This window comes from Kocuria sp. APC 4018 (assembly GCF_030407675.1).
In the GTDB taxonomy this organism is placed as follows: domain Bacteria; phylum Actinomycetota; class Actinomycetes; order Actinomycetales; family Micrococcaceae; genus Kocuria; species Kocuria rhizophila.
Window position 1 is genome coordinate 1 of record NZ_JASDCY010000019.1, and the last position, 44,376, is coordinate 44,376.

Annotated in this window: 33 protein-coding genes, 2 tRNA genes and 1 riboswitch; of the genes, 5 read left to right on the forward strand and 30 right to left on the reverse strand. The window is 70.1% G+C overall.

What is annotated here, in order from left to right:
• The 9 genes from nadD to QL985_RS05330 form a co-directional block, all read right to left on the reverse strand.
• On the reverse strand, positions 1-732 hold a 732-nt coding region (nadD, locus tag QL985_RS05290; RefSeq protein ID WP_290147598.1), incomplete at its 3' end, for a nicotinate-nucleotide adenylyltransferase.
• Positions 733-808: 76 nt separating this feature from the next.
• Complete coding sequence (locus QL985_RS05295) at positions 809-1,066, reverse strand: hypothetical protein (protein WP_039101256.1); 258 nt, start codon at positions 1,064-1,066, stop codon at positions 809-811.
• 81 nt (positions 1,067-1,147) lie between these two features.
• Positions 1,148-2,455, reverse strand: coding sequence for a glutamate-5-semialdehyde dehydrogenase (locus QL985_RS05300; protein ID WP_259906182.1), 1,308 nt, complete (start codon positions 2,453-2,455; stop codon positions 1,148-1,150).
• 145 nt (positions 2,456-2,600) lie between these two features.
• Entirely contained in the window at positions 2,601-3,863 is a 1,263-nt protein-coding gene (gene proB, locus QL985_RS05305) for a glutamate 5-kinase (RefSeq protein WP_259906180.1), read from the reverse strand.
• Entirely contained in the window at positions 3,860-5,455 is a 1,596-nt protein-coding gene (gene obgE, locus QL985_RS05310; protein WP_039101258.1) for a GTPase ObgE, read from the reverse strand. Before obgE ends, proB begins: the two co-directional genes overlap by 4 nt.
• Before the next feature lie 153 nt (positions 5,456-5,608).
• The gene (rpmA, locus tag QL985_RS05315; RefSeq protein WP_012398199.1) at positions 5,609-5,863 is read right to left on the reverse strand and encodes a 50S ribosomal protein L27; all 255 of its coding nucleotides are present in this window, start codon (positions 5,861-5,863) and stop codon (positions 5,609-5,611) included.
• A gap of 44 nt (positions 5,864-5,907) precedes the next feature.
• The gene (gene rplU / locus QL985_RS05320) at positions 5,908-6,219 is read right to left on the reverse strand and encodes a 50S ribosomal protein L21 (RefSeq protein WP_259906186.1); all 312 of its coding nucleotides are present in this window, start codon (positions 6,217-6,219) and stop codon (positions 5,908-5,910) included.
• A gap of 270 nt (positions 6,220-6,489) precedes the next feature.
• Entirely contained in the window at positions 6,490-8,178 is a 1,689-nt protein-coding gene (locus tag QL985_RS05325; protein WP_259906178.1) for a bifunctional hydroxymethylpyrimidine kinase/phosphomethylpyrimidine kinase, read from the reverse strand.
• Positions 8,166-8,259, reverse strand: a riboswitch (TPP riboswitch). It overlaps the preceding gene by 13 nt.
• A 90-nt stretch (positions 8,260-8,349) precedes the next feature.
• Entirely contained in the window at positions 8,350-11,463 is a 3,114-nt protein-coding gene (locus QL985_RS05330; RefSeq protein ID WP_259906177.1) for an Rne/Rng family ribonuclease, read from the reverse strand.
• 427 nt (positions 11,464-11,890) lie between these two features.
• Here QL985_RS05330 and QL985_RS05335 point away from each other — a divergent pair, with 427 nt between their 5' ends.
• The gene (locus tag QL985_RS05335) at positions 11,891-12,547 is read left to right on the forward strand and encodes a vitamin K epoxide reductase family protein (RefSeq protein ID WP_035884944.1); all 657 of its coding nucleotides are present in this window, start codon (positions 11,891-11,893) and stop codon (positions 12,545-12,547) included.
• 125 nt (positions 12,548-12,672) lie between these two features.
• Here QL985_RS05335 and ndk read toward each other — a convergent pair whose 3' ends face one another.
• From ndk to ileS, 4 genes are all read right to left on the reverse strand, one after another.
• Positions 12,673-13,086: a nucleoside-diphosphate kinase gene (ndk, locus tag QL985_RS05340; protein ID WP_012398194.1), complete on the reverse strand. Its 414-nt coding sequence runs from the start codon at positions 13,084-13,086 to the stop codon at positions 12,673-12,675.
• Positions 13,087-13,201: 115 nt separating this feature from the next.
• The gene (locus QL985_RS05345; protein WP_019309032.1) at positions 13,202-13,645 is read right to left on the reverse strand and encodes a DUF4233 domain-containing protein; all 444 of its coding nucleotides are present in this window, start codon (positions 13,643-13,645) and stop codon (positions 13,202-13,204) included.
• Between the two features lie 45 nt (positions 13,646-13,690).
• Complete coding sequence (locus QL985_RS05350; protein WP_259906044.1) at positions 13,691-15,061, reverse strand: folylpolyglutamate synthase/dihydrofolate synthase family protein; 1,371 nt, start codon at positions 15,059-15,061, stop codon at positions 13,691-13,693.
• Entirely contained in the window at positions 15,058-18,369 is a 3,312-nt protein-coding gene (gene ileS, locus QL985_RS05355) for an isoleucine--tRNA ligase (protein WP_290147595.1), read from the reverse strand. Before ileS ends, QL985_RS05350 begins: the two co-directional genes overlap by 4 nt.
• A gap of 620 nt (positions 18,370-18,989) precedes the next feature.
• Between ileS and QL985_RS12110 the strand changes: the two genes are divergently transcribed.
• The gene (locus tag QL985_RS12110) at positions 18,990-19,223 is read left to right on the forward strand and encodes a helix-turn-helix domain-containing protein (protein WP_121845736.1); all 234 of its coding nucleotides are present in this window, start codon (positions 18,990-18,992) and stop codon (positions 19,221-19,223) included.
• 853 nt (positions 19,224-20,076) lie between these two features.
• Here QL985_RS12110 and QL985_RS05360 read toward each other — a convergent pair.
• From QL985_RS05360 to QL985_RS05400, 9 genes are all read right to left on the reverse strand, one after another.
• On the reverse strand, positions 20,077-20,631 hold the full coding sequence (locus QL985_RS05360; RefSeq protein ID WP_259906042.1) for a hypothetical protein: 555 nt from the start codon (positions 20,629-20,631) through the stop codon (positions 20,077-20,079).
• On the reverse strand, positions 20,612-23,761 hold the full coding sequence (locus QL985_RS05365; RefSeq protein ID WP_259921740.1) for an RHS repeat-associated core domain-containing protein: 3,150 nt from the start codon (positions 23,759-23,761) through the stop codon (positions 20,612-20,614). The genes QL985_RS05360 and QL985_RS05365 overlap by 20 nt, the downstream gene beginning before the upstream one ends.
• 326 nt (positions 23,762-24,087) lie before the next feature.
• Positions 24,088-25,290 carry a uroporphyrinogen-III C-methyltransferase gene (cobA, locus tag QL985_RS05370; RefSeq protein ID WP_259906039.1) on the reverse strand — a complete coding sequence of 401 codons (1,203 nt, stop codon included), beginning with the start codon at positions 25,288-25,290 and terminating at the stop codon, positions 24,088-24,090.
• Positions 25,291-25,398: 108 nt separating this feature from the next.
• Complete coding sequence (locus QL985_RS05375; protein WP_259906046.1) at positions 25,399-26,430, reverse strand: siderophore-interacting protein; 1,032 nt, start codon at positions 26,428-26,430, stop codon at positions 25,399-25,401.
• 2 nt (positions 26,431-26,432) lie between these two features.
• A complete protein-coding gene (locus QL985_RS05380) occupies positions 26,433-27,353 on the reverse strand; it encodes an ABC transporter ATP-binding protein (protein WP_259906037.1) in 921 nt (306 codons plus the stop codon).
• Positions 27,350-28,399: an iron ABC transporter permease gene (locus tag QL985_RS05385; RefSeq protein WP_259906031.1), complete on the reverse strand. Its 1,050-nt coding sequence runs from the start codon at positions 28,397-28,399 to the stop codon at positions 27,350-27,352. The genes QL985_RS05380 and QL985_RS05385 overlap by 4 nt, the downstream gene beginning before the upstream one ends.
• The gene (locus tag QL985_RS05390) at positions 28,396-29,490 is read right to left on the reverse strand and encodes an iron ABC transporter permease (RefSeq protein WP_259906030.1); all 1,095 of its coding nucleotides are present in this window, start codon (positions 29,488-29,490) and stop codon (positions 28,396-28,398) included. The genes QL985_RS05385 and QL985_RS05390 overlap by 4 nt, the downstream gene beginning before the upstream one ends.
• A gap of 5 nt (positions 29,491-29,495) precedes the next feature.
• Positions 29,496-30,557 (reverse strand): ABC transporter substrate-binding protein, encoded by a 1,062-nt coding sequence (locus tag QL985_RS05395; RefSeq protein WP_259906029.1) that lies wholly within the window; start codon positions 30,555-30,557, stop codon positions 29,496-29,498.
• A gap of 120 nt (positions 30,558-30,677) precedes the next feature.
• The gene (locus tag QL985_RS05400; RefSeq protein ID WP_259906028.1) at positions 30,678-31,478 is read right to left on the reverse strand and encodes an SDR family oxidoreductase; all 801 of its coding nucleotides are present in this window, start codon (positions 31,476-31,478) and stop codon (positions 30,678-30,680) included.
• Positions 31,479-31,674: 196 nt separating this feature from the next.
• On the opposite strand from QL985_RS05400, the gene valS reads away from it, so the two are divergent.
• Positions 31,675-34,326 carry a valine--tRNA ligase gene (gene valS / locus QL985_RS05405; RefSeq protein ID WP_259906027.1) on the forward strand — a complete coding sequence of 884 codons (2,652 nt, stop codon included), beginning with the start codon at positions 31,675-31,677 and terminating at the stop codon, positions 34,324-34,326.
• A gap of 78 nt (positions 34,327-34,404) precedes the next feature.
• Here the strand turns inward: valS and QL985_RS05410 are convergent, their stop codons facing one another.
• The 6 genes from QL985_RS05410 to QL985_RS05435 form a co-directional block, all read right to left on the reverse strand.
• Positions 34,405-35,007 carry a DsbA family protein gene (locus QL985_RS05410; protein ID WP_259906477.1) on the reverse strand — a complete coding sequence of 201 codons (603 nt, stop codon included), beginning with the start codon at positions 35,005-35,007 and terminating at the stop codon, positions 34,405-34,407.
• A 31-nt stretch (positions 35,008-35,038) separates the two neighbouring features.
• A complete protein-coding gene (gene clpX, locus QL985_RS05415) occupies positions 35,039-36,334 on the reverse strand; it encodes an ATP-dependent Clp protease ATP-binding subunit ClpX (RefSeq protein ID WP_259906479.1) in 1,296 nt (431 codons plus the stop codon).
• Positions 36,335-36,510: 176 nt separating this feature from the next.
• Entirely contained in the window at positions 36,511-37,173 is a 663-nt protein-coding gene (locus QL985_RS05420) for an ATP-dependent Clp protease proteolytic subunit (protein ID WP_039100551.1), read from the reverse strand.
• Between the two features lie 50 nt (positions 37,174-37,223).
• Positions 37,224-37,826 carry an ATP-dependent Clp protease proteolytic subunit gene (locus tag QL985_RS05425; RefSeq protein WP_029603092.1) on the reverse strand — a complete coding sequence of 201 codons (603 nt, stop codon included), beginning with the start codon at positions 37,824-37,826 and terminating at the stop codon, positions 37,224-37,226.
• 285 nt (positions 37,827-38,111) lie between these two features.
• On the reverse strand, positions 38,112-39,440 hold the full coding sequence (gene tig / locus QL985_RS05430; protein ID WP_039100549.1) for a trigger factor: 1,329 nt from the start codon (positions 39,438-39,440) through the stop codon (positions 38,112-38,114).
• A 102-nt stretch (positions 39,441-39,542) separates the two neighbouring features.
• A tRNA-Pro gene (locus QL985_RS05435) sits at positions 39,543-39,615 on the reverse strand.
• A 186-nt stretch (positions 39,616-39,801) separates the two neighbouring features.
• On the opposite strand from QL985_RS05435, the gene QL985_RS05440 reads away from it, so the two are divergent.
• Positions 39,802-39,875, forward strand: a tRNA-Gly gene (locus tag QL985_RS05440).
• 134 nt (positions 39,876-40,009) lie between these two features.
• Here QL985_RS05440 and QL985_RS05445 read toward each other — a convergent pair.
• Both QL985_RS05445 and QL985_RS05450 read right to left on the reverse strand, forming a co-directional pair.
• Entirely contained in the window at positions 40,010-40,930 is a 921-nt protein-coding gene (locus QL985_RS05445; RefSeq protein ID WP_144801732.1) for a zinc finger domain-containing protein, read from the reverse strand.
• A gap of 15 nt (positions 40,931-40,945) precedes the next feature.
• Positions 40,946-41,458 carry a ribose-5-phosphate isomerase gene (locus QL985_RS05450; protein ID WP_101888324.1) on the reverse strand — a complete coding sequence of 171 codons (513 nt, stop codon included), beginning with the start codon at positions 41,456-41,458 and terminating at the stop codon, positions 40,946-40,948.
• A gap of 222 nt (positions 41,459-41,680) precedes the next feature.
• Here QL985_RS05450 and pepN point away from each other — a divergent pair, with 222 nt between their 5' ends.
• A complete protein-coding gene (gene pepN, locus QL985_RS05455; RefSeq protein ID WP_144801735.1) occupies positions 41,681-44,272 on the forward strand; it encodes an aminopeptidase N in 2,592 nt (863 codons plus the stop codon).
• Positions 44,273-44,376: the final 104 nt, after the last annotated feature.

The window sequence follows — 44,376 nt, forward strand, 5'->3', positions numbered from 1 at the left end:
CCTCTGGCCCGGGCGTGACGGCCCGGGCGGATCCGTGGGGGCGGAACGGGACGGGGCGGCGTCGGGTGCCCCGCAGGGACTCGTGTCCGCGACGGGGCCCGCGTCCGACGCAGACGCGTGGCCGGACGTGCTGCCGGGAGCGGTCCCGCTGCAGTAGAGACCGTACTTGTTGATGTACTGCACCACGCCGTCCGGCACGAGGTACCAGACCGGCTTGCCCGCGGCCACCCGGGCGCGGCAGTCCGTGGAGGAGATCGCCATGGCCGGGACGTTCAGCAGGGACACGCTCTCCGATCCCACGGGGGCGGAGAGCACGTGCCCGGGGCGGGTCACGCCCACGAACCGGGCCAGGCGCCACAGCTCCTCGGCGCCCTTCCACGTGAGGATCTCCGCCATGGCGTCCGCGCCCGTGATGAAGAACAGCTCGGCGTCCGGGCGCTGGGCGTGCAGGTCCCGCAGCGTGTCGATCGTGTACGTGGGCCCGTGACGGTCCACGTCCACCCGGGACACGGTGAAGCGCGGGTTCGACGCCGTGGCCACCACCGTCATGAGGTAGCGGTGCTCGGCGTCCGTGACGTCCTGCCCCGCCTTCTGCCACGGCTCACCCGTGGGCACGAAGACGACCTCGTCCAGGTCGAACACCGCCGCGACCTCCGACGCGGCCACGAGGTGCCCGTGGTGGATGGGGTCGAACGTGCCGCCCATGACCCCCAGCCGGGTCCTGCCCGGGATGCGCGGGGGAATGGTCAGGTCCGTCTCGGCCGTGACCACCGGGGCACTCGTGGGATTCACTCCAGGCGGTCCGGCGTCAGTGACGCGGTGCGGCGTGCACGCTGTCGAGCATGGCCTGCTCGTCCGCGGGCAGCTGCGAGGGATCGTGGTACTCCCCGACCACAGGGGCCTTGCCGCGGGAGGAGAAAGACATGGCGGCCAGCAGGCTCACGACGAAGAGCACGAACGCCACGATGCCGAACACCGGCGCCATGGAGAGCAGCTCCTCGTTCACGTGGTGGGCTCCCTCGGAGGCCACGAGGGTGGCGTTGGACAGCAGGTGCAGCGAGCTCATGCGTTTCCCTTCTCGGACCGGCGGCGCCGGTGGTGTGGTGCGGCGGACGTCTGTCGCGCCACGTCCGTTCCATGGTACGTCTCAGGGGCGCACGTGACCGTCACCCTGGACCACCCACTTGGTGGTGGTCAGCTCCTCCAGGCCCATGGGGCCGCGCGCGTGCATCTTCTGCGTGGAGATCCCGATCTCCGCACCGAGTCCCAGCTGGCCGCCGTCGGTGAACCGCGTGGACGCGTTGACCATGACCGCGGCGGAGTCCACCTCGGCGGTGAACCGCTCGGCGTTGGCGAGGTCGTTGGTGATGATCGCCTCGGTGTGGCCCGTCGAGTAGCGGCGGATGTGCTCGATCGCCGCGTCCAGCGAGTCCACCACCTTCACCGCCATGTCCATGTCCAGGTACTCGGTGGCCCAGTCCTCGTCCGTGGCCTTGAGGTGGTCCGAGCCCGGGGGCAGCAGCGCCGCGGCGCGGTCGTCCACGTGCAGGGTCACACCGGCCTTGTCGAGTGCGGCGAGGACCTCCTTGCCGGTCTCCTCCGCGTCCGCGTGCAGCAGGAGGGTCTCCGCGGAGTTGCACGTGGAGGTGCGGTGGGTCTTGGAGTTGACCACCAGCCGGGTGGCCATCTCCGCGGGCGCGGAGGCGTCCACGAGCACGTGCACGTTGCCCTCGCCGGTCTCGATCACGGGCACCGTGGCGTTCGTGACCACGGACTGGATCAGACCGCGCCCGCCGCGCGGGATGAGCACGTCCACCTTGCCGCGGGCACCCATCAGGGCGTTGGCGCCGTCCCGCCCGTAGTCGTCCACGGTCTGGACGCAGTCCACGGGCAGCTTGGCGTCCGCGAGGGCGTCCCGCAGGACACCCACGAGGGCCCGGTTGGAGTCGAACGCCGCGGAGCCGCCCCGCAGCAGCACGGCGTTGCCGGACTTCACGGCGATCCCGGCGATGTCCACGGTCACGTTGGGGCGAGCCTCGTAGATCACGCCCACCACGCCCATGGGCACGCGCACCTGGCGCATCCGCAGCCCGTTGGCCAGGGTCTGCCCGCGCACCACGGAGCCCACGGGGTCCGGCAGCGCGGCCAGCTCGCGCAGCGCGTCCGCGAGTCCCCTGATGCGGGCCTCGTCCAGCTTGAGGCGGTCCAGCAGCGCCGCAGAGGTGCCGGCCTCGCGGCCGCGCTCCAGGTCCCGCGCGTTGGCTTCGAGGATCACGTCGCGGCGCGACTCGATGCGGTCCGCCATGAGGTGCAGCGCCCGGTCCTTCCAGGCACGCGGTGCCCTGGCGAGGGTGCGCGCGGCCACGCGGGCGTCGTCGGCCATCAGGCCCACTCCGGTGACGGGATCGTCCCCGAACGTCTCCTGGGCGGTCAGTACGGACGTGTTCTCGGCCATGGTTCCTCCTGCGGGTGTGTGGCGGGCGGTGCGGTCGGTGTCGTACGGGTCCGGCGGCTGCGGTGTCCGGAAGCGGGCGGCGGGCCCGGGCAGGACAGTGCCCGGTACGACGCCGCCGCGGGGCTCCGGTGTCAGCCCGGGGTGCTCACGTGAGCTTGGTGCGGGCCGAGCGGGGGCGCAGGTTCACGAGGTTGTCCACGTGCACGAGCTCGCGCGCGTAGTCCTCCCCGAACTCCTCCCCCAGCTCGTAGGTGCGCTTGCCGAGCATCCCGGGAATCTCGTCCGAGCCGTAGTTCACGAGCCCGTGGCCCACCTCGGTGCCGGTCGAGTCCACCATGGACACGGGGTCTCCCGCGCTGAAGGTGCCCTCCACCGCGGTGACCCCCGCCGCGAGCAGGGAGCGCCGGCCTCGGATGGCCTCCACGGCGCCGTCGTCCAGGGTGAGGGTGCCCTTGATGTCCGCGAGGTGCGCGAGCCACAGCAGGCGCACGTTGCGCCGCCCGCCAGTGGTGGCGAACCACGTGCCCACGTCGTCCCCGGCCAGCGCGCTCTCGATGTTCGCCGCGGAGGTCACGAGCGCCGGGATGCCCGACGCCGCCGCGATGCGCGCGGCCTGCACCTTGGTCACCATCCCGCCGGAGCCCACTCCGGCGCGGCCCACGGTGCCGATCTCCACGCCCTCGAGGTCCGCGATGGGGTCCGTGACGGTGGGGATGCGCTCGCCGCCGTCCTTGGGCGGGCGGGTGTAGAGCGCGTCCACGTCCGAGAGCAGCAGTAGCGCGTCGGCCTTGATCAGGTGCGCCACGAGTGCCGCGATCCGGTCGTTGTCGCCGAACTTGATCTCGTGGGTGGCCACGGCGTCGTTCTCGTTGACGATCGGCAGGACCCCCAGGTCCAGCAGCCGCTCGATCTGGCGGTGCGCGTTCTTGTACTGCGAGTGGCGCATGAGGTCCTCGGCGGTCACGAGCACCTGCCCCACCGTGACGTCGTAGCGCGCGAAGTGCTCGGTGTAGCGGGAGATGAGCAGACCCTGACCCACCGACGCCGCGGCCTGCTTGGTCGCGAGGTCCTTGGGCCGCCTGGACAGCCCCAGGGGCTGGAGCCCGGCGGTGATCGCGCCCGAGGACACGAACACCACCTCCACGCCCTGGGCCTTGATGCGCCCGAGGGCGTCCACGATGGAGCGCAGCGCGTTCTCGTCGATCGAGTTCTCGATGGAGGTCAGGGACGAGGAGCCCACCTTCACGACCACGCGCCGCGCCTTGGGCAGCTCCTCGCGGCTCTCGATGGCCGAGCGCCGGTTCTTGCCGCGGCTCTCAGTGCTGAGCTGGATCGCGGACTTCGAGGCCTGCTGCTCCACGGCGGAGACGTCGATGGTCTCGGTGGGGGTCTTCTCGTGGTGGGTCACTTCTCGTTCGTCTCCTTCGTCTCGGACGTGCGGCGGCGATCTCGTGCGTCCACGGACTCGGTCCAGATCCCGGCGCGGCGCTCCTGCTCGAGCTCCGCGCGGGCCTCGGACTTCGCGTCCATGCGGTCGTAGAACTGTTCCCGCTTCTCGCGGCGGGTGGGTCGGGAGGTCTCCTCGAGGCGCAGGTCCGAACCGCGGGGTCCGCCCAGTAGCTCGGCGCCCCCCACCATGGTGGGCTCCCAGTCGAAGACCACGCCGTTCTCCTCGGGTCCGATCAGCACGGCGTTGCCCGGCTTGGCACCGATCCGGAACAGCTCGTCCTCGATGCCCAGCTTGGCGAAGCGGTCCGCGAGGTAGCCCACGGCCTCGTCGTTGTTGAAGTCCGTCTGCAGCACCCAGCGCTCGGGCTTCTCGCCCCGCACGTGGTACAGCGGCTCCTCGGCGCGGTCCTCGCGGGTGATCACGAACTCGTGGCGGTCCTTGCCACGACGACGCCGCGCGGGCTCGGGCTGCAGCACCGGCACGGTGCGGCGGCGCTCCTCGCGCTCTTCCTCCTGGGCCCGTGCCTCCGAGACCAGGCGAGCCATCGCGAAGCTCAGCTCCCGCAGCCCCTCGTGGGAGGCCGTGGAGATCTCGAACACCGGGTAGCCGCGCTCCTCGAGCTCGGTGCGCACGAAGTCCGCGAGCTCCCGGGCCTCGGGCACGTCCACCTTGTTGAGCACCACCAGGCGGGGCCGCTCCGTGAGAGGAATGGAGGACGGGTCGTCGTCCTCGATGTCCTGCGCGTAGTGGGCGAGCTCCGCCTCCAGCGCGTCGAGGTCGCTCATCGGGTCGCGGCCCGGTTCCAGGGTGGCGCAGTCGATCACGTGCACCAGGGCGGCGCAGCGCTCCACGTGGCGCAGGAACTCCAGGCCGAGTCCCTTGCCCTCGGACGCGCCCGGGATCAGACCGGGAACGTCCGCCACGGTGAAGCGCGTGTCGCCGGCCTGGACCACACCCAGGTTGGGGACCAGCGTGGTGAAGGGGTAGTCGGCGATCTTGGGCCGCGCGGCACTCATCGCGGCGATCAGGCTGGACTTGCCGGCGGAGGGGAAGCCCACGAGCGCGATGTCCGCAATGGACTTCAGCTCCAGCTCCACCTCCTGCTCCTCGCCCGGGGTGCCGAGCAGCGCGAAACCGGGAGCCTTGCGCTTGGGAGACGCGAGCGCCGCGTTGCCACGTCCGCCCATGCCGCCGGAGGCCAGCACGTACTCGCTGCCCTCCCCCAGCAGGTCCGCGAGCACGTTGCCCTCGCGGTCCTTGACCACGGTGCCGTCCGGCACGGAGAGCACGAGGTCCTGGCCCTTGAAGCCGTGGCGCATGTCCCCCTTGCCGGGCTCCCCGTTGGGCGCCTTCTGGTGCGGGGCGTGGTGGAAGCCCAGCAGGGTGGTGGACTGCCCGTCCACCCGCAGGATCACGGAGCCGCCGTCCCCGCCGTTGCCGCCGTCCGGGCCGCCGAGCGGCTTGAACTTCTCGCGCTTGACGGAGACGCAGCCGTGGCCGCCGTTGCCGCCCGTGGCGTGGACGATGACTCGATCAACAAAACTGGCCACGTGGCTCCTCGGATTCTGGGGTCCCCCGCGCGGGGCGGGGAGACGGGGCTGTCCTGAAAAGACTAGAGGGTGAGCGCGTGACGCGCCCACCCTCCAGTGGTCGCCGTCACGCTGCGGTGACGGCGGGTGGACCCTGGGGTCCGGAAGAACTGACTACTCGGCGGTCTGGATGTTGACCACGCGGCGGCCACGACGGGTGCCGAACTCGACGACACCGGCGGCCAGGGCGAACAGGGTGTCGTCCTTGCCGCGGCCCATGTTCAGGCCCGGGTGGAAGTGGGTTCCACGCTGGCGGACGATGATCTCGCCGGCGTTGACGGACTGGCCGCCGAAGCGCTTGACACCCAGGTACTGGGCGTTGGAGTCACGGCCGTTGCGAGTAGAGCTCGCACCCTTCTTGTGTGCCATGGTGTGTGCCTACCTTCGTTGGAAATGTATGGGGGACCGGGAAATCAGGCGTCGATGCCGGTGATCTTGACCGTGGTCAGCTCAGCACGGAAGCCCTGGCGCTTCTTGTAGCCGGTCTTGTTCTTGTACTTCATGATCGAGATCTTGGGACCGCGCAGGTTCTCGATGATCTCGGCCGTGACCTTGACGTCGGCCAGGGTCTTGGAGTCGGAGGTGACCTTGTCCCCATCGACCAGCAGCAGCGCAGGAAGCTCTACGGTGCTGCCTGCCTCGCCAGCGACGCGGTCAAGGGTCACGAGGTCTCCAACGGAAACCTTCTCCTGGCGGCCGCCTGCGCGGACAATCGCGTACACCACTTGGGAACTCACTTCTCTCGACATCTATGGACTGCGTGTAAAGGTCGGGTGGGCTCCTGCCGGACTGCGAATGTCGAGACATCACGCCGCGGTGGTCTGTGACCGACCCGCTCTCTGCGTGGCTGTCGCACCGAGAACAGGAAGTTCACCCGAGTGTGCCGTGTCCGGGCGCATGAAAACGACTATGCGCACACCGGTGTCCGGCACCGACAGTCCAGACTACCCGATCCCCGGAAGTCACGCCACTCGCGGGCTCTCCGCCGTGCGGGATCAGCCCTCCTGGCGTGCGGTGGCGGCCGAGGTCTGCGCGAAGAACTCGAGCTCCAGGTGGCACGCGCGCAGGAAGGCGCGGCGCATGGCCTCGCGCGTGGCAGTGTCCGCCTGCTCGGCGGCACGGTCCACGGCGGCACAGGCCACCTCCGTGGCGGCGTGGAACTGCGGGTCGTCGTAGGTCTCGAGCCAGTCCGCGAACGGGTGCCCCTGCAGCCCCGTGCGGCGCGCCCGCTCCGTGAGCTCCGCCCCCACGTGCGCGTAGAGCCAGTAGCACGGCAGGACCGCGGCGGCACCCACCGCGAACCCGTCCTGCCCCGTGCGGGCGAGCAGGAAGTCCGCGTACGCGCTCGTGGTCCCGGAGGGCTGTTGCGGGGCGCGCCCGTCCAGCCGCGCGCGGTGCAGTGCGGACTCCCCCGTGACCACGGCGGCCGACGCCGTGGCGAAGAACCCCCGGGTGCCCTCCTCGGGAGCCGCCGCCGCGAGCAGCGCGAGGGCCCGCGAGTAGGCGTCCAGGTACTGCATGTCCTGGTCCAGGTAGCGCTCGAACTCGTCCCGCTCCAGCGTGCCGTCCCCCAGCCCCACCACGAAGGGCAGGACCGCGATCTGCTCGCGGATCGGCGCGCTCGCCTCCCAGAGCTCGTCGGTGAAGCGTGTGCCGGGATCCTCGGTGCCCCCGCACGACGCCGCCGCGTCACCAGGCGCGGACACGTCCCCCGCCGCGGCCTGCGCTGTGTGTCCGGCCACCGCAGCACCGTGTGCCGGGGTGACAGCGGGAGCGGCGCCGTGCCCCGGGGAGGCTGCGGGAGCGGCGTCGTCGTCCTCCCCGCACGCCGCCGCCACGAAGGCGGGGTCCGTGACGAGGTCCTGGACGTGGTGGAAGTGGTGGACCGGGCCGTTGCCGTGGCCCACGTGCAGGAAGTCCGCCGCGCGCAGCGCACCGCGCAGCCAGCGGCGGGCGGTGTCGATCCCCTGTGCCCAGTCCCCCGTGCGCGCCACGACCGTGGCCACCGCAGACGACAGCGAGCACCCGGTCCCGTGTGTGTTGCGCGTGGCCACTCTCGTCCCCGAGTACTGGGCCACGGGCTCGGCCCGGCCCGGGACCACGAGGGCGTCCGGGGTGGACTCCCCGCTCAGGTGCCCGCCCTTGACCAGCACGCGCGTGCCGAAGGTCTCCGCCACGGCCCGGCCCTGCTCGAGCGCCTCGTCCCACGTGGTGACCACGGGCCGCTCCGCGAGCACGGCGAGCTCGGGCAGGTTGGGGGTGATCAGGTCCGCGTGGTGCAGGATGCCGCGCAGCGCGTCCTCGGCGTCGGATGCGAGCAGACGCCCCCCGGCGGTGGCCACCATGACGGGGTCGATCACGACCACGGGCGCACGGTGGGCCGCGAGCCACGCCCCCACCGTCTCGATGACGTCCACCGAGCCGAGCATCCCGACCTTCACGGCATCCAGCTCCACGTCCTGCGCGACGGCGTCCAGCTGCGCCTGCAGCACGGACACGGGTGGGGTGTGGACCGCCACCACGCCCTGCGTGTTCTGCGCGACCACCGCAGTGACCACGCTCAGCCCGAAGCCGCCCATGGCGGCGATGGACTTCAGGTCCGCGGCGTGCCCGGCACCACCCGTGGGGTCGGTGCCGGCGATCGAGAGGACGCGGGGGGCGGGGACAGAAGGCGTGGGGTTCACGACATTCCCTTCGCTAGTACGAGCTAGATCAGGTTCTACGGGTGTGTTCTCAGCCGCCGTACGGCACCCCGTGCACGTGGTCCCGATCATGCCACAGGAGCGCCCGGACGAGTCCGAGCGCTCCTGTGGTGGGTGGCCCCCGCGGTCCTCCCGGGAGGGCCGCGCGGGGCGTCAGTCCCCCTTGGGGGTCATCGTGATGTCCCGGGCGCTCACGCCCACACCCACGATGGTGGGCTGGCCGTCCGAGGAGGCCGAGCCCACGGGCGCGGCCGCGGCGGTGAACCGCGTGGCCGAGCGCTCGGCGGCGTGGTACTCACGGGTCTCCACGCTCCCGGCACCCGGTGCGGCCGTGGGAGCCACGGCGCGGCGGGAACCGCGGCGGCGCCTGGCAGGAGCGGTGTCCGTGGTGGACGCGGCGGGCTGTGCCGTCGTGGCGCGCCGGGACGGGTCCGGCTGTCCAGCCCCGCCCTCGGACGGCGACTGCTTCTGGGCGTCCCGCTCCGGCGCGGAGCCCTCGGGCTGCTCGGACCGGGTCTGCTCGGCGTCGGACGACGCGGCGCCGTTGCCGCGACCCCGGCCGCGCTGGCCCGCGGAGCGTCCCCCGCGGCCCTTCGAGCCCTCGCCGCCCCGCCGTCCGGAGCCGCGACCGGACCCGGTGCGGTCCTGCGACGCGTCCTCACCGGAGTCCTCGGCCGAGAAGGCTGCGGAGAGCGAGTCCAGGGTGAGCGCCTCCTGCTCCGCGCGCTCGTCCTTCTGCCCCTGCGGGAGCTCGATGACCTCACCGTGGATCGTCAGGCTGGACCCGGCGTCACCCGCGGCGTGCTCGCCGCGGGGCTCGGAGGCACCGTTCCCACCGTTCTCGGTGGCGGTGTCCTCGCCCTGGTTCCCACGACCGCGGCTGCGCTTGCCGCGACGCTTCTTCCGACGCCGCCCGCTCTCGGAGTCCGCCGCACCGTGCTCGGACGCCTGCTCCGGACCCCGGTTCCCGTGCTCCGTGTGCTGGGCGGTCGAGTCCTTGTGCTCGGCTCCGCCGCGGGAGCCGCCCTGCGCGTCATCGTCCTCATGGGAGGAGGCGGCCGCGATGTTCGCGAACGCCGTGCGGGCGGCCTCGTCCCGGGCCTGCTGCTGGTCGTCCGCGCCACCCCGGTTGTTCGACCGGGATTTGTCCTGCGGCTGGTTCTGCTTCTGCCGCGAGCGCTTGCGCTCGTTGCGGTTGCCGCCGCGGTGGTCCGGCGCGGTGGCCGTGGAGCGACCCTTGAGGGGGTGGTCGTGGACCACGACGCCGCGGCCCGCGCACTCCTCGCACGGCTCCGAGAAGACCTCGAGCAGGCCGGTGCCCATGCGCTTGCGCGTCATCTGCACGAGACCCAGGGAGGTCACCTCCGCCACCTGGTGCTTGGTGCGGTCACGGCCCAGGCACTCCACGAGCCGGCGCAGCACGAGGTCGCGGTTGGACTCCAGGACCATGTCGATGAAGTCCACCACGATGATCCCGCCGATGTCCCGCAGCCGCAGCTGGCGCACGATCTCCTCGGCGGCCTCGAGGTTGTTCTTGGTGACGGTCTCCTCGAGGTTGCCGCCGGAACCGGTGAACTTGCCGGTGTTGACGTCCACCACGGTCATGGCCTCGGTGCGGTCGATGACGAGCGAGCCGCCGGAGGGCAGGAACACCTTGCGCTCCAGGGCCTTCTGGATCTGCTCCTCCACGCGCATGTGCTCGAAGAGGTCCTCGTCCTCCGTCCAGCGCTGCAGCCGGTCCAGCAGGTCCGGGGCCACGTAGGTCACGTACGCCTCGATGTTGTCCCACGCCTGCTCGCCCTGGACCACCATGGCGGTGAAGTCCTCGTTGAACACGTCGCGGACCGTCTTGATGGTGAGGTCCGGCTCGGCGTAGAGCAGTTCCGGCGCCAGGGTCTTGGTGGAGCCCGCCTTCTCCTGGATCTGCTCCCACTGGGAACGCAGCCGGTTGATGTCGTTGGTCAGCTCGGTCTCGGACGCGCCCTCCGCAGCGGTGCGCACGATCACGCCCGCGCCCTCGGGCAGCCGGTCCTTGAGGATCTTCTTCAGCCGCTGGCGCTCCACGTCCGGGAGCTTGCGGGAGATCCCGGTCATGGACCCGCCGGGTACGTAGACGAGGTAGCGCCCCGGCAGGGACACCTGGCTGGTGAGCCGGGCTCCCTTGTGACCCACGGGGTCCTTGGTGACCTGCACGAGCACCGTGCTGCCGGGCTTCAGGGCGTTCTCGATCTTGCGGGGCTTGTTGCCGAGCTCCGCGGCGTCCCAGTCCACCTCGCCGGCGTAAAGCACGGCGTTGCGCCCGCGTCCGATGTCCACGAACGCGGCCTCCATGGACGGCAGGACGTTCTGCACCTTGCCCACGTACACGTTGCCGATCAGCGAGTCCTGCGTGGTGTGGGAGACGAAGTGCTCCGCGAGGATCCCGTCCTCGAGCACGCCGATCTGGATGCGGTCCTCCTTCTGGCGGACCAGCATCTTGCGCTCCACGGACTCGCGGCGGGCCAGGAACTCGGCCTCGGTGATCACGTGGCGGCGGCGGCCGAACTGGCGGGACTCGCGACGGCGCTGGCGCTTGGCCTCCAGGCGCGTGGAGCCCCGGACACCGACCACCTCGTCGCTGCCCGTGCCCTCGGACGCGCCGCGCGGGGCGCGCACCCGCGTCACGGAGCCGTCGGAGTCGTCCACGAGCTCCATGTCCTCGTCCCCGCGACGACGCCGCCGGCGCCGCCTGCTCGAGACGCTCCCGTTCTCGTCGTCCTCGTCCTCGTCGCGGTGCGCCGCACGCTCAGCGTCGCGCTCCTGGGCGGCCTCGCGCAGGCGGGCCTTCTGCGCCTCGGCCGCACGGCGGATCTCCTCCGGGTCCGGGGCGCGGAACAGCAGCGAGGCACCGGGGCCGAAGGCTCCGAAGTCGTCCTGCGTGGGGGGCTGGGTGCTCTCCTGCGCGGAGCCGTCGTCCTCGGACGCCGTGTTCTCGGCCGAGGCATCGGTGGCCTTCTCCGCCGCGGCACCGTCCTTCTCCGCGGTCTCCGTCTTCTGGGACCCGGTGTCCTGGCCCGCCGCGGCGTCGTCGTCCGCCTGGTTCGCTGCGGTTGCTTCGTTCGTGGCCTCGGTCGCCCGCTCGGCCGCCTCCTCGGCGGCGGGCTCCGGGGCGGCGGGGACCTCGCCTGCGTCGACGGCGGCGGCCGTGGCGATCGCCTGGCTCGTGCCGTCCACGGGGGTCACCGTGGCCTCGGGGGTCTGTGCGGTGGTGTCCTGTTCAGGTTCCATGTGCAGTTGTGCTCCTGCTCGGGGCACCGTCCGCACCCGGGCCCGAGGTGTGCTCGGTCGGTCGAGCCGGTGTTCTCCACGCGGCCGCCGGAAGTCGGTGTCGTACCCGCGGGCGCGGCCTGTGGGGCGCGCTGTCCGCAAGCCGGCGGATGCCCGAGTCGCTCGGTCCGTGGGACCGCGAACTTTAACCGGTGGCGGACGCGCTCGATCCTGTGAGAGCCGCGGGTCCGTACCGATGGTTGTCGGTGCTCCTGCCGGGCCGGTGTCTCACGTGCGGCTTGAGGACCGACCGCGCACCAGTATCTCACAGTCGTCCCCTGTGGCCGCGCATCCGGGTGGTGCACGCCACAGCTCCACCGCGGTGAGAGCCACCGGAGGCGCACCTCTGCGCGGCACGTCCCCCGGCCGGTGGTCTACGATCGGGCGCGTGAGTTCAGCATCCCGCCCCGCACCCACCACCGCCACGGGACACCCGAGCGGTACCCCCTCGGACACGGTTCCGCCACCCGTGACGCGCTCGGACCGCACCTGGGGGGTGCTGGCCGTGGTCCTCTCCCTGATCGGCTTCGCGGCGTCCGCGGAGCTCGTGGCCGAGCGGCTGGCCCTGTACCAGGACGCCGGGCACCGGGCGAGCTGCGACATCAACGCGTGGCTGGCCTGCGGCACGGTCATGCGCACCCCGCAGGCGGAGCTGTTCGGCTTCCCCAACCCGTTCATCGGGATCGTGGCCTACGCCGTGGTGCTCGCCGTGGCGGTGGGGGTGCTGGCCGGGGCGCGCTACGCCCGCTGGTTCTGGTGGCTGCTGTGGCTCGGGATCGCCGCCGGTTCCGTGTTCACCCTGTGGCTGTGGTGGCAGACCACGTTCCACATCAACGCCCTGTGCCTGTACTGCATGATCGTGTGGTGCGCGCAGACCTACCTGCTGGCCCACACGACGGCACGGATGCGCCGTGCCGGAATGCTCGGCGGCGCCGGCCGGGAGGGCGCCGGCTCCACCGCGTGGGCCTGGCTGCTGGGCACCGCGGTGCTCGTGGTGGTCTTCGGCGTGGTGGCCGTCCGCTTCGCGCCGGCAATCCTCGGCTGACGACCCCTGGCACGACGACGACGGGGCGGCACCCACGCTGGGTGCCGCCCCGTCGTCGTTCTCACCGTCCAACGGCCCGTGCCAGCCGTCAGACTCGGCACGCGCCGTGGTGGTGCGGGTGTGGCTCAGGCGAACCAGATGCCGATCTCGCGCTCGGCGGACTCCGGGGAGTCCGAGCCGTGCACGAGGTTCTTCTGGACCTTCTCGCCCCAGTCCCGGCCCAGGTCCCCGCGGATGGTGCCCGGGGCGGCCGTGGTGGGCTCGGTGGCCCCGGCGAGGCTGCGGAAGCCCTCGATCACGCGGTCGCCCTCCACCACCGCGGCGACCACCGGGCCCGAGAGCATGAACTGCACGAGCGGCTCGAAGAACGGCTTGCCCTGGTGCTCGGCGTAGTGCTGCTCCAGGATCTCCCGGGTGGCGTGCACGAGCTTGAGCTCCGCGAGGGTGTAGCCCTTGGCCTCGATGCGGGCCAGGATCTGACCGGTGAGGCCGCGCTCGACGCCGTCCGGCTTGACGAGGACGAGGGTGCGCTGGGACATGGGTCTCCTTGGTGTCGGGGTGGAGGTGCGGGAGCCCTGGTGGGCCCCGCACCCGGTTCGGGACCGAGCCTAGCGAACGCGGGACCGCTCGTGGGGTCGCGCCCGCCCGAGTGGCTCACACCCGGGGGTTCTCTGCCTCCCAGCGGCGCTGCTCCTCGGCCCGCTGCACGTTCTCCCGGTCCATGCGACCGCCCTTGACCACGGCGTACCACCACGCGAGCGCGCACAGCGCCCCGATCCAGAACATGGCGGGGACCACGAAGCCGGTGGCGATCAGCACGAGCTGCAGCACCCATCCGGCCGCGTAGCCCCACGGCCTGCGCAGCACCGCGCACAGCAGGACGAACAGCAGCGCGAGCACCACGGAGCCGCCCATGAGCCACAGCTTCTGGGGTGTGCTCCAGTCCTGCGTGAACAGCCCGTAGGCCGTGAGCGCGGCGAAGAACACGATGAACGCCTCGATGCACAGCACGCAGGACGCGAACATCATGCGGATCGAGCGGGGCTTCTTGGGCTGGCCGGGGCGCCACTCGCGCTGGGCCTTGGTCATGCGGGCCATGCGGCTCCTTCCAGGGGTGCGGTCACGAGGGGTGCGGGCGACGGGTCACAGGCCGAGCAGCGCACGGGCCTCACCCACCACCGTGATGGAGCCGGTGACGAGCACCGCGCCGTCGAACTGCTCGCGGGCCGCGGCGTCCTGGATGGCCTCGGAGCACGCGTCGTCCAGGCGATCGGCCACATGCACCACGTCCTCGTCGAAACCCATGTCCACGGCGATCTCCGCGAGCTCCGCCGGGGGCACCGCCCGCGGGGAGTGGGACGCGGTGCACCACAGCTCCAGCTCGAACTCGTGGTACTCGTCCGCGAGCACCCGCATCATCGTCTCCACGTCCTTGTCCCCCAGCACCCCGACCACAAGGTTGAGCTTGCTGAACGTGAACGCCTCGCGCACGGCCGCGGCGGAGGCCACGAGCCCGTGCGGGTTGTGGGCAGCGTCGAGGACCACGGGCGGAGCCTTGCGTGCGAGCTCGAGGCGACCGGGCGAGGACACCGCGCCCAGACCCTCGCTCACGAGCTCGGGGTTCAGCGGCTTCTCGCCACCGCCCAGCAGCGCCTCCACCGCGGCAATTGCGACCGCCGCGTTCTGCGCCTGGTGGGCGCCGAACAGCGGGAGCATCACGTCCGGGTACTCGCCCGCGAGTCCCTGGACCGTGATGACCTGCCCGCCCACGGCGGTGGTGCGCGCGGTCACGGAGAACTCCACGCCCTCGAAGCGGAAGGGAACTCCCAGCTCCTGCGCGCGCTCGAGCAGCACCTGGGCCGCACCCGGCTGCTGGGCGGAGCTCACGAGGAACCCGTCCGGCTTGACGATCCCGGCCTTCTCGCGGGCGATGTCCTCCACGGTGTCACCGAGGATGTCCGTGTGGTCCAGGTCGACGGGCGTGACCACGGAGACCGCGGCGTCCGCCACGGTGGTGGCATCCCACGAGCCGCCGATCCCGACCTCCAGGACCATCATGTCCACGGGCTCGTCCGCGAACACCGCGAACGCCAGCACCGTGAGGGTCTCGAAGTACGTCAGACGTGGGGCGCCCTCACCCTCCAGGTGGCGGTCCACGAGGTCCAGGTACGGGGCGATCTCCGTGTAGATCCGCACGAACGTCTCGTCGGAGACGGGCTCGCCGTCGATGCTGATCCGCTCGGTCACGCGCTCCAGGTGCGGGCTCGTGTAGCGGCCCACCCGCAGGTCGTGCGCGAGCAGCAGGGACTCGACCATCCGCGCCGTGGACGTCTTGCCGTTGGTGCCGGTCACCTGCACCACCGGGGCGCTGCGGTGCGGGTCCCCCAGCGCGGAGACCGCGAGCTGCACCGCGTCCAGGCGCGGCGCCATCCTGTGCTCCGGCGCCCGGGCCAGCAGCCCCTGGTAGATCTCCTCGACGGACGCGAAGTTCTCGTGCTCGGTGGCGCCGCTCATGCGTCCACCACCGCCACGGTGACGTCCAGGTCCGTGGCCTCTACCAGCTCCAGCTCCCGGGTGAGGGTCTCCCCCTGCACGAGCTCGCGGTGCGCGTCCACCGCGGCCAGCGTCGCGGCGTCGGCGTGGACCGTGGTGCGGATCCGGTCCGAGACCACCAGCCCGGCATCCTTGCGGGCCTGCTGGATTGCACGGACCATGTCCCGGGCCACGCCCTCTGCCCGCAGCTCGTCGGTCAGCTCGGTGTCCAGCACCAGGAAACCGCCGCCGGGCAGCACGGTGACGGCGCGCGCGGAGGACGCCGCGGCGTCGTCGACCACCGTGACCAGCTCGTACTCGCCCTCCTCCAGCGCCACCGAGCCGGCGACGACGCCGCCGTCCTCGGTCACGGACCAGTCGCCCGCCTTGGTGGCCCGGATGACCTGTTGCACCTGCTTGCCGAGCCGGGGACCGGCGGCGCGCGCGTTGACCTTGAGCTCCTGCGAGATGCCGTAGTCGGCGGCCGAAACCTCGTCCGCGTCCACCAGCGTGACGGACTTGAGGTTCAGCTCGTCCGCGACGATCTCCTGGAACGTGCCCGCGAGCGCCTGCGCCCCGGGCACGGCCACGGTCATGCCAGCGAGCGGCTGGCGCACGCGCAGGCTGCTGGCCTTGCGCAGCGCGGAGCCCGCGGAGCAGATGGCGCGCGTGCGCTCCATGGCGGTGAGCAGCTGCTCATCGCGCGGGAACAGGGAGGCGTCGGGCCAGTCGGTCAGGTGCACCGAGCGCCCGCCTGTGAGCCCGCGCCAGATCTCCTCGGTGACGAGCGGCAGCAGCGGGGCGGCCACGCGGCACACGGTCTCGAGGCACGTGTAGAGCACGTCGAACGCCTCGGTGTCCTCCTCAAAGAAGCGCTCGCGGGACCGGCGCACGTACCAGTTGGTGAGCGTGTCCATGTAGGCGCGCAGGCGCTCGGCGGCGGCCCAGATGTCGTACTCGTCGAAGAGCCGCTGGGCATCCGTGACCAGGGCGCCGGTCTCGGCCAGGATGTAGCGGTCCATCACGTGCTCGGCCTCGTACCGCGGCTGGGCGTCGTAGCCCTCTCCCCCGCGGGCGGCGTTCGTGTAGAGACCGAAGAAGTGGTAGACGTTCCACAGCGGCAGGATCATCTGCCGCACGCCGTCGCGGATGCCCTGCTCGGTGACCACCAGGTTCCCGCCACGCAGGATGGGCGAGGACATCAGGAACCAGCGCATGGCGTCCGAGCCGTCCCGGTCCAGGACCTCGTTGACGTCCGGGTAGTTGCGCAGGGACTTGGACATCTTCTGCCCGTCCGAGCCCAGCACGATCCCGTGGGAGATCACGTTGCGGAACGCCGGGCGGTCGAACAGCGCGGTGGCCAGGATGTGCAGCGTGTAGAACCAGCCGCGGGTCTGGCCGATGTACTCCACGATGAAGTCACCGGGGTTGTGGGTCTCGAACCACTCACGGTTCTCCATGGGGTAGTGCACCTGCGCGTAGGGCATGGACCCGGAGTCGAACCACACGTCCAGCACCTCGGGAACGCGGCGCATCACGGACTTACCCGTGGGGTCGTCCGGGTTGGGGCGGGTCAGCTCGTCGATCCACGGCCGGTGCAGGTCCACCTCGCCGGCGGCGTTGCGGGGCAGGCGCCCGAAGTCCGCCTCCAGCTCCGCGAGGGAGCCGTAGACGTCGCGGCGCGGGTGGTTGGGGTCGCTGGACTCCCACACGGGGATGGGTGAACCCCAGTAGCGGTTGCGGGAGATGGACCAGTCCCGGGCGTTCTCGAGCCACTTGCCGAACTGGCCGTCCTTGACGTTGCCCGGGATCCAGTTGATCTGCTGGTTCAGCTCCACCATGCGGTCCTTGATGTCCGTGACGCTCACGAACCAGGAGGACACCGCGCGGTAGATCAGAGGGTTCCGGCAGCGCCAGCAGTGCGGGTAGGAGTGCTCGTAGGAGGCCTCGCGCAGCAGCGCGCCCCGGGCCCGCAGGTCCCGGATCACGGTGCGGGCGACCTCCTTGTCGAACACGTTGTGCCCGGCCAGCTCCGCGAGCGGCGCTCCCTCCGCGAGGGACTCGTCGGTGAAGAACCCGTGGAACTTCCCGCCCTCGTCCACGGACAGGATCACGGGGATCTCGTGCTCCGCGCACGTGAGCTGGTCGTCCTCGCCGTAGGCGGGTGCCTGGTGCACGATGCCGGTGCCGTCCGTGGTGGTGACGTAGTCGGCCACCAGCACCTGCCAGGCGCGCTGCGTGCCGAAGCGCTCGGCGTCGGTGAAGTAGTCCCACAGCGGGGTGTAGCGGATGCCCGCGAGCTGGGACCCGGTGTAGGTGGCCGTCACGGCCTCGGCCACGGCGGCCGCCGGGTTCTCGGCGTCGCCGTAGCCGAGGTCCTTGGCGTAGCCGCCCGCGAGCTCCTCGGCCACGAGGAACCGCCGGCCCTCGAGCTCTCCTGCCCCGGGAACCAGCACGTAGCGGATGCCGGGGCCGACGGCGAGCGCCTCGTTGGTGGGCAGGGTCCAGGGCGTGGTGGTCCAGGCAATGGCCTCGGCGCCGGCGAGCTGGGCGGCCGTCTCGGGCTCGGCGGCCCACGAGGTGTCCTCGGAGAGCCGGAACGCCACCGTCACGGACGTGTCCTGGCGCATCTTGTAGACGTCGTCGTCCATGCGCAGCTCGTGGTTGGACAGAGGCGTCTCGTCCTTCCAGCAGTACGGCAGCACGCGGTAGCCGGAGTAGACGAGGCCCTTGTCGTCCAGGGCCTTGAACGCCCCGATCACGGACTCCATGTAGTCCACGTTGAGGGTCTTGTAGTCGTTGTCGAAGTCCACCCACCGTGCCTGGCGGGTCACGTAGTCCTGCCACTCGGAGGCGTACTTCAGCACGGAGGCGCGGCAGGCGTCGTTGAACGTGTCGATGCCCATGGCCTCGATGTCCTGCTTGTCGGTCATCCCGAGCTGCTTCATGGCCTCGAGCTCGGCGGGCAGCCCGTGGGTGTCCCACCCGAAGCGGCGTTCCACACGGCGGCCCTGCTGGGTCTGGTAGCGGGCCACGAGGTCCTTGACGTAGCCGGTGAGCAGGTGGCCGTAGTGGGGCAGACCGTTGGCGAAGGGCGGGCCGTCGTAGAAGACGAACTCGTTGGAGCCGTCCGTACCGCTGTCGCGCTGGTCGATGCTGGCCTGGAAGGTGTTGTCACGCTTCCAGTAGTCGAGGACGCGCTCCTCGACCGCGGGCAGGTGCGGGGCCGCGGGGACGCCCTGGGCGTCGGGGTCGGTGCTCGCCTTGGGGTACACGAATGAGTCGGACACGGTGCTCCATCCTGAGGGTCTGACGGGTCAGGATGCGAGGACGCTCGGGCGCACGGGGCGCCGGTGGCGCGGTACCACCTCGCTTGTCCGCCGCGCCGCCGGGATGCCGACGACGCCGCGAGCCGCTCGTTGGGGGCTGTCACGGGCCCGAGTCGTCCGGTTCTACTGGGATCCCCACGGGGATCTGTTCTTCCGGAGGGGCTCCCCGGTGATGGCCGGATCAGCGCCCGTGCGCGCAGGGCGCACTCGGCCATTGTACCGCGCGCGGCGCCGGCGTCAGGCGGTCCTCTGCGAAGTGCGCCGCGGGCGTTCGGAGGCGGCCACCAATGGCCCACGAACGGGCACTCCGTCGCTGAGACCACAATGGACCGGGTCCTCCACAACGAACGCCTCCACCACCTGGCACCTGGGCAAGGAAATGCCCCCGACCATCTGGCAATAGGCGCCAGGACAGGAGGCCGGGGGCGGCACCGAAAGGACGATGCAATGCCTGATTCTATCCCACACGGTTCCCGCCTCCACGGCGTCATCGAAGCCGCGGAGCTGCTGGGCATGACCCGCCAGGGCTTCAATGCCTCCGGACAACCCGAGCCGGATGTCTGAATCGGAGACACCCGCGGATGGACCACCGAGACGCGGCGCGAGTGGGACCGCACCCGGAACCGGTGGCAGAAGATCACCGCCGAGAAGCGCGCATCGTCCAGATGTACCGCGACGGGTACAGCATCGCCCAGACCTCCGAGGAATGTGGGATCAGCAATGCCTCAGTGATCCGTATCCGCGCGGCCGAGAAGCAGCGAACAACGTCGACCACATCCGAACCGCCGCTGTCGTCATGGGGAGCCACCTCATAGTTTTCTTGATTGCTGTTGTTTTGAGTCGCCTTAAATGGGTTTACAGCCATCGTAACGCAATATCTCCCTTCGGAAAATTTTAAGGTTTTACTTTCCTCGTTGTTATTTTCTTTTTATCATTTCTCCTCGATTCGATTGGGTATTGTCCAGATACTGCTGTGTTTGATAGAGGGCAACCGGTACCGCCGGATGATCTCAATCTACTAGGGCCCGAGAGTGAGCCCCAACGGGCAAGCGACTTTCCGCCAAATTGGGGGCCAGCACCTAAATCCTACCCCTGGCCAGTTGCTTGGATCATCTCAAATTTTTGGATGCAAATCGCAAGGTACGCGCTCCAGCTACCCGCCGCGAGTCCCGGCACAGTGCGCCTTACCGTTGGGGAAGGCCGGCCTCGCTTGCCCACTGCCCCGCCTCCGGCAGGCGAGCCACGCCCAGCGCTCGCCGTGCGTAACCACGCGTGGTTGTGGCGCAGGGCGCCGATGTAGCAGTAAATGTGCTGGTGCTGACAATCCAGGGTTACATAATCCGGGCAAGGCCCGCGCCCTCAAATTGGCCGGTTGTTTATTACCACCCGGCAAATCCGGACGACCCCGTGAGGGCATAAAACTTTCTCACTCGGCAGGAGGAACCGATCGCGGTAGAAACCTTCTCATCTTCAATGGGTATCAGTGTGAACCAGTCTGGGGGATCTGTCCGCAACTCATTTTTTAAAAAGCAATCCCAGCAACCAATAACCAATAACCAATAACCAATAACCAATGCAAATATTATTAATACAATGACACACAGCAAAGCGATCACAACAAATGGCTGGCCCCGCACGAAATCGCACGGGGCCAGCGTGAAGTTCAATCTATTTAGTTTGACCAGGTAAGGGTTCTAATTTAGAAAAAATGTCTTCAATGTCTCGCTTACCTTGACCCCAATCGTATATCTGCGCGCTAAGCTTCGGTTCGGACGAAATTGCTACTTGCGTTTGCTGTGGAGCGATAGGCGTGAGACTTATAAATATCTTCGAGCCCCAAGTACTTATATTTAGACGTCGTGAGATATCAAAACTTTTTTCACCCACTTGTCGTACGGTGTATTTCGGCGATTCCAGAAGAGCGACCCGTTCCTTTAATTCGTTAAAATCAATATTAAAACAGGTCTTTGAACTTATTGAAGCGCCCTCTGTCTTAAATTCGTACCCCCTAGAGCTTCTTACTTTTTTAGGACGCGATAAAATAATCAGAACGGCGGAAATCAAAATTGGGGTTGCTGTCATAATCAATCCCACGGAAGTTGGAATTCCTGTTGTTATTGTTACCGCCAAAAATATTGCGGACATCAAAACCGCCCACAATATTATCAGTTTTCTTGTTTGTTTGGTAGTAATCTTTAACATATCAACCGAAAAGACTTCCACTCGCGGCACCCACGGCGCATCTCAGCGCCAAGTCATCCACTCCGACCTCATCCTCTGTGCCCTCCAGAGCTGCGGTTGCCGATTCATCTACCATGTCCCCGAGACACCCTCCGATAGCAGCACCAGCAAGGGCACCACCGGGACCTCCTGTTGCCCCTACAAGTGTGAATAACCCAGCAACTCCAGCACCAAGTAGTTGACCAACTGCCTCTTCACGCGAAGCTAAACCCAGGGGGTCGGAGTAGTTGATGGGGTCGTTTCCGGCGAAGGTGTACCGGTTGGCGTTCGCCGGGTCCAGGGGCGCGTCGAGGGTGTCGCGCTGGGTGAAGCGTCCGGTGCCCACGGAGTACCACCGGTACCCGAACTTCACCCAGTTCGTGGACCGGTCGTGAATACCACCCTTGAACTGGAACGGGTTCACCGGGTCCCCCTCACCGTTCTCATCGTTCAGTGCCGGCACACCGTAGGGGTCGTAGTCATAGGCGAAGGTGGTGGAGTCCTGGTTGGTGACCAACGCTTCCGGGTTCCCGATCCCGTCGTAGACGTACAGGCTCTGCACACCCTCGGCGGTGCGCAGCATCAATGGCTGCCCGGTCACCGGGTCGTTCTCCAGGTGAGCGGTCTTCCCGTTCAAGCTCACCTGCTCGACCACGGGCAACCCGAACTGGTTGGTGCGCCCGTACCCGTACTCGTAGTTCCCGCGAGTGGTCTTCTGCTTGATCAGCTCCGACTGGGAACCGCCGGCGTAGGTGTAGGTGAACGTGCCCTGCTCACGCGTGTGGGTCGTCATCTGCCCGGCCGCGTTGTAGGTGAACGTGCCCCTGATGTCCTTGGTCATGTTCCCCGAGGCGTCATAGGCGTAAGCGGGGTTGGTGATCTCGTTCGCCGCGTTGAACGTCAGGTTCGTGGCCTGATACCCCTCGGTCTTCGCCGAGGTCAGGCGGTTGCCGCGTGCGTCGTAGGTGTAGGTGTAGGTCCTGGGATCGGTGCCCCCGGTGCGCACAGCCTTGGTGACCTGGCCCTTGGTGTCGTAGGTGAACACCGTGGCCGAGGAATCCACCGCGTCCTTCACCCACTGGATCTTCGCCCGGTCCGACCCCGCCGCCCCGGCGGTGCAGCCGCCGGCCGGGGTGGTCCCGGCGGTGTAGCAGTAGGTCTTGTCCTGGACCGTGGTGTTCGTGGTCTCCCCGTTGCCGACCTTGGCCACCGTGTGGGAGATGCGCCCGGACTTGTCGTAGTCGGTGTGCTGGTGCGCGGCCCACTTCGTGTGGTCCCCGCCGGGGGTTTCCATCCAGATGTCCGTGCGCCGGCCCCGGTCATCGGTGGCCATGTCCGCGCGCTTTTTCTGCCCGCCGGACTCGTACCAGATTGTCGTCGGGGTGCCCGCGGCGTCGAAGTCGTAGGTGGTGGTTCCACGCTTGTCGCTGACCGAGGTCAGGTTCGAGGCCTTGTCATAGCCGTAGGTGACTTCCTCCCCGGCTGCGGAGTGCCCGCGGGTGGTCAGCCGTCCCATCTCGTCGTAGCCCATGGTGGTGGTCCCGGACCCGTCCACCCGTTTGGTCTGGTGACCGTCCGCGTCGTAGGTGTAGGACACCGCCGGTGTCCCGTCGGAGTAGGACTCCTTGGTGACTCGTCCCATCCGGTCGTAGGCGTAGCTGATCTTGTTGCCGCGCCCGTCGGTGATGCTCGCCGTACGCCCCCACACGTCATACGTCAACGCCTGGGCTCCGAGGGTGGTGCCGGTGACCGGGGTGATCTTGGTCAGCTGCTTGTTGCCGTCGTAGGTGTACTTCGTGGAGTTGGTCCCGTTGCCCGGGGCGGTGGCGGTGGCCACGGTCCCGTCCGCGTTGTAGGTCACCGCAGCCGGTGTCCCACCGGCCTGGGCGGAGGAGAGCATGTTCCCCGCACCGTTGTAGGTGTAGGTGGACTTGTTCCCCGACGGGTCCGTGCCGGAGGTCGGCAGGTACTTCGTGGCCGAGGCCGTGTTCCCGTACTCCAACGAGGACGCCGCCCCGGTGGGCGAGGTGGACTTGGTCAGCGACTGGCCACCATTGGCGCCGAAGGTGTTGGTGGTGGTGCCCGCACTGGCCCCGGACCCGGAGGTGGTCGAGGCGATGTCGAAGTCCGCGGTGTAGGACGCGTCCTTGGAGCGCCCCACCGGGTCCGACGCCTTGGTGACGTGATCGGAGGCATCCAGGGTGAACGTGGAGCGGGGCACCGATCCCACCGGCTGGGACTGGTCCGTGTTCGGACCCGCCACCAGGGTCTGGGTGTCCGAGGCGTAGGCCAGGCGGGTCACCGCATTCTGCCCGTCCCCGGCCACCCGGCTCAGAGCCGTCAACCGGTTCGTGTCGTCGTAGGTGAACTCGGTGGTGTGGCCTTCCGGAGAGGTGACCTTGCGGACCTGCCCGTTCACGGACTCAAAGGTGGTGCGCTGGCCCTTGGCGTCGGTGAACGCGGTGAGGTTGTTCTTCGCGTCCTTCTCGAACACCACCGCCCGCGTCTCGGTTCCCGAGGTCTGGGAGACCTTCACCTCGCTGGCGCTGGTGGTGATCGTCGCCGTGCGCGCCCCGGCCGGTCCGGAGGACCCGGTGACCTTGGAGAGCACCCCATTGGTGTAGGTGTAGGTGGTCTTGTTCCCGTTACGGTCCGCCACCGAGGTCAGCTGCCCGTCAGCGTTGAACGTGGAGACCTGCGCGGTGGTCCGCGAGGTCAGGGTGTAGCCGGAGGAAGTCTTCACCAGGTCAGCCTTCACACCCTTCGGCGGGGTGAACGCCGCACCAGAGGCCGTGAACTTCGCGGAGAACCCGTCCCCGCCGGTGTAGAGCATCCCACCGGAAACCGTGGTCAGGGACCCGGAGCTGCCCGCGGTGAGCTCGAAGCCCTGCGGCAGCGCGGAGGACTCGGAGTGGTTCGGGGACTGGGAGTTGTTCACCAACCCCACCGCCCCCACCCCGGAGATCGGCAACCCGGCGATGGAGAGCATCACGTTGCCGGTTCCCACATCGACCGAGGCGTTCACCGAATCGGTGATGCTCACCGGCAACCGGGTCGCACCCGGACGGGCACCGAGCTTGCCGATCGTGGACTGGGCACCCGACGAGGCCGCCGGAACCGCGGTGGGAACCATCACGGCTGCGGCCGGGCCCACACTGGCCAACGCCAGTGTGGCCGCCACCGACAGCGCGGTGACCGCCCGTGCTGGGCGGCTGGCCCAGACCCGAGCAAACGATGATCGTGGGGACGATCCTGGACTCTGGAAGGCGCAGGGGGTAGCGCCGTAAAACTGCTCGGACATGGGGGGCTCCCGTCATTGGAAGTAGCAGTGACCTGAGAGTAGCCCCAGAAAACCCTCCACAGAGCCAAAAGTATGAACTGGGTCACGAAAAATTTTCCGTGTCGCACCGCCACGGAACGGCAACCGCCGCACCATGCGCCGTCGAGCCCTCCCGCCGTTCACTCCCTCCCCAGCGTCGCCACCCGCCCCACGAGGATCACGGCCGGGGCCTTCACACCGCGCTCGGCCGCGAGCGCCGCAATGGTGGCCAGCTCCCCCACGGTGGTGCGCTGGGTGGGGGTCCACCCGCGCTCGACCACCGCCACGGGGGTGTCCGCGGGGTAACCCGCCGCCAGCAGCGTGGCGCTGTTCCCCGCGAGTCCGCGCACCCCCATCATGAGGATCAGCGTGTGCCCCTCGCGGTACGGGACGTGGCGCAGCTCCTCGTGGGCGGTGATGACCGTGAACCCGTGGGCCATGTCCCGGTGCGTCACGGGGATCCCAGCGGCCGCGGGCACGGCGATCGCGGAGGTGACCCCGGGGACCACCTCGGTGGCGATCCCGTGGGCGTGGCAGAACTCCACTTCTTCCCCACCGCGGCCGAACACGTACGGGTCGCCGCCCTTGAGCCGCACCACCCGGTGCCCCGCCCGGGCCTGGTCCACGAGCGTCTGGTTGATCCGGTCCTGCGTGACCTTGTGGTAGCCGGCGCGCTTGCCCACGTCGATGATCTCCGCGTGCTCCGCGAGCGCCGGGAGCAGGTCCGTGGGGCCCAGCCGGTCCGCGACCACCACGTCCGCGCCGGCCAGCAGGTAGCGCCCGCGCACCGTCAGCAGGCCGGGGTCCCCGGGTCCACCACCCACGAGGGCCACGGTTCCGGGCTGCTGCGCGTCCAGCGACCCGGGTGCCCCGGGACGTCGCGCTCCCACCGGGACCTCCCCGGTCTCCAGGCGTGCCGCGATCCACGCGGTGGCGGCCTTGGCCCGGCGTGGGTCGCCGCCCGCGTTGACGGCCACGGTGACCCCGTGCGCGCGAGCAACGGCCGGGACCCACGCGCTGGACGCGGCGGCGTCGCCGCCCGTGACGCAGAAGACCCGGTGCTGCTCGGCGGTGCGGGTCACGAGGTCCTGGACGGCGGGCGAGTCCGTGTGGGCCAGCACGAGCCACGCCCCGGCCACGTCATCGGGACGGAAGCCCCGGCGATGCCACGTCAGCTCCCCGTCCTCCGCGAGCGCCCGCAGGTCCTCGTGCGCGTCCGGCGCCACGAGCTCGACCGCAGCGCCCTCGGCGAGCAGCGCGGGGACCCGGCGCGCGGCCACCGGCCCAGCACCCACCACGAGCACCCGGCGGCCGGTGAGGTTCAGGCCCAGGGGGTAGGTCATGGGCGGGGCACTCCTGAGCGACGGCGGGACGGAAACCGCCATGCTACGTGCGGCTCCATGGCCCCGAACCACGGCCGTCACGGGACGTCACACTCCCCCGGACGGGCCTCACTCGGTCGCGGTGCCCTGCTTCCAGTAGCCCATGAACGAGATGTCCGTCTTGGGCACGCCGCCGCTCACGCACATCCGCCGCAGGGACTTCACGGCGGAGGACTCCGCCGCGAGGAACCAGTACGTGCCGCGGCCCTCGGGGCGCGCCGTGGCCCACACGAACTCGGACTCGTCCTGCCAGGACGCCAGCTCCGTGTGGCCCACCGCCCAGTACCGGCGGGCGTGCTCCGCGAGCCGCTCCCACAGCCACAGCTCCAGGGCCAGGTTGCGCTCGCGGGCGCCGCGCGGCAGCCAGGCCCAGACCAGCTCGGTGCCGCCGTCCAGGACCACGCGGTGGGCGCCGGGCTCGTCGCACGACGCCGCCCGGGCCAGTGCCCGCGGACCCGCACCCGGGACAGCGTCGGCCTCCTCGGGGACCTCCACGGCCACGGTGATGGAGCGCGGGGGCTCGTACGCCCCGCCCGCCGGGCGGTTGACCCGAACCCGCTGCTCCACGCCGTCCACGATCGCGGAGATCGCGGGCAGTGCCGTCTCGTCCCCCGCGATCACCACGTCCTGGCCGGCCGCACGGCCGTCATCCCATGCGGCCCACCACGCGGAGTCGCCGGAGGGTACGAGCAGCCGCGCGGAGTCCCCTGCGCGGACCGTGTCGCCCCACGCGGCACCCGGGCCCATGCCGTGCTCGGCGTCCCCGTGCAGCACCACGTCGATCGCGAGCTCCGGCACCCGCTGCCCCGCGAGCTCCACCGTGGTGGCGTCCCGCACGGTGTAGGTGCGCATCCACCCGGCCTCCTCGCGCGGAGCGGCCATGAACTCGCGGCGCCAGCGGGCCATGTCGGCGACGTCCACGTCCACCGCGCCACCGGCGGGAGGGATGAGCAGCTTGACGTAGGAGTCCGCCCGGGGCCCGGGGCCCTGCTCGCCCCACGGCATGGTCCTCAGCTGCTCCCCCGCCACGTGCACCCGCACGAGGTGCTCGCTGAGCTCCTCGCGCCGGGTCACCGTGGCGTCCACGCACGCCAGCTGCATCGTCACTCCACCTCGTTCGTGTCATCCGTACCGGAACGCGACCGGCCCGCCGACAGCGGGATCACCACGCGGGCGTCGGTCACGGGATCGTGCAGCACGCGGGCGTCCATGTCGAACACGCGACCGACCACCTCGTCGGTCATGACCTCCTCCGCCCCGCCGCGGGCCACCACCTGGCCGGCCTTCATGGCCACGAGCACGTCCGCGTAGCGCGCGGCCAGGGACAGCTCGTGCAGCACCATCACCAGGGTGATCCCCCGGGCACGCTGCAACTCGCACAGGATGTCCAGGATCTCCACCTGCCGGGCGATGTCCAGATAGGTGGTGGGCTCGTCCAGCAGCAGCACGTCGGTCTGCTGGGCCAGGGCCAGGGCGATCCACACGCGCTGGCGCTGGCCTCCGGAGAGGTCCGTCACGTGGCGGTCCATGAGATCGCGCAGACCGGTGAGCTCGAGCGCCTCGGCCACGGCGGCGTCGTCCTCCGCGCGCCAGCGCCCGAAGGCACCGCGGTGCGGGTGGCGACCGCGCGAGACCAGCTCCCGCACGCTCACCCCCTCCGGCGCCACGGGGTCCTGCGGCAGGAAGCCCACCGTCCGGGCAAAGCTGGTGCGGTGCCAACCGCGGACGTTTTCCCCGCCCACGAGCACCTCTCCGGCGGTGGGGGTCAGCTGGCGCGCGCACGTGCGGAGCAGCGTGGACTTGCCGCAGCCGTTGGCGCCCACGAGCGCCGTGACGCGCCCCGCCGGGAACGTGACGTCCACGTCCGTGAGCACGGGTGCGCCGCCGTAGCCGGCACGCAGTCCGCGCACGGCCACCTCGGACGACGCCGCCCGGACGGTCCGCGCGGCGCTCGCCGCTTCTGCGGGCCGGGCCTCGTGCCGCGGGCTCGCCGCGGTGTCCCTGAGCTCGTCCTCGGGGCTCATGCCTCCGCCTTTCCTCGTACGATGAGCAGCCACAGCAGCACGGGGGCGCCGGCAGCCGCGGTGACCACGCCCACGGGCAGGGCCAGGTTCGGGAGCGCCTCGGCGGCCACGTAGTCCGAGACGACCATGAGCACCGCACCCACAAAGGTCGCGTGGTGCGCGTGCCCGGCCCCGCCGCCGATGCCGCGGGCGATGGGCGCGGCCATGAAGGACACGAACGCCACGGGCCCCACGGTGGCGGCGGCCACAGCCACGAGGGTCACCGCGAGCGCCAGGGCCGCGAGCCGCACGCCCTGCACCCGCACGCCCAACCCAGCGGCGAGCGCATCCCCGGTGCCGAGGGCGTCCACGGCGGGCGTGAGCACCGCGCACAGGGGCAGCAGCACGAGCAGGCAGAGCCCCACCTGCGCGATGTCCTGCCACGAGGCGGCATTGAGCGAACCGGTGAGCCACTGCATCGCGTCCTGCGCGGCGTAGATGTCTGCACGGGTGAGCACGCCGTTGATGGCCGCCCCGGTGAGGGCACCCCCGGCCACACCGGTGAGCACGAGCTTGCCGATGCTGGCGTGCGCGCCCCCGGCGGCGAGGATGACCGCCAGCATCAGACCGAAGCCACCCGCCAGCGCGCTGACCGTCACCGCGGCCCCGGAGAGTCCCGCGGTGATCGCCACCACCGCACCGAGTCCCGCGCCGGAGGAGACGCCCATGATGTCCGGGGAGGCCAGCGGGTTGCGCAGCACGCGCTGGAACAGGTGGCCCGCGAGTCCGAAGGCGGTGCCCGTGAGGATTCCCAGGACCGTGCGGGGCAGGGTGATCTGCCACACGATGTAGTCCGCCGGGCCCTCGTAGTCGTGGGCCAGCACCGCAAGCAGGTCCGGAACCGCCACCACGTACTTGCCGAGCGCGATGCGGGCGAAGGACGCCACGGCCAGCACGAGCAGCAGCAGGAGGGTGACCCTCCGGGTGCGGCGACGCGTGCGAGCACGGCCCGAGCGGACGGCGTCGACCGTCTCCGCACGGGACGGGAGCTGCAGCGCTGCGCTCATGCCGCCACCGTCCTACCGCGCAGCACGGCCACGAGGGCAGGGGCGCCGATCACGACCAGGGCGATCCCCACCTGGATCTCCCGGTCCGGGACCAGCACGCGGGCCACGACGTCCGCGAGCAGCACGATGGCCGGGCCCGCGAGCAGGCACGCCGGGATCACCCGCCGGTAGGAGACTCCCACGACCACGCGGACGGCGTGGGGCACGAGCAGCCCGCAGAACACGAGCGGGCCCACCAGGGCGGTGGACGTGCCCGCGAGCAGCACCACGGCCACACCGACCAGCCCGCGGGTCAGGGCCGGGTGGGTTCCGAGCCCCCGGCCCAGGGCGTCCCCGAGCGTGAGGGTGTCCAGGGAGCGGGCCAGGCACCACCCGAGCACGAGACCCGCGACGACCACCGGGGTGGCCGCCACCAGGAACGTGCCGTCCGGGCGGGTGAGCTCTCCCACCTGCCAGCGCCGGAAGGTGTCGAACGTGGCCTGGTGGCTCAGCAGGACCGCGCTCGTGAGCGCGGTGAGCCCCGCGGACACGGCCGCACCCGTGAGGGCCAGGGTCACGGGACGCGCCCCGCCGCGGGCGGCAGTGGCCAGTCCGTACACCGCGACCATGGCCACGGCCGAGCCCAGCGCGGCCAGCCACAGCTGGTTTGCCACACCCGACAGCCCGAACAGCGCACCCCCGGTGACCACCGCGAACGCGGCACCGGCCGTGAGCCCCAGAATTCCCGGATCGCCGAGCGGGTTGCGGGTGGCGCCCTGCAGCAGAGCACCTGCCACGGACAGGGCCGCCCCGGTGAGCACCCCGGCGGCAGTGCGCCACACGCGGGACTCCACCACCGCGCCGTCGAGCGGGGGCACGCCCGGCACGGCGCCGGGATCACCGCCGAAGGCCTGCGGCACCACACGCCACGTGCTCGCGAGGTCGATCGGGCGGGCGCCGCACGAGATCGAGAGGACCACCGCCACGAGGAGGACGACCGCCATGACGAGCCACGGCAGGACCCGGCGCCCCGGGCGCCCTGCACGGGAGATGCGCGGGACGTGGGCGCCGCCGGCGGTGCCGGAGCGTGTGAGGGAGGGGCTGGCGGGCACGGAGGTTAGGCCCCCAGGGCGTTCTTGATCGCCGGGACGTGGGTGTCCAGGGCGTGCGGCAGGGACAGCGGCGAGGACGAGTACCCCGAGAGTACGTCCTGCTTGGTCGTCAGGAACAGCCCGTGGCCGGCGGCGATCGCCGGGATGGTCTCGAGCACGGGGTCCGTGCGGAACTTCTCGGCCTGGGCGTCGTCCTGGGCGGCGGCCACGAAGAGGTCGCTCTCGAGCTCGTCCGCGCGCTCCTTGGGCCACTCGCGCCAGAACTCCTTCTCGGAGACGTTCTTGGTGACCACGGGGGCCAGGGACAGGCCCAGCTCGGTGAAGAAGCGGGGGCGCCCGTCCGAGGGGCCGTAGAAGCCCAGGGACTGGGAGACGTCCCCGTAGATGAAGCTCTTGCCCCTGGCGTCACCGAGCTCCTCGGAGCGGGTGCGGATGAGCTCCTCGGTCTGGGAGATCAGGTCGTCGCCGGCCTGGGAGCGCCCCAGGGCCTGGGCGGTCACCCGCTGCATGTCCTGCCACGAGTTCACCCACGGGCCCGTGGGGTAGGCCACCGTGGGGGCGATCTTGGTCAGGCGCTCGTACTCCTCCTGGGTGACCCCGGAGTTCACGGCGATGATCAGGTCGGGGCTGAGCTGGGCGATCTCGGTGAAGTTCACGCCGTCGGACTCGTCCATGGTCTTCGGCGCCGTGCCGCCCAGGTCGGAGACCTTGGCGTCGAACCAGTCGGTGGAGCCCTTGTCGTTGCCGCCCCACGCCACCTTGGTCATGCCCACGGGAACCACGCCGAGTGCGGCCACGAAGTCCTGGGTGTTGCTCGCGCCCACGCACACCACGCGCTCGGGGGCCTTCTCCACGGTGGTGGACCCCAGGGCGTGCTTCACGGTCACGGGGAACGTGTCGGTGGGAGTGGAGGGCGCCGAGGCGCCCGGTGCCGCGTCCGAACCGCCGCCGTCCCGAGAGCCGGTGGAGCACGCCGTGAGCCCTACCAGGGCGGTCACGGCCAGGCCGGAGCCGAGCAGGGTGCGGCGGCTGAGCTGGCGGTGGGGCTGGGACGAGTCGCGGGACATGGGCTCTCCTCGAGCGGTGAATTTGATAAGGTTTGCCTAACCTAATTCACTCGCTTGAGGGGTCGCAAGTGGGCTGTCCGTCCCGCGGCCCGTTTCCCCGCCCCCGCGCGGCGCCCAGCCTCAGGAGGTGGTGCGGATCACCTTGTGCGGTGCCGCCTGGGCCACGGGCTTGAGGGTCAGCGTGTCGATGTTCACGTGGTGCGGCAGCTCCACCGCGAACGCGCAGACCTCCGCGACGTCCTCGCCGGTGAGCGGTTCGGCCACGCCCGCGTAGACCTTCTCCGCGGCGGTCCGGTCCCCGCCCAGGCGGTTGAGGGAGAACTCGGGGGTGTGCACGAGTCCGGGCGCGATCTCCACGACCCGCACGTTGTGCTCGGCCTCTTCCAGCCGCAGCGCCTCGGTCATCGCGCGCTCGGCGTACTTGGCGGCGTTGTACCCGGCACCGCCCTCGTACGCCCGGATCGCGGCCAGGGAGGTGAGGTTCAGCACCGTGCCCCGCCCGTTGGCGCGCAGCGCGGGCAGGAACGCCCGGGTGACCCGCAGGGTGCCCAGCACGTTGACCTCGTACATCCACTGCCAGCCCTCGGGGTCCGCGTCCGCCACGGAGTCCGTGCCGCGCGCCCCGCCGGAGATGTTGAGCACCGCGTCCACGGTCCCCTGCTCGGTGAGCACGCGGTCCCGCAGCGCGTCCACCTGCGCCTGATCGGTCACGTCCGTGGGCGCGGCGATCGCCCCGGTCTGCTCCGCGAGCTCCGCAAGCCGCTCCTCGCGCCGGGCCACGGCGTACACCGTCCACCCGCTCGCGCGCAGCCGCCGCACCGTGGCCTCGCCGATGCCGGTGCTCGCTCCGGAGACCACCGCCACCTTGCCCGCCCCCGCCGTGCCGGGGGTGCCGTATGCCGATTCCGTGTTCTGCGTCATGCCCCGCAGTCTACGGAGCACGACGCCGCACGGCCGGGTCCACGGGCCTGCGAGCGTTCCCGGGCCGGGTGCCGGGCAACGTCTCGCTGGTGCGTGCCGCCGGCGGTGGGGACGGGCCCTGACGCGCACCGGTGACCGGGCGGCGTCGTCCCCCGGGGATTCGAAGCGGGGAAAAACCCCGTGAGAGACTGGGCGCATGGCACACGAGATGACGGGTACAGACACGCCCGAGACCCCTGACCACGCAGCGACCACCGCCACGGTGAGCGTTCCGGATAAGCCGGCCCTGGAGGGCCTGGAGGAAAAGTACGCCGCGCAGTGGCGCGAGCACGGGACCTACGCGTTCCGCGAGGACACGGACCGGGAGTCCGTGTACTCCATCGACACTCCCCCGCCCACGGCGTCCGGCTCCCTGCACGTGGGGCACATGTTCTCCTACACGCAGACGGACGTGATCGCCCGCTTCCAGCGCATGAGCGGCAAGAACGTGTTCTACCCGCTGGGCTGGGACGACAACGGCCTGCCCACCGAGCGCCGCGTACAGAACTACTACGGCGTGCGCTGCGAGCCCGGCCGCCCGTACGTGGAGGGCTACCATCCGCCGGAGAAGCCCGCCAAGAACCAGCGGGACTGGGACGTGGTCTCCCGCCAGAACTTCATCGAGCTGTGCGAGGAGCTCGCCGTGGAGGACGAGAAGGTGTTCGAGCACCTGTTCTCCACGCTGGGCCTGTCCGTGGACTGGAACCGCACCTACCGCACGATCGACGCGCACTCCCGCAAGGTCTCGCAGCTCGCGTTCCTCGAGGACTACGAGGCCGGCAACGCCTACATGGCCGAGGCACCCACCATGTGGGACGTCACGTTCCGCACCGCGGTGGCCCAGGCCGAGCTGGAGGACCGCGAGCGCGAGGGCGCCTACCACCGGGTCTCGTTCCACCGCCCGGACGGCGAGAAGGTGTTCATCGAGACCACCCGCCCCGAGCTGCTGCCCGCGTGCGTGGCCCTGGTGGCCCACCCGGACGACGAGCGCTACCAGCACCTGTTCGGCACCACCGTGCGCTCCCCGCTGTTCGACGTGGAGGTGGAGGTCAAGGCGCACGCGCTGGCCAAGCCGGACAAGGGCTCGGGCATCGCCATGATCTGCACGTTCGGCGACCTCACGGACGTGACGTGGTGGCGTGAGCTGGACCTGCCCACACGGGCCCTGATCGGACGCGACGGCCGCTTCCAGGCCGAGCAGCCCGAGTGGATCGCGGACGGCACCCCCGCCGAGCGCTACGCGGAGGTGGCCGGCAAGACCGTGTTCTCCGCGCAGAAGGCCGTGGTGGACATGCTCCGCGAGTCCGGGGACCTGGAAGGCGAGCCCAAGAAGATCATGCACCCGGTGAACTTCTACGAGAAGGGCGACAAGCCCCTCGAGGTGGTCACCTCCCGCCAGTGGTACATCCGCAACGGCGGCCGGGACGCCGAGCGCCGTGACGTGCTGATCCAGCGCGGCCGCGAGATGGCCTGGCACCCCTCGTTCATGCGCTCGCGCTACGAGAACTGGATCGAGGGCCTCAACGGGGACTGGCTGATCTCCCGCCAGCGCTTCTTCGGTGTGCCCTTCCCTGTCTGGTACCCGCTGGACGCCTCCGGGGAGCCGGACTACGAGCACCCCGTGCTGCCCTCCCCCGAGCAGCTTCCGGTGGACCCCGCCGCGGACACCGCCCCGGGCTACACCGAGGAGCAGCGGGACCAGCCCGGCGGGTTCATGGCGGACCCGGACGTGCTGGACACGTGGGCCACCTCCTCCTTGACCCCGCAGATCGCCACGGGATGGGGCGTGGACGAGGAGCTGCACGCCAAGACCTTCCCCATGGACCTGCGCCCGCAGGGCCACGACATCATCCGCACGTGGCTGTTCTCCACCGTGGTGCGCGCCGAGACGCTGGCTGGTTCCGTGCCGTGGACCAACACGGCGCTGTCCGGGTGGATCCTGGACCCGGACCGCAAGAAGATGTCCAAGTCCAAGGGCAACGTGGTGGTCCCCACGGATGTGCTCGAGAAGTACGGCGCGGACGCCGTGCGCTACTGGGCGGCCTCGGCACGCCTGGGAGCGGACACCGCGTACGACGAGGGGCAGATGAAGATCGGGCGCCGCCTGGCCATCAAGCTGCTCAACGCGTCCAAGTTCGTGCTGGCCCAGGGCGTCACCGAGGCCTCCGTGCTGGGCTCCGGCACGGATGCCTCCGTGGTGACCAACGGCCTGGACCGCTCCCTGCTGGCCCAGCTGTCCACGGTGGTGCAGCGCGCCACCGCCGCGTTCCGCGAGTACGAGTACGCCCGGGCGCTGCAGCTGATCGAGTCCTTCTTCTGGACGTTCACGGACGACTACGTGGAGCTCGTGAAGGACCGCGCCTACGGTTCCCGCGGGGAGGAGGCTCAGGCGTCCGTGCACGCGGCCCTGGCCACCACCCTGGACACCGTGCTGCGGCTCTTCGCACCGTTCATCCCGTTCGCCACCGAGGAGGTCTGGTCCTGGTGGCGCACCGGCTCGGTGCACCGCGCGTCCTGGCCCGTGACCGACGGCTACGCCGGCGTTGCGGCCGAGGGTGACCCCGAGGTGCTCACCGTGGTGGGCGAGGCCCTGTCCGGGCTGCGCAAGTCCAAGTCCGAGGCCAAGGTCAAGCAGCGCACTGCGGTGCTCTCCGCCACGGTCTCCGCACCCGCGACCCAGCTGGAGCAGCTGCGTGCCGGACTCGAGGACCTCAAGGCGGCGGGCAACGCCGCGGACCTCACGCTCTCCCCCGCCGAGGGTGAGCTTAGCGTGAGCGGCGTGGAGCTGGAGCAGACCGAGGAGGCCTGACCCGGTTCCCCGGAGAAACACAACGGCGGGCCCCGGACATCGTCCGGGGCCCGCCGTCTGCGGAACGGGTCGGGGACCTCAGCTGAAGTCGGGGCCCTTCTCGCGGCCGCGCTTGAGCTCGTAGAACCCCGGGTAGGAGGCCAGCGCCAGCGCACCGTCCCAGACCTTCCCGGCCTCCTCGCCCTTGGGCGCGGGGGTGAACACGGGGCCGAAGAAGCCGACGCCGTTGACGGCGATCACGGGCGTGCCGATGTCCTTGCCGGCCACGGCCCGCGCCTCGTCCGTGGAGGCGCGCAGGGCGGCGTCGTAGTCCGTGGAGTCCTTGGCGGACGCGAGCTCCGCGGGCAGCCCGACCTCCGCGAGGGACTCGGTGATGATCTGCTCCAGGTCCTCCATACCGCCGGGGTGGCGGCGCGTGCCCATGGCGTCGTAGAGCTTCTTGCGGTACTCGTCCCCGTGCTGCTGCGCGGCGGCCTCGACCACGCGCACGAGCCACATGGACTCGTCGTGGCCGTGGTGGTGGTTGTCCGGGTTGTCCTCGTTGAGGATGCCCAGGGAGATGATCTTCCAGTCCACCTCCACGTCACGGACGCGCACGACCTCCTCCATCCAGCGGGAGGTCATCCATGCCCACGGGCACAGGGGGTCGAACCAGAAGTCGACGTGCTGCTTCTCAGCCATGAGAGTTCCTTTCGTTGGTTCGTGCGGCGTGTCACGCTGACTTGTGACGACGCCGCTCGGCCTCGATCATCTCGTGCGTGAAGATCTCGGGGTCCGCGATCTTGGCCACGGCGTCCTCGGTCACGAGCACGGCGGCGATGTCGTCCCGGCCCGGGAGGTCGAACATGACGGGCATGAGGATGTCCTCGAGGATCGCGCGCAGACCGCGGGCACCGGCGCCGCGCTCGAGCGCGAGCTTCGCGATGGCCTCCAGCGCCTGGGGGTCGAAGGTGAGCTCCACGCCGTCCAGCTGGAAGAGCTTGCGGTACTGCTTGACCAGCGCGTTGCGCGGTTCGGTGAGGATCCGCACCATGTCCGCAACTGAGAGCTTGGACAGCATGGTCACCACGGGCAGGCGGCCGATGAACTCGGGGATCAGGCCGAACTTCAACAGGTCCTCGGGCTGGACCTGCCCGGCGATGCCCACCTCGGTGGTGTCCTTGATGGGCGCGCCGAAGCCGATGCCCTTCTTGCCGGTGCGCTGCTGCACGATCTCCTCGAGACCGGCGAACGCACCGGCCACGATGAACAACACGTTGGTGGTGTCCAGGTGCAGGAACTCCTGCTGGGGGTGCTTGCGCCCGCCCTGCGGGGGCACCGACGCCACGGTGCCCTCGAGAATTTTCAGGAGCGCCTGCTGGACCCCTTCGCCCGATACGTCACGCGTGATCGAGGGGTTCTCCGATTTACGAGAAATCTTGTCGATCTCGTCAATGTAAATAATCCCCTGCTCCGCTTTCTTGAGATCGAAATCAGCGGCCTGGATGAGCTTGAGGAGAATATTCTCGACATCTTCACCGACATACCCGGCTTCCGTCAGGGACGTGGCGTCCGCGACCGCGAACGGCACGTCCAGCTTCTTGGCCAGCGACTGCGCGAGGTAGGTCTTGCCCGAGCCCGTGGGGCCCACGAGGAGGATGTTGGACTTGGCCACCTCGATGGCCTCTTCGTCCCCCTCCGCTCCAGCAATTGCGAGCGTGTGCCCGGAGACCCCGGCGCGGATGCGCTTGTAGTGGTTGTACACCGCCACGGCCAGCGCCCGCTTGGCGGGTTCCTGGCCGATCACGTACTCCTGGAGGTGATCGTAGATCTGCTGCGGGCGCGGGAGCTCCGTCTGGTCCGTCTCCGGGACCTCGGTGAGCTCCTCCTCGATGATCTCGTTGCACAGCTCGATGCACTCGTCGCAGATGTAGACGCGCGGGCCCGCAATGAGCTTGCGCACCTGCTTCTGGCTCTTGCCACAGAAGGAGCATTTGAGCAGGTCAACGCTCTCTCCGATGCGCGCCATGTGTCAGCCTCACAGTTCGTCGTGGCGGGTGCTGGGACCACTCTAGGCGAGGGGCGGGCGGTGCACCCAATCACCACCGCGGTGTCATGGGCAGCCCGCCGACGCTCGAACGGGACGCGGCCACGGCGGGCACCGGGTGCCCACCGTGGCCGCGTTCCACGCCGTGGCGGACCGCGTCAGGCCTGGGTCACCGTGGAGGGCTTGTTGATCTTGCGGGAGTCCAGGACCTGGTCGATGATCCCGTACTCCTGCGCCTCCTTGGCAGTGAGGATCTTGTCGCGCTCGATGTCGCGGTTGATGTCCTCCACGTTCTTGCTGGTGTGCAGCGCCATGGTCTCCTCGAGCCACGTGCGCATGCGCATGATCTCGTTGGCCTGGATCTCGATGTCCGAGGCCTGGCCGCCGCCCTGGCCCTCCATGGCGGGCTGGTGGATCAGCACGCGGGCGTTCGGCAGCGCGAGGCGCTTGCCCGGGGTGCCGCCGGCCAGCAGCACGGACGCCGCCGACGCCGCCTGGCCCAGGCACACGGTCTGGATCTCCGGGCGGATGTACTGCATGGTGTCGTAGATGGCCGTCATGGCCGTGAACGAGCCGCCCGGGGAGTTGATGTACATGGTGATGTCCCGGTCCGGGTCCTGGGACTCCAGCACGAGCAGCTGCGCCATGATGTCGTCCGCCGAGGTGTCGTCCACCTGGACGCCCAGGAAGATGATGCGGTCCTCGAACAGCTTGGTGTAGGGGTTCTGGCGGCGGTAGCCGTAGGGCGTGCGTTCCTCGAAGTCGGGGATCACGTAGCGGCTGGTGGGCAGCTGCGGTGCAGTGGCGTGAGGGAGGTTCATGAATCCGTCCTGAGAAGTCTGTGGGTGTGTCGTGGCGGGGCGGGGCGCGACTACTGCGCGTCCTTCATGGTCCCGCCGCCGCCGGTCACGTTGCTCGCGGACTGCGCGATGTGGTCGAAGAAGCCGTACTCCAGGGCACGCTGGGCGTCGAACCAGTTGTCGCGGTCGTTGTCGCGCAGGATGGTCTCGAGCGTCTGCCCGGTCTGCTCGGCGGTGAGCTCCGCGAGGCGCTGCTTCATGGAGAGGATCAGCTCCGCCTGCACGCGGATGTCCGAGGCCGTGCCGCCCATGCCACCCGAGGGCTGGTGCATGAGGATGCGGGCATTGGGGGTCGCGTAGCGCTTGCCCTTGGTCCCGGAGGAGAGCAGGAACTGCCCCATGGACGCCGCCAGACCGGTGGCCACGGTGACCACGTCGTTGGGGATCAGCTGCATGGTGTCGTAGATGGCCATGCCCGCGGTCACGGAGCCACCCGGGGAGTTGATGTACAGGAAGATGTCCGCCTCGGGGTCCTCGGCGGAGAGCAGCAGCATCTGCGAGCAGATGAGGTTGGCGTTGGTGTCCTTCACCTCGGAGCCCAGCCAGATGATGCGCTCCTTGAGCAGACGGTTGTAGACGTAGTCGTCCTGACCGCCCGGCGCCATGTCCTCCATGCGCGGAGAGGCCGGTGCGGCACCGTACGGCTGGTGGGGAGTGGAGGTCATGAATGCCCTCTTTCTTCTGGAAGGGTCGCCGCGGCTCGCCGGACGAGCGCGGGGCCCACGTACATTTCCTGAGTCAGAAGCGTAGTGCTCACCGTGTCCACCCAGCCCCAGATCCCGGGGCTGTTCGCTGGTGGCGCATGGTGGCACGCCCACGGCGAAACGCCGCGGCCGCCCCCGGTCAAGGGGCGGCCGCGGCGTCGTCTCACGCGTGCTCCGCCGGGGCGGAGTGGAGGATCACTCGCTGTCGGAAGCCTCGGCGTCCTCGTCCGCGGTGCCCACGAAGGAGGACAGGTCCACGGTGTTGCCCTTGGTGTCGGTGACCTTGGCGGTCTCCAGAACCTTGGCCAGCGCCTTGCGGCGGCGGACCTCGCCCACCATCATCCCGGCCTGGCCCGAACCGTCGAGCATCTGCGCGAACTGGTTCGGGTCCATGCCGTACTGCTGGGACATGGAGATGATGTAGTCGATCAGCTCGGACTGCTCCACGCCGACCTCTTCGGCCTCAGCCACGGCGTCCAGGATGATCTCGTTGCGGAACGCGGTCTCCGCGTTCTTGCGGACCTCGGCGCGGTGCTCCTCGGTGTCGTGGCCCGGCTCCGCGGAGGCCTGGGCCTGCTCGGAGTCGAAGTGCTGGGAGATCTGGTCCTCGATGACCTTCTCGGGCACGGGGACCTCGATGAGCTCCACGAGCTTGTCCAGGACCTTGTCGCGGGCCTCGATGCCCTGCTCCACCACGGCGGACTCGGCGGCCTGCTTCTTCAGGTCCTCCTTGAGCTCGGCAATGGTGTCGAACTCGGAGGCCAGCTGGGCGAACTCGTCGTCGGCCTCGGGCAGCTCGCGCTCCTTGACGGCGGTGACCTTGACCTTCACGGTGGCCTCGGCGCCGGAGTGCTCGCCACCGGCCAGGGTGGTCTCGAAGGTGGCGTCCTCACCCGCGGAGAGACCGGTCACGGCCTCGTCGATGCCCTCGAGCATGGTGCCGGAGCCCACCTCGTAGGAGAGGTCGTTGGCGGCGTCGACCTCGTCGCCGTCCACCAGGGCCTGCAGGTCCAGGGTCACGTGGTCACCCTCGGCCGCGGGGCGGTCCACGGACTTGAGGGTGCCGAAGCGGGCGCGCAGCTCGTCCAGGGCCCTCTGCTCGTCCTCGGCGGTGGCCTCGCGGGCCTCCACCTCCACCTCGAGGCCCTTGTAGTCGGGCAGCTCGATCTCGGGGCGGATGGCCACGGAGATCTCCACCTTGGTGTCGGCCTCGCGGTCGTTCTCCTCGGGCTTGGAGAGCACCTCCACCTGCGGCTGGGAGAGCGGGGTCAGCTCGTTCTCCGTGAGGGCCTGCTGGTAGAAGTTGTTGAGGCCCTCGTTCAGGGCGTTCTCCACCACGAAGTCGAAGCCCACGCGCTGGTCGATGAGCTTGGAGGGCGTCTTGCCCTTGCGGAAGCCGGGGATCTGGATCTGGTTGGCCAGCTCCTTGTAGGTCTCCTGCACAAAGGGCTTCAGATCCGCGTACGCGATGTCAATCGTGATCTTCGCCTCGGTGGGGTTGAGTTTCTCGACGGCGCTCTTCACTTCCGCTGTACTCCTGGGGTCGTTGGGTGCTTACGGCAACGGACCGGGGTCGGTCCGGTGGGTCGACGGGCGCTGCAGCACGGGTGCTGCGGTGCCCAGACGTCGGGGTGACAGGACTCGAACCTGCGATCTCCTGCTCCCAAAGCAGGCGCGCTAGCCACTGCGCTACACCCCGTGGTCGCGAGCTCGCCGGGCGGGCTGCGGGATCCCGCGCGAGCGCGGGACGAGGGCGCCGGACCACTCGGAGCGGGCCGACAACGTTCCACTCTATCGTGTCGCGGGGCCACGCCCGGAAATCGGGGCCCGGGACCGCGGGCGAGTGGAAGGCGGGGAGGGCCTCGTGTACTCTTTTCACGTCACCGGGGGCGTAGCTCAATGGTAGAGCCCCAGTCTTCCAAACTGGCTACGCGGGTTCGATTCCCGTCGCCCCCTCCAGACCCACGGAGAACCCCGCAGCGCCCGGCGTTGCCGGGTTCTCCGCATTTTGACGACGCCGCACGGTCACCGCAGCGGGCCGGCTGAGCTCCCCAAGTTTCCGGGCGTCCCCGAGTTCCCGGGCCTCCCCGACCTCAGGCCTGACAGCTCGGGCACCAGTACAGACCCCGGCCGTTGAGGTCCTTCTTCAGCACGGTGGTCCCGCACCGCAGGCACGGCTTCCCGTGGCGGTGGTAGACGTAGTTGGCGTGCTCGGGCCAGGCCTCGGCGTCCGGCACGCCCGGGCGGTCCACGGGGTCGGTGGTGATGATCCTGCCCACCCGCACACCCACGGCCATGAGGGCCACGTTCTCCTCCCACAGCCCCAAAAGGTCCTCCCGCGTGAGCGATGTGCCCGGGGTCATGGGGTCCACTCCGCGGCGGAAGAGGGACTCGGCCCGGAAGATGTTGCCGATCCCCGCCACCACGTGCTGCTCCATCAGCAGCACCCCGATGGGCCGTCGGGACCTCCCCGCGGCGGCGACGAACGGCTCGGGGTCGGCCTGCGGATCCAGCGGGTCCGGACCGAGCTTCGCCTCGGCGGCCGCGGCCTCCTCGGGGGTCTCGGCCACGCACAGCGCGGGGCCGCGCAGATCAGCCCAGCCGTGCTCCCCCGCGAGCCGGACCCGCACCGCACCCACGGGGGCCTCGGGAACCACCCGCCCGGCGTCGTCGTGGGCCACGGGGGCCGCCGCGGAGCCGGACTCGCGCTCCCCCAGCCGGCGCGGCGCGCCGATCGACGACGCCGCCGCGAACGTCTCGTCCCCCGCGAAGCTCCACGCGCCGTAGATCCCCAGGTGCGAGCGCAGCACGAGGACGTCCGTGGGGTCATCCGGCGCGGCGAAGTCCAGGTAGAGGAGCTTGCCGTGGGCCCTGGAGCGCGTCAGCACGCGGCCGTCGAGCAGCGCGGCGCCCGCGGAGAAGCGCCCCTGGGGGCTGCTCACGCGCAGCTGCTGCCCCTCGAAGAGGTCGGCCAGCTGGCGCGCGAGGCGGTGGACGGAGTGGCCCTCGGGCACGGGTGCTGGCCCCGCTCAGTTCGCGGTGAAGGGGCGCGTGGTGACCGCGGACAGCTTGCCCGCGATGTCCCCGGTGCGCTCGTACTCGCCCAGCTGGGCGATGCGGCGGACGTGGCGCTCGTCGCCCGAGAACGGCTCCGCGAGGAAGGTGAGGGCGAGCCCGAGGGCCTCCTCGAACTCGTGCTGACGTCCGCCGAGTGCCATCACCTGGGCGTCGTTGTGCTCGCGCGCGAGCTTGGCGGTGTCCTGGTTCCACACGAGCGCGGCGCGGATGCCCTCCACCGTGTTGGCCGCCATCTGCTCACCGTTGCCGGAACCGCCCAGCACGATCCCCAGGGAGTCCAGACCGTTCTCCCGGTCCTCCTTGACGCCCAGGGCGGCGCTGATGCAGAACGCGGGATAGTCGTCCGCGGCGTCGTACTCCACCGGCCCGTGGTCGATCATCTCGTACCCGTGCTCGGTGAGCTTCTCCATGAGGTGGTGCGAGAGCTCGAGGCCGGCGTGGTCGGTGGCAATGTGCACGCGCATGGGTGTCAGCAACTCCTGGCTTGGCGTGGGCGGTGCGCCGGGCGGCGCCCGCGGGGTCGGTGTGCGACCCCCACTGTATCGCCGCGCTCCCACGCCACCGGCCCGGACGGTCGGTGTCCGCCACGCACCGCCCGCCTGACGCGTGGGGAGGTGTGGCGGCTGTCATAATGACTGAATGCGCCGCGTGCGCATGGACTTGTCGTCGAGGAGAGGAACGCCGTCGTGCCCGGAACCAACCTGACCCGAGCGGAGGCCGCCGAGCGCGCCAAGGTCGTCTCGGTGCAGTCGTACCGAGTGGAGCTGGACCTCACCGAGGACCCCCGGACCTTCCGCGCGCGCACCACGGTGGCGTTCACCGCCGAGCCGGGGACGAGCACGTTCATCGACGCGATCACCGCCTCGGTGGAGTCCGTCACCCTCAACCGTGCGTCCCTCGACCCCGCCGAGGTCAGCGACGGCGAGCGCATCCAGCTCCCGGGGCTCGCGGCGCAGAACGAGCTGGTGGTCGAGTCCACCATGCACTACATGAACACGGGCGAGGGCCTGCACCGCTTCGTGGATCCGGCGGACGGTCAGGTGTACCTCTACTCGCAGTTCGAGGTCGCGGACACGCGCCGGATGTTCCCGGTGTTCGAGCAGCCGGACTTGAAGGCCACGTTCCAGTTCTGCGTGACGGCCCCCGCTGAGTGGGCCGTGGTCTCCAACCAGCCCAGCCCCGAGCCCGTGGCGGTCTCCGAGGGCGTGGCCCGCTGGGACTTCTCCCCCACGCCCGTGATGTCCTGCTACGTGACCGCGCTGATCGCCGGCCCGTACCTCAGCACCCGCGACAGCCTGGTCTCCTCCGACGGCCGCACCGTCGAGCTGGGGCTGTACGCGCGGCGCTCCCTGTTCGAGCACATGGACGCCGAGGAGATGTTCGAGGTCACCAAGCAGGGCTTCGAGTTCTTCGAGTCCCAGTTCGACACCCCCTACCCGTTCGAGAAGTACGACCAGCTCTTCGTGCCCCAGTTCAACGCGGGCGCCATGGAGAACGCGGGCGCGGTGACGTTCGTGGAGTCCTACATCTTCCGCTCCAAGCCTGCCCAGGCTCTCGTGGAGCGCCGCGCCATCACCGTGCTCCACGAGCTCGCGCACATGTGGTTCGGGGACCTGGTGACCATGCGCTGGTGGAACGACCTGTGGCTCAACGAGTCCTTCGCGGAGTACATGTCCACCCTGGCGTGCGCGCAGAACACGCAGTACACCAACGCCTGGACCACGTTCGTGGCCGGGGAGAAGTCCTGGGGGTACGCGCAGGACCAGCTGCCCACCACGCACCCCATCAAGGCCGAGATCCCGGACCTCGAGGCCGTGCTCGTGAACTTCGACGGCATCACCTACGCCAAGGGCGCCTCCGTGCTCAAGCAGCTCGTCGCGTGGGTGGGCCAGAAGGAGTTCATGGCCGGGCTCAAGCGGTACTTCGACAAGCACGCGTGGTCCAACACCGAGCTCTCCGACCTCATGGTGGAGCTCGAGGCCGCGAGCGGGCGTGACCTGACCGACTGGTCCGAGCGCTGGCTCGAGACCGCCGGGGTGAACACACTGGTCCCCCGCGTGGAGACCGACGACGACGGCGTGATCACCTCCTTCTCGATCGAGCAGATCGGCCAGGAGGGCCACCCCACCCTGCGTCCCCACCGCGTGGCCGTGGGCTTCTACGACCACCACGAGGACACCGGCCGGCTCACCCGCACGTTCCGCGTGGAGCTGGACGTGGACGGCGAGCTCACCGAGGTCCCCCAGCTTGTGGGCCGGGAGCGCCCGGACCTGGTGCTGCTCAACGACGACGACCTCGCCTACGCCAAGATCCGCCTGGACGAGTGCTCCCTGGCCACCGCCATGACCCACCTCGGGGACTTCGAGGAGTCACTGCCCCGCTCGCTCGTGTGGGCCGCGGCCTGGGACTCCGTGCACGACGGCGTGAGCCCCGCGAGCGACTACGTGGACCTGGTGCTGTCCAACGTGGGCCACGAGACCGACTCCACGGCCGTGCAGGTGCAGCTGCGCCAGCTGGACACCGCCCTGGACCGCTACCTGGCCCCGGAGCACGCGGACGAGGTGCGCGCAAGGGCCGCGGACACCCTGTGGGACCTCACTGCGGCGGCCGAGGCGGGCTCCGACCACCAGTGGCAGTTCTTCCGCGCCTTCCTGCGCCGCGCGTGCACCGAGGAGCAGGTGGACCGCGTGGCGGGCTTCTCCCGCGGCGAGGGCGTGCCCGAGGGCGTCGAGCTGGACACCGACACCCGCTGGGCGGTGCTCACCGCACTCGTGGCCGCGGGCCGCGCCGGGACCGACGAGATCGAGGCGGCCCTGCGCGAGGACAACACCGAGACCGGTGCGATCGCCGCGGCCACCGCGCGCGCCGCCGTGCCCACCCCCGAGGCCAAGGCCGAGACCTGGCGGCTGGTCGTGGAGCAGGGTGCCCTGCCCAACTCCCAGCAGCAGGCCGCGATCGCCGGCTTCTTCCGGGTGCACGACGACGCCCTGCTCACCCCGTACGCCTCCCGCTACTTCGCGGAGGTCACCGGCGTGTGGCGTGAGCGCACCCACGAGCTGGCCCAGCAGATCGCCGTGGGGCTCTTCCCCCGCAGCGCCAGGCAGGACACCGTGGACGCCGCCCAGCAGTTCCTGGACGGGCTGGATCCCGCCCACAGCGGTCTGCGCCGGATCGTGCTGGAGCGTCAGGACGCCGCGCGCCGCGGTGTCCGCGCCCAGCAGGTCGACGCCGCAGCCCGGGCCGAGCGCCCCGCCGACGGTTCGGACTCCGAGCGGTGAGCCCCGACCCCGGTCCCGCACGGGAACCCCACGCCACCGGCCCCGGGCCCCTGTCCCCGGACGCGGCCGCCCCGAGCGTGAACGTGCGCCGTCCGCTCGGGGCG

Bases quoted from the DNA above. Each gene is read 5' to 3' on its own strand.
- QL985_RS12110 (WP_121845736.1), top strand. From the start codon at position 18,990: ATGGACCACCGAGACGCGGCGCGAGTGGGACCGCACCCGGAACCGGTG.
- QL985_RS05385 (WP_259906031.1), bottom strand. From the start codon at position 28,399: ATGAGCGCAGCGCTGCAGCTCCCGTCCCGTGCGGAGACGGTCGACGCC.
- QL985_RS05300 (WP_259906182.1), bottom strand. From the start codon at position 2,455: ATGGCCGAGAACACGTCCGTACTGACCGCCCAGGAGACGTTCGGGGAC.
- cobA (WP_259906039.1), bottom strand. From the start codon at position 25,290: ATGACCTACCCCCTGGGCCTGAACCTCACCGGCCGCCGGGTGCTCGTG.
- clpX (WP_259906479.1), bottom strand. From the start codon at position 36,334: ATGGCGCGCATCGGAGAGAGCGTTGACCTGCTCAAATGCTCCTTCTGT.
- QL985_RS05350 (WP_259906044.1), bottom strand. From the start codon at position 15,061: ATGAGCGGCGCCACCGAGCACGAGAACTTCGCGTCCGTCGAGGAGATC.
- QL985_RS05420 (WP_039100551.1), bottom strand. From the start codon at position 37,173: ATGAACCTCCCTCACGCCACTGCACCGCAGCTGCCCACCAGCCGCTAC.
- QL985_RS05345 (WP_019309032.1), bottom strand. From the start codon at position 13,645: ATGGCCCGCATGACCAAGGCCCAGCGCGAGTGGCGCCCCGGCCAGCCC.
- QL985_RS05295 (WP_039101256.1), bottom strand. From the start codon at position 1,066: ATGAGCTCGCTGCACCTGCTGTCCAACGCCACCCTCGTGGCCTCCGAG.
- valS (WP_259906027.1), top strand. From the start codon at position 31,675: ATGGCACACGAGATGACGGGTACAGACACGCCCGAGACCCCTGACCAC.
- QL985_RS05425 (WP_029603092.1), bottom strand. From the start codon at position 37,826: ATGGAGGACATGGCGCCGGGCGGTCAGGACGACTACGTCTACAACCGT.
- rpmA (WP_012398199.1), bottom strand. From the start codon at position 5,863: ATGGCACACAAGAAGGGTGCGAGCTCTACTCGCAACGGCCGTGACTCC.
- QL985_RS05365 (WP_259921740.1), bottom strand. From the start codon at position 23,761: ATGGTTCCCACCGCGGTTCCGGCGGCCTCGTCGGGTGCCCAGTCCACG.
- QL985_RS05400 (WP_259906028.1), bottom strand. From the start codon at position 31,478: ATGACGCAGAACACGGAATCGGCATACGGCACCCCCGGCACGGCGGGG.
- QL985_RS05330 (WP_259906177.1), bottom strand. From the start codon at position 11,463: ATGGAACCTGAACAGGACACCACCGCACAGACCCCCGAGGCCACGGTG.
- QL985_RS05410 (WP_259906477.1), bottom strand. From the start codon at position 35,007: ATGGCTGAGAAGCAGCACGTCGACTTCTGGTTCGACCCCCTGTGCCCG.
- QL985_RS05450 (WP_101888324.1), bottom strand. From the start codon at position 41,458: ATGCGCGTGCACATTGCCACCGACCACGCCGGCCTCGAGCTCTCGCAC.
- QL985_RS05375 (WP_259906046.1), bottom strand. From the start codon at position 26,430: ATGCAGCTGGCGTGCGTGGACGCCACGGTGACCCGGCGCGAGGAGCTC.
- ndk (WP_012398194.1), bottom strand. From the start codon at position 13,086: ATGTCCCAGCGCACCCTCGTCCTCGTCAAGCCGGACGGCGTCGAGCGC.
- QL985_RS05380 (WP_259906037.1), bottom strand. From the start codon at position 27,353: ATGAGCCCCGAGGACGAGCTCAGGGACACCGCGGCGAGCCCGCGGCAC.
- QL985_RS05395 (WP_259906029.1), bottom strand. From the start codon at position 30,557: ATGTCCCGCGACTCGTCCCAGCCCCACCGCCAGCTCAGCCGCCGCACC.